The organism is Arthrobacter sp. MMS24-T111 (assembly GCF_054888995.1).
The window spans coordinates 570,304-626,387 of sequence record NZ_JBTZRO010000001.1 but is presented as its reverse complement, the minus strand read 5'-3'; the positions used below and the strand labels follow the sequence as shown (position 1 = coordinate 626,387).

The window sequence follows — 56,084 nt, the reverse complement described above, 5'->3', positions numbered from 1 at the left end:
GCGGCGGCATGCTGCTGGGCCAGAAAATCACCGAACGCGTGGCCGGCATGCGCACCCTGCCGGTGGGCATCGACCAGCGCTCCGCAAGCCGACACCCGGACTGGACCGGCCCGGACGACCTCGAAATCAAGATCGGCGAACTCCGCGAAATCACCGACTGGAAAACCCCCATCTACGTCAAGGTCGGTGCCTCCCGGCCGTACTACGACACCGCGCTCGCCGTGAAGTCCGGCGCGGACGTCGTGGTGGTGGACGGGATGCAGGGCGGCACCGCCGCCACGCAGCAGGTGTTCATCGAGAACGTGGGGATCCCCACGCTGGCCGCCATCCCGCAGGCGGTCCAGGCCCTGCAGGAGCTCGGTGTGCACCGTAAGGTCCAGCTGATCGTTTCCGGCGGCATCCGCACCGGGGCAGATGTTGCCAAGGCCATGGCCCTGGGCGCGGACGCCGTCGCCATCGGCACCGCCGCGCTGATCGCGCTTGGCGACAACGACCCCCGCTACGCCGCCGAATACGCCGCCCTCGGCTCCGCCGCCGGGTTCTACGACGACTTCCAGGACGGCCGCGACCCCGCCGGCATCACCACCCAGGACCCGTCGCTTGCTTCACGGCTGGACCCGGTGGCCGCGGGACGCCGGCTGGCCAACTACCTCCGCGTCCTTACCATGGAAGCCCAGACCATCGCCCGGGCCTGCGGAAAATCGCACCTGCACAACCTGGAACCCGAGGACCTGGTGGCGCTCACCATCGAGGCTTCCGCCATGGCCCGGGTGCCGCTGGCCGGCACCAACTGGATCCCCGGAGCCCAGGGGAGCTTCTGATGACGGACCCGTCCGACTACGTGGTGGTGGGCGCGGGCCTTGCCGGCGCCGCCACCGCCTGGCAGCTGGCGTCCCGCGGCCACCAGGTCACGCTCCTGGAACGCGACGTCCCGGCCGCACATGACGGCAGTTCCCACGGCTCGGCACGCATCTTGCGCTACGCCTACCCGGACCTGTTCTACACCCGTGCCGTCCTGGAATCGAAGGCACTCTGGGACGGGCTCGCCGCCGAGGCCGGCACCGAACTGATCACCCCCGCCGGAGCGGTGGACTATGGCCAGAAGCGGAATCCGGCGCAGCTCGCGGAGGTGCTCGGCGCCGCCGGAATCGACCACGAACTGCTGACCGCCGCCGACGCCCGGAACCGCTGGCCGCACATCGCGTTCGATACCGAGGTGCTCTGGCACCCCGGCGCCGGCGTGATCGACGCCGAAACCTCCGTGAACGTGATGGTGGACCTCGCCGTCGGCAACGGTGCCCGGGTCCTCACCGGCTGGAACGTGGCCGGCGTGGAAAACCACGGCACCGGCTACCGCGTGCGCTCGGCGGCCGGCAGCACCATCGACGCCGGCAACATCGTGGTCAGCGCCGGGGGCTGGCTCCCGCAGCTGCTGGACTCGCTGCCGCTTCCGCCGTCCTTCCTGGCCGGACTGCCCGAATTCACCGTGCGGCAGGAGCAGGCCTTCCACTTCCGGTACAGGGATGACGACGGCGGCACGGGCGCGGGTGCCCCCGCCTGGCCCACCTTCATCCACAAAGCCGCCGGCATCCAAGCCTACGGGCTGCCCGGCGGGCGGGACGCCGGCTTTGCCGGGCAGAAAGTGGCCGAGTACAACGGCGGCCCGCGCATCCCGTCGGCAGCAGCCCAGACCGGCGCGGTGGACCCGGCCAACCGCGCCCGCGTGAGGGAGTACGTCCGCCGCTACCTGCCTGGCCTGGACCCGGAACCGTACGCCGAAACCACCTGCCTGTTCACCAACACCCCCACCGAGGACTTCCTCATTGACCGGGCGGACAACCTCACCGTCGTCTCACCCTGCTCGGGCCACGGGGCAAAATTCGCGCCGCTGATCGGACAGTGGGCCGCGGATCTGGCCACCGGTGCCGGGTCAATTCCGGACCGTTTCCGGAGTGCATCCTCCCCGGCGCTGACCACGTAGAACGGAACATCGTGAGCCTTTTCCGAACAACAACTGAACCAGCCGTCCCCGCCGAAACCAGCGCACCCACCGTTACCGGGCTCCTGCAGGACATCTCCACCATCGGCCGGGACAACACCCGCGGCGGCTACTCCCGCCCTGTGTTCTCCACCGCCGAGACCGACCTGCGGGCCTGGTTCATCGAGCAGGCCGGCCGGCGCGGCCTCGATGTCCAAACCGACCACAACGGGATCATCTGGGCCTGGTGGGACACCGCAACAGGGGTGCGGGAGGACGCCGTCGCCACCGGCAGCCACCTCGATTCCGTTCCCGGCGGCGGTGCGTACGACGGGCCCCTGGGGGTCGCCTCGGCGCTGGTCGCCGTCGACCTCCTCAAAGCCCGGAACTTCCGGCCCCGGCGGCCGCTGGTGATCGCCGTCTTCCCGGAAGAGGAGGGTTCCCGGTTCGGTGTTGCCTGCCTCGGCTCACGGCTCCTTACCGGCCAACTGGACGCCGCCAAAGCCCGCAACCTCAAGGACCCGGCCGGCAACACCTATGCCGAGGTGGCCGCCGCGAACGGCCAGGACCCCCGGTTCATCGGAGCGGACCACTCGGCCCTTCAGCGGCTCGGAATGTTCGTCGAGCTGCATGTGGAGCAGGGGAGGGGGCTGATCGACCTCCACCAGCCCGTGGCCATCGGATCGTCCATCCTGGGTCATGGCCGCTGGAAGCTGGGCATCACGGGGGAGGGGAACCATGCCGGCACCACGCTCATGGCGGACCGCAAGGACCCCATGGTTGCCGCCGCCAAGGTGATGGTTTCCATCCGGGATACCGCCCGCAAATACCGGGACGCCCGGGCCACCGTGGGCAGGGTGCAGCCCGTCCCCGGCGGCACCAACGTCATCGCGTCCCGGGTGGACCTGTGGATCGACGTCCGCCACCCGGAGGACTCGGTCACCGCCGCACTGGTGGAGGCGATCGGACAGAACGCCCAGGTCCTCGCCGCGGAAGAAGGCTGCACAGCCAGCCTGGGTACGGAGTCGCTGAGTCCCACGGTGCATTTCGACGGCGGCCTCCGGGACCGGCTGCAGCAGCTCTGCCTGCCGCCCCGGTGCTGGACACCGGCGCCGGCCACGACGCCGGTGTGCTGGCCGCACACCTGCCCACAGCCATGCTGTTTGTCCGCAACCCCACTGGCGTTTCGCATTCGCCGGACGAACTCGTCGACGACGGAGACGCCGAAGCCGGCGCACTTGCCCTGGCGGACTCCCTTGCCGGACTGCTGGGCGAGGCAGCGTGACCGGCCAGGACCGTCGTCGTACGCCGGGCCTCCCGCCGCCCGCCTAAGATGGCAAACATGACCGAAGAGGCCGGGGACCAGGCAGCCGAACAGCCCGCAGAGGACGTTGCCGGCCGGCTGGAGCAGGTCATCGCGGCGCAGGTCCGGCACTACCGTACGTCGGCCGGATTGTCGTCGGCCGAGCTCGCAGCCCGGACCGGCCTGTCCAAGGCCATGATCTCCCGGGTGGAAACCGCCACCACCTCCTGCTCCCTCACCACCTTGCAGCGGCTGGCCGACGGACTGAAGGTTCCCGTCACCGCTTTGTTCCGGGGCGCGGACACCGACCGGGACGCCACCTTCACCAAGAACGGCCAGGGCAGCCTCACCGTCCGCAGCGGCACCCAGCACGGCCACGAATACCGCGTCCTGGGCACGTTGAAGGGCCGCAGCGACGCCATCGAACCCACGCTGGTGACCCTCACGGACGCTTCCGACGTCTTTCCCCTGTTCCAGCACCCGGGCACGGAGTTCATCTACATGCTCTCCGGCCGGATGGTCTACGGCCACGGGTCCTACGAGTACGCAATGGAGGCCGGGGACTCGCTGCTCCTGGACGGTGAAGGCCCGCACGGCCCGCTGGAGTTGCTGGACCTTCCCATCCAGTTCCTGGCGGTCTCCGCCAAATAGCGCCGCCCGTGACGGGTGGCTGCTGCAGTAGCTTCCTGCGTGCTGCGTGACCCCTGAAACTCGCCTGTGGATGACCGAAACGATCATTTAACACACCGGAAACCCACCCGGGAATTGCCGCCATACAGTTGGAACCAGACGGCAACAGCCGCCCCTCCCGCTGAACGTGGTTTCTCCGGCCACGTCCCTCCGCAGAGCGGCTCTGACGGCAAATGACCGTTCTCTCTTCGCATCACGAAAGGGGTTTCCCATGGATTCGGGAAATGTCGCTTGGATTTTGGCCAGCTCGGCGCTGGTGTGCATGATGATCCCCGCCCTGGCCCTGTTTTACGGGGGCATGGTGGGGTCGCGCCGCATTCTCAACATGATGATGATGTGCTTCGGCGGCGCCAGCCTGGTGGCCGTCCTCTGGGCACTGTTCGGCTACTCCATGGCCTTCGGCAACTCCGTGGGCGGCCTGGGCCTGATCGGTGACGTCACCGAATTCCCCGGCATGGGGCAGCTGCTGGCCAAGGATGACTCGGCGTCCATCCCGGTCATCCTGTTCGCAGCATTCCAGCTGTTCTTCGCCTGCGTCACCACCGCACTCGTTGCCGGAGCTTGCCGCCGGGCGCATGAAGTTCGGCGCCTGGATGGTGTTCGCCGGCATCTGGGCCACTGTGGTCTACTTCCCCATCGCGCACTGGGTGTTCGCGTTCGACTCTGCGGACGGCAGCACGGTGGGCGGCTGGATCGCCAACGGCATCAAGGCCATCGACTTCGCCGGTGGCACCGCGGTGCACATGAACGCCGGCGCCGCCGCCCTGGCCCTGGCCCTGGTCCTGGGCGAGAGCCCGGCTGGCCGAAAATGGAACACACGAAGCCGCACAGCCGCCCCCTGGTCCTGGTGGGCGCAGGCCTGCTGTGGGTGGGCTGGTTCGGCTTCAACGCAGGCTCCGCGCTCGCCGCCGGCCAGTCCGCGGCCGTGGTCTTCCTCAACACCGCCGTCGCAGCCTCCGCCGGCCTGCTTGCCTGGGCCCTCGTGGAGCGGGTCCGCCATGGCGCCGCAACCAGCATGGGCGCCGCCTCCGGCCTGATCGCCGCCCTGGTGGCCATCACCCCGGCCTGTGGCGCCGTCAGCCCGCTGGGCGCACTGGCCATCGGCGCCATCGCCGGTGCCGTCTGCTCGCTGGCCATTGAATGGAAGTTCCGCCTCGGCTTCGACGATTCGCTCGACGTGGTGGGCGTCCACCTCGTCGGCGGCATCCTGGGTACCCTGCTGATCGGCCTTTTCGCCACCGACAAGGCCCCGAACGGCGTCAGCGGCCTGTTCTACGGCGGCGGCTTCGACCTGCTCGGCGTCCAGGCAATCGCCACCGTCAGCGTCCTGGCCTACTCCTTCGGGCTCACCTGGGTCCTGGCCAAGATCCTGGACAAGGCCATGGGCGGCCTGCGCATCAAGCCCGAGGACGAACTGCGCGGCATCGACCTCGCAGCCCACTCCGAGCTTGCCTACCTTACGGATGAGGACCCGGTGGAACTGGGCTCGCCGCAGCGGGTGTAACCGCCGCAACGCGCCGGGCGCCCGCCTGCTGGGGGCGGCGCCCGGTGGACGCTTCCGCGTCGCGGGTCCCAGCGCACGAGTCAGGGCCAAACCTTGGACCGGTGCCGGCAACCGCCGGCTTATAGTTCCAGGGTTTGGCCCTTCGGCGTGCCTACTGTTCCGTGCAGGCCAGGATGCCGCCGCGCACTTCGAGCACCGCGGCACGGACGTGGCTGAGGCGCGTGCGCGGGTCCGGCGACATGGTGCCGATGTCCTCACCGTCCCAGCAGGGATGCGTGAAGTAGACAAGCAGCGCACGGTCCGCGCCGCCGTCGCCCGCGTCCCCGCCAAGCGGCACCACGTCCGCGTGGCGTCCGACGACGGCCCGTCCGTCCCAGGATTCCGGCGCCGTGAGGATCAGCCCGCCCAGGTGTTCCTGCCGGGTCCAGTTTCCGGTGCCGTCCACCGAGCGGTACACCGCCTGGCCGCGCCATTCGTCCACGATCATCCAGTAGCTCCCGCCGAGCCGGAAGACCTTGGGGCCTTCATGCGGGCGGCCCGGGATGGCCACGCCTTCAAGGACCCACGACGACGGGCGGTCCGGGGTGTCGCTGACCGCGCTGAAGGTATTGGAGCCGCGGGCCTCGTCCTTGTACCAGAGCCGGTACCTGCCGTCTCCACACCGGGCCACGGCCGCGTCGATCACCCGCGGCGAGTCCAGGCCGATGGCGCCCAGGTACTCCCACTTCCCCAGGTCATGGCTGGCGAACTGCACGATTTCCGCTTTCCCGGTCCAGTCCGTCCGCCGGCCGCCCAGGACCGTCAGGTACATGATCCACCGGTTGCCGATGCGGACGACGTCGGGGGCCCAGAGGGTTGCCGGGAGTTCCGTTCCGGGCGGGATGAGTCCCTCAACGGTGCCCTGGTAGCGCCAGGTGGCGCCGCCGTCGGACGACCTCGCACCACCGATGCCGGTCCCGTGAACCCACTCGACGCCTGTCAGCCCTGGCGCTGTGGCGCGCCGCTGGGTGTAGAAGAGGACCCACTCGCCGTTGAGGTGGTCGGCCACGAGGATGGGGTCCGTGGGGCCGTCCCACACCGGATCACGGTACGGGAGGGTGAAGGCGTCCGCGCGCAGGGGTGGTGCTTCCGGGGCAACGGTTTCCTGGGCGGCCTGCTGCTGGTGCACGGTTTTCTCCAACGTTGTAGTTTTGCGGTGGAGTCCATCATATGCGTCGCGAAACCGGGCGCTACTCCTTGAACAACCCCGCCAGGTCCTCCGCCGTGATGGCGCCGCCGGCCAGGGCATCGCCCTCCATCACGTCCGCAAACAACTGGGACTTCCGGGTCTTCAGGGCCATGACTTTCTCTTCGATGGTGTCCTTGGCCACCAGCCGGTACACCATCACGTTCCGCGCCTGCCCGATCCGGTGCGTCCGGTCCACGGCCTGCGCCTCCGAGGCAGGGTTCCACCACGGGTCCAGCAGGAAGACATAGTCCGCCTCGGTGAGGTTGAGCCCGAAGCCGCCGGCCTTGAGCGAGATCAGGAATACCGGCGCGCTGCCGTTCTTGAATTCGCTGACCACGTCGGCGCGGTTCCGGGTGCCGCCGTCGAGGTAGCAGTACTCGATCCCTTCCTCGTCCAGCCGCTCCCGGACCTTCCCCAGGAACCCGGTGAACTGGCTGAAGATCAGGGCCCGGTGCCCCTCGGCCACCAGGTCCTCCAACTGCTCGAACAGCACATCCAGCTTGCTGGACCGCACGGCGGACAAGGCAGGGTCCACCAGCGAGACGTCCAGGCTCAGCTGCCGCAGCAGCGTCAGCGACTGGAAGATGGTGAACCTGTTCTTGTTGACGTCCTCGATCAGCCCCAGGATCTTTTGCCGTTCGCGCTGCAGATGCGTCTGGTAGACCTTCTGGTGCCGCGGGTTGAGCACCACTTCCAGGACCTGTTCCTGCTTGGGCGGCAGGTCCTTGATCACCTGGTCCTTGGTGCGCCGCATCATCAGCGGCCGGACCCGGCGGCGCAGCTTCTCGAGCTGAGCTTTGTCGCCGTTCTTTTCCACCGGCTTCTGGTAGTACTCGGCGAAGCGCTTGGGGCTGGAGAACAGGCCGGGAGCCACGATGGACGTCAGCGCCCAGAACTCCATCAGGTTGTTCTCCAGCGGGGTGCCGGTGATGGCCAGCTTGAACGCTGCCGGCAGCTTCCGGGCGCACTGGTAGGCCTTGGACTGGTGGTTCTTGACGAACTGTGCCTCGTCCAGGACCAGCCCGGCCCAGGTCCGGGAGGCGTAGGCCTCGTAGTCGATGCGGAACAATGCATAGGAGGTGATGACGACGTCGGCCCCGCCCAAGGCCTCGGCCACGTCCTGGCCGCTCTTCCCGAACGTCTCGCCCACCGTGCGCACGGTCAGGCCGGGCGCGAAGCGTGCTGCCTCGAGCGCCCAGTTGCCCACCACGCTGGTGGGCGCCACCACCAGGAAGGGTGCGACGGCGGCGGGCGCGGTTCCAGGGCCCGCGGCAGCTCCGTCGTCGTGCCGGTCTCCGGACGGCTGGTCCCCGGACGCAAGCCCATGGTCCTTGGCGGCGCACATCAGTGCCAGTGCCTGCACGGTCTTGCCCAGGCCCATATCGTCGGCCAGGACGCCTCCCAGCCCGTGCTTGTACAGGAAGCTGAGCCAGTTGTAGCCTTCCAGCTGGTACGGGCGCAGCTCGGCGTTCAGGGACGCCGGCAGCGGCAAACCGTCCACCCCGCCCTCCAGGAGCCCGCCCACGGCCGAGCGCCAGGCGGCGGCCTGCTGGTCCACGATGCCCAGCTGCGCCAGCTCGTCCCAGAGTCCTGCCTGGAAGCGGCTGATCTGCAGCGGGGCATCCTTGTTGTCCTGCAGCGAACGGGCTTCCTCGATCAGTGCCCGCAGCTGGTGCAGTTCCGGCAGGTCGAGCGAGAAGTAGGCGCCGCTGGGCAGCAGCATCTTGGTCTGGCCGGAGGCGAGTGCGGAGAACACGGCCGCGAAGGAGACGGGCTGGCCTTCCAGGGAGATCTGGATGCCGAGGTCGAACCAGTCCCGCTGTTCGGTGGCCTTGGTGGAGATGGACACCACCGGAGCTTCCTCCGCTTCGCGGTAGTCGGCGATCTCGCCCACGGTTTCCACGTCCACGTCCGGGGCTTCCCGCAGCCCGGGCAGCACTTCCTCGGTGAACGCCAGCGTATCCAGGCCCTTGAGTTCCACCGACGCCGCCAGGCGCGGCGTGCCCCAGCCGCCGGTGGCTGACTCGCCCAGGGCGGCCACGGTGTCCCAAGGCTGGCCGATCCCTTCCAGGATGCGGGACTCGGCGGTGTCGTCCCGGTACCCCTGATCGCCGGGGTGCCGCCACAGCGGCTGCGCCGTGACCAGTTTTCCGGTGCGGTAGTGCCACTCCCAGTGCAGCCGCACCCGGTGGTCCGCCCCGTAATTGGCCAGCAAGGACAAGGTGGGGACGGCCAGCTCGGGAAGCTCCACGGACTCATCCCGCGCCGTGACCCGGGCGGCCTGCTTGAGTTTCGGGTAGAAGCCCGTGAGGAACCGCGATTCGTCCTTGGCCGGAATGTGAAGGGTGCTGCCGGCCGTGACGAACGCCAGGAGCTCTTCGCTCAGCCCGTTCTCCAGCGGCGCCAGCGTTATGGCGCCGTCCGGATCCGGGACACCCGGCAGCGCGGCCTCACCGGAGGTGAAGAAGAGGCCGTGCGCGGGCCGGCCGATGGTGCCCACCGCTGCCGGATCAACCTCTTCCCCCGCCACGGTGATGGTGGGGGACAACTCCAGCCCGGCGTCGGACACCGCACTGCCGGACCCGTCGGGATCCGCCGGTGCCCCGAACCTGCTCAGGGAAAGCCCGACGGCGGCGGGGGCCTCCGCGACCCGGACCGGCTCGGTGCCGCGCGAGTGGACCAGGGCCAGCCCGATCTTGCGGGCATCGGAAAGCAGGCCCCACAGGTTCTTCCCGGCATAGGAGTTCAGGCCCAGCCACAGGCCGGAAGAATTGTGCATCCGGCTGGCGGACGACGAGTGCCCGGCCAGGAACTCCTGCATCCATTCCACGTGCGCGTGGTTGGATTCGCGCCGGAAGTTCAGGTAGCTCAGCGTGTTCCAGGAAACGTCCCCGCGGATCCACTTGCCCTTGGCCCCCATGATGACGGGCCGGACCTTGAGCTGGCGCACGCCGCGTACCGGGTCGCGGCGGCCGGTGTAGGAGAAATGCGGCGGCGGCTCTTCAACCTCGAACTGCAGCGCCAGGGGAACGCCGCTGGTGGAAGGGGCGGTTCCGGGTTGGGAAATCAGCGGGCTGAGGGCCTGCTCCCAGTCCGAAAGGGCCGCGGAGGGGGCGCGGGAGACCTGCGTGGCCGTGGACGGGGCCAGCAGCTGCATCCGGATGGCCGGGTTGTCCTCCGCCGCAAAGAGCAGGGCGGCCACATGCTTGCAGTCCTTGCGCACGGGGCAGCTGCAGACGCCTACGGTGCAGCTCCAGCCGCCTGCCTTGCGGACCAGCTTGGCGGTCGTGGAGTACGGAACTTCCGCGCCGCCCCGGACCTTGCCCAGCATGAGCCCGGTGCCGGCGTCGAACGACATGCCCGAAACCCTGCTGGCCATGGCATACGCCAGTCCGGCCGCGAGGGAGCGGTCGTTGATGGCGGGTGTCTGTATTGCCAGTGCCGCACTTTCGTCCGGTTGGGATGGCATGGTGCGCGCTACTTTCGGCAGGCCACGGCGGAGCCGGGTCCGGTGGTTGGTTATCTGATCCATCTTAGTTCTCCCGGCAGCAGGCCCACGTTCCGCGCTCTTTCTTGGGCCGCCTCGAAAACTTCGCTTGACGTTCACCTCCTCCTCAATGCTGCCGTGAACTGGCCCCCGTAGCGTGAAAAGCGTCCGGAGCACCACCAGCCCAGCAGCGAGGATTTCCATGATCACCACGCCCCAGCCCGTCGTCCTGACCAGCAGCAGCATCGAAGCGAGCGATGAGGAAGTGGTCCAGGCCAACGTCACCGTCGTCGACGCCATGCATACGGCCCTGCTCCGCACCGAGGAAATGTCGCCGGTGGCCGTCCGCAGCTACTACGTCGACTTCTACCTGACCCAGGCGCTGGAGGGCGGCTTCGCCCAGTACGCCTTCCTGGCAGTCGACCGGACCGCGACGGACACGCTCATCCGCGAAGGCATGGCGGGCATGGGCGCCACCGCGCACCTGGAACTGTTCAACCGCGCCGTCGAATGCTACGACGCGCTGTCCGGGGAGGAAACGGAACTCTACCTCGACGGCAGCGTCGATGACGGCGGCGACGTTCCCGACGCCGTCCTCCGGATGGAGGAGCTGGACGGCGAGTTCGAGGAACTGCTGGAGCAGGAGAACATCACGTCGCTCAACGCCGGCTGGCTGCGCCGCCAGGCAGACCTCATGGTGCTCGACGACGAGGAAGTGGGCCCGTACATCCAGGGCCTGGTTGCGCACATCCCGGACCTGCCCGAACGCCGGGCCCAGGCCGACGCCGAAGCCCTCGAGGACGCCCCCGACTTCGAAGTGATTATCCGGGAACTGTGCGACATTGCCGGCGTCGAGCTGACGAAGATCACCATGGGCGACCCCAACTACATTCACGACGGCGGGAAGACCCTGGCGTGGCACTTCAGCACCGACAACGGCGACTTCCTCATGGTGGAAGAGGAGGACGAGGCGTTCATGATCAACCCCGAGACCCAGGAAATCGTGGCGGCCGTGGAATTCGAGGACGCAGACCTGGTGGAGGCCTAACAGCGCCGGTGGCCGCTCCGTTCCCGGCGCGGCCACCCGGGAAGGCCGGAAAAATAAAAACAGACACCCGTAACCTCCGCGACATCCACGGCGATGTAGTCAGTGATGGGTCCGCCCGCCGGGCCCAATCCGATGTGTTGTCTAGGTTTGGAGAAGTTAAATGTCTGTGTTTACCGTGCTCGCCACCAGCAAAGTCGCCGCCGGAGTCCTGGCTGCAGGAACCCTGGCCGTTGGCGGAACCGGCGCCGCCGCCATCTCGGGCGTCCTGCCCGCCCAGGCCCAGCAGACGGCCCATGAAGTCTTCGGTGCACCGGCCCCCAAGCTCGGCGCCGACGCCGCAGCCAACGGCCAGGCCACCCCGGCGCCCACCGCCACCGCCGCCGTTTCCGACGCCCTGAAGACCGCCGACGCTTCCTCGGATGCCAGCGCCAAGGCAACCGGCACCGCTGCGGCCGGTGACGAGAAGGTTTCCGCCAACGCCACCGCCTCCGGCGAGGCCAAGACCGCTGTTGACGCTGCCGGTCCGGCTGCCCTGGGCCTTTGCACCGCCTTCGCCAATGGCGGACTGAACGCTTCCTCGACGGCGTTCTCCTCGCTGTCCATCGCCGCCAAGGGTGACGCGAACATCAAGAGCTACTGCGCGGACGTCGTGGCCAAGGCCGACGTCGCCGCCAAGGCTGCCGCTGCAGCCAAGGGTTCCGCCTCGGTTGAGGCCGAAAAGCCCGCGGTTCCGTCCGTGCCTGCTGTGCCGGCTGTCCCTGCCGTTCCGGGCGCCGAGGGCAACACCACTGTTCCTGCCGTTCCGGCTGTGGGCGGCAACACTGCCCACGCCCCTTCAGTTTCGGTCCGCTAAGGCAGTTGGCTAGTCTGGACTGCGGCTGCAGCCGCAGTCCGGGCAGCCGGGCGGGGTGCGCATGCCTGGGACAGCACCCCTGAACAACCCGCAAGAAGGCAGCCGGAAGACCACGGGAACTGGCAGTCCGTACCGGAAACCGGGATAGGCGCGAGCCGGATCCCGGGATGGAGGAGCCGCTGGTGCTAGACACTTTGGCCCAAGAAGAGTTCGACATATTCGACAACGCAGCCGGAACGGATCCGGCCGCGTTGTTCGCTGCTGCCTACAGAACCTTCGCGGGGCCGGTGCAGGGCTACCTCAAAGCACGCGGACTTGATGACCCCGAAGCCGTCACCCAGGACGTCTTCATGGCGTTCTATCCCAGGATCGGCAACCTCACAGGCGGCCTTCAGGGCGCCAAGTCGCTGATCTTTTCCATTGCCCACGCCCGCATGGTGGACCACTACCGCCGGCTGGAGCGGCGCCCCCAGCTGACACCCTACGACCCCCAGCATGACGGCCGGACAACCCCGTCCGCGGAGGACCACGCCGTTGAACTGACCGGCGGAGCCGCCGCCATGCTGGAAGGACTCAGCGAAGAACACCAGGAGGTCCTGGCCCTTCGCGTCGTGGCTGACCTGTCCATCGAACAGGTGGCCGCCATCATGGGCAAGAGCGCCGGAGCCATCAAGCAGCTCCAGCGCCGCGCCCTGCAGAACCTTAAGGCCCAAACGCTCAAGAGAAACCAGGCGAATCATGAGTGACACCGCAGGATCCCGCAACGACGGGGTGGTTGACCAGCTCCTGCTGGAGGCAGGCCTCGACGACGACGGCCAGCTCCGCGACGCCCTGCTCGACCTGCGTTCGCTGGCAGCCGGGGCCCCGGAGCCTTCAGCCGGGATCGCCGCCCTGATGGCCGGCGCGCCCGCCGCGGCCCCAGCCACCACCGTGCTTCCCGCCGTGGCCCCGGCAACAGCAGCGCTTCCCGCGGCCAAACCGGCAGATGAGCTGGCCGCCCGCCGCAGGGCCAAGCGCCGTATCACGCTCACCACGCTCTCCGTTGCCGCGTCCCTCGCGGCCGGCGGCGCTGTCGCCGCAGCCTCCGACCAGGGATTCCGTGACACGTTCAGCCAGCTGAACCAGGCAGTCACGTCCTTCGTGACCGGTTCCACCGCTGCACCCGCAGGCAGCAAGGGCGGGGAAGTGCCGGCGCCTGGCCCCGCGGTGACCCGGCCCGCGGCCGCAAGCCCGGAAGCCGTTCCAGCGGCACCCGCAACCTCTCCGGCACCGGCCGGCGGGTCGTCGTCGTCCGCTGCCTCGCGGCCGGGCACCACCCCCACCCACGGATCGTCCGCTTCCCCGGCCCCGAAGCCGGCCGGGGTTCCGGAGCCGTCACTGCCCACGGACGTCCCCGGGGATGTCAGGAAGGGCCTGGAACAGGCACCGAAACTGCCGGTCCCCGTCCCCACCGGGGTCCCGCTCCCCGGCAAAGCCACAGACGTTCCCCTGAAGTAATCCGGACCGCAGTCGGGGGCCGGTCAGTAGGCCTGCCCCGCCGCCTTGGCCATGGCCCCTGACGGATCGGACAGGAACCATACGCCGCCGATGCCCTGGCCTAGGGTGTCACCGGGTTTGGTGTCCTTGGCGAAGTAGTACAGGGGCATGCCGTTCAGCGTCACCTGCTTCTTTCCGTCCGCGCCGGTGATGGTCCCCAGCTTGCCGGTGACCCCCTCTGCGGTGGGCGTCCCGGACGTGGTGGTCAGCGGCGGCCACTGGACGGCGCAGGAGCCGGTGCACGCGCTGGTGCCGGAATCCTTGGTGTCCTTCGTGAAGAAGTAAAGGCTCATTCCCTTCCCGTCCACCACAATGCTGCCCGCGACTGAGGAGGACGCCGTCTTAAGCTCGACGGCGGCGCCGGCCTGCGGGGATGATGCGGAGGGCGAAGCCGATGAGGCGGAGGATGCGGAAGCCGCGGTGCCTGTTGCCGGGCTGGTGGCAGCCGGCGCGGTGCCGGAGCTGCTGCCGCAGCCGCTGAGGGCTGCGGCAAGGGCCAGGATGGCGAGGCCCGGCCCGAGATGGTGCTTCATGTTGTGCTCCCTTGGCTGGATTCTTTCCTTGGTAGGGCCCGGCGTCGGATCACCGGACGCTAACCCCTATGACGCCTCCTGGTGAAGAATGGTTCACACGCTGCGCCCGATTGAACCTTTTCCGCCCCGCGGGCGTCGTAACAGCCGGAAGCGGAGCGTTTCGGCGACAAGCCAGGTGACGGGAGGGTGGGATGCCGCTCGATGACGGCGTGGTGGAGGCGATCTACCGCGAGCACGGCAGCGCCCTGCGCCGCTTTGTGCTCAGCGCGATCCGGGATCCGCAGCTGGCGGAGGACGTGGTCCAGGAAACCGTGCTCCGCGTCTGGCAGCACGCCCCGGACATCAACGGCAGCTTCCGCAGCTACCTGTACCGCACAGCCAGGAACGTCATGATCGACAACTATCGCCGGACCCAGCGCCGGCCGGCTGAGGCCCTCGGAAGCGGCCTCGCAGATCCCGTCGAGGTGGTGGGACGCGTCGACGAAATGCTTAACCGGGTTTTGATGGAGGAAGCGTTGTTGAGGCTGAGCAAGGAACACCGCGAGGTCCTGGTGGCCCTGCACTACCGCCGGTTCACGGTCAACGAGGCAGCAGCCCAGCTCAACATCCCCAGCGGCACGGTCAAGTCCCGCGCGTATTACGGGCTCAGGGCCCTGCGCACCATCCTGGACGAGATGGGGGTGGAACGGTGAGCACCAACCCGCACCACCTGCTCGGCGCCTACGTCCTGGGCGGGCTCGATCCCCAGGAGGTCGCCCTCTTCGAAGGCCACCTCCAGGACTGCATAGCCTGCCGCAAGGAGCTGGCATCGCTGGAAAAGGTGCCCGTGCTCCTGGACGCCCTTCCCGTCCCTGACGCCCTGGCGCTCACCGCGGCACCCGGTGGGAGCGAGGATGCCGGAAGCACCGTTCCCGTCCGCCTTTTCGAGGAACTGTCCCGCCGGCGTCGGAACGTACGACGGCGCTGGGTGGCTTTGGCGGGCGCCGTTGCAGCGGCGTGCCTGGCAGTGGGCCTTGCGGTGGGGCCCTTGCTGGTCAGGCCGCCGCAGCCGGACGCCACCTACTCCGTGGCTTCCGGGGACGGGCTGCAGGTCCACATCGACATGGCGCGCAAAGCCTGGGGGACCGAGCTCGCGGTGAGCGGCAGCAGCCTGCCCCCGGACGGGACACTATCGCTGTGGGTCCGCGACCGTGCCGGCGGCGAGGACCGTGCCTGCGCCTGGTCGGCCACCCCCACGGGGAAGGTCAAGGTCACCGGGGCAACGCCCATCCAGCTGGCCAGCATCTCCAGTGTGGAACTGCGCGACGGCGCCCAGCACGCGGTGGCGGTGATTACGGTTCCGTAGGCCTACCCGGCCCGGCGTTCATCGCCCGGAACTCCGCCACCAACGCCGCATCCTCGCAGGCGCGGGCGAAGGCCTCGATCCGCCGTTCGATCTCGTACCCCAGCAGCCGGCCGCCGATCCGTTCCATTGCTCCCCGGAGGACGGCGGGCCGGCAGGAAAAGGTGTACTTCCAGACAGCCCATGTGCCGCCGTCGTCAGCGGTGAAGCGCCAGCCGCCGCCGAAATTATCGAAGAACCACGGACCGGACACCATGGTCATCCCGACGCTGCGCGGCGGCGCGAAGGAGACATACTGGCTGACCATGGTCAGGCCCAGCCGCGACCGGGTGCGGGTCCGGACGCCTTTTCCCGGAGCCCGGGCCCCGTCCAGGAACCCCTGCGCGGAAATGAAGGGATCCCACTTCAGCCGGAAGGCCCCGGTGGTTTGGGAGAAGGCAAAGGCAGTATCCGGATCGATGCGGATGAAACGTTCGGCTCGTACCTGGGGCATGCCCCAACCCTAGCCACCCGCACCGCCGTCTACTTGCTCATTTTGGCCATCCGGGCGCGCATCACCATGTACGCGCCATAGCAAATCAAGCCCGCTCCGACCGCGGCGAGGAGGTAGGGGCCCAGGGGCTGGTCGCGGAGGGCACGCAGGCCACCGTCCAGGCCCGTGGAGTCCTCCGGGTGCTGTTTCACGGTGGCCACCACGATCAGCAGGCCGGCGAGCAGCAGCACCGTTCCCTTCGCCAGGTAGCCGGCCACACCCAACGCGGTGACTGCCGTCCTGGCCGGGCCGGGAGCTGGCATCCGCAGCTGCTTCTGGAAGGACTTCTTGGGTCCCCTGATGCCGTACACCACGCCGGTGACAGCCACCGCCACGCCGATCAGCACCAGCAAGGCCACACCGCCGGGCGCCACCATCATGGAAACGGTGAAATCGCTGGTGGCCTTGCGGTTGTCGCCGCCGGAGCCGGTGCCGGTGACAAAGTGCCACAGCGTCAGGGCCAGCACGGCGTAGACGATGGCCTGCAGGACGGCCTTGGCCTTGTTCTTGACTTTTGTCTTGGTGGGCTGGTGGTTGAAATCGAAGATCGCATCGCTGGTCTGCCACAGAGACAAGGCGGCGCACGCGGCGAAGCTGCCCCACAGCAGGAAAGGGCCAACGGGCATGGTGGCCAACTCGGCCACGGCCCCACTGAAATCGGCGCTGCCGGTACCGCCCACGGCGAGCCGGATGGCAATCGCCCCCACCAGCAGGTGCAGGATGCCGCTGACCGCAAAACCCAGCCGGGCGAGAATTTCCAGGACACGCGAATTCGTGACGTCTTCGGCCTTGTCAACGGCCTGCTGCAATTCTTTTTTGATCGTCATTCCTTTGGCCAAGCGCGGTGGTGCGCTGGTGTGCGTGCCCTTCTTACAAGGGCAATCGTGCCACGCCGGCGCGGTCCGGAACAGTCGGTCCCGCGAGCGTCCGCCTGCCGCCGTACGGCCTACCGTGGCTCCGGACGGCGGGGATGGGGAGGGATCCCCATCGCCGGGTCCGGCCACCTGTGCAACCATAAGGACCAGCGATTCACACGCACCGCACACTTTCCGGGGGAAACCATGACTTTTTACGGCGCTGACGTCAGCCAGTTGAGGGCTCTGGCCAAGGCAGCGGACCAGGCGGCGTCTCTTTTGAGCAGCCGGGCCGGCTCCTTGCAGAGCCAGATCCAGTCCGCTCCGTGGAAGGGGCGGGACGGTGAGCGCTTCCGGCAGGAGTGGAGCGGAAGCCACCGGCCCAGCCTGGACAAGGTGGTGGCCAGTCTGCGGGAGAACTCAAAGATCCTGATGCGGCAGGCCGACGAGCAGGAAAAGGCCTCCACCGCAGGTTCCGGCGGCTCCGGGACCAGCACGTGGGACCGGCTGACCTCGCTGGCCGCGCAGGCCCGGGAATGGCTGAAGGAGAAGGCCGAGGCGGCCCGGGCGGCAGCCGAACATCGCAAGGAACTCGAAGCCGGTCTGGAGCGCATGGTCAACGCCAGCCCGGAAGAGCGGGCCAAGTGGTGGGACAGCCTCTCCGCGGCGGACCGCAAGTACCTGATTGAGGGCGAAGGCAGCGACGGGCCCTTCGCCGAGGACCTGATGCGCATGGACGGCGGCATCCCGGCCGCCGCGCAGCAACTGGCCAAGCAGCACCTGCAGGAGCTTGCCAAGGCTGACATTCCCATCTACTCCGAGACGGGCAAGGCGTCCATCGAGGCCAGGGTGGCCTGGGTCCACGGCGGCGCCGAAGTGGGCACGGAAGTGGTGGAGAACGCCGACGGTTCCGCCACCATGAAGGTGTACGGAAACATGGGCCTGGGCGTGAACGACACCTCTGGCACAGCGGGCGCCACCCTGACCGGGGAAGTATCCCGTGAGTACAAGTTCGGCAGCGTGGAAGAAGCCATGGCGGCCCGTGAACAGATGTACAAGGACCTGCCGCCGGACAGCATCGGTGACATCAAGGACGTGGCCGGCAACCCGCCCGGCTACATCCTGGACACCATCAACAATGCCGCCCACGACAACGGATCCACCGGACAGACGGACAAGGCCAAGGGAACTTTCTCGCTGGAGGCCAAGGGCGAATCCGGCCCGGCGTCCGGCTCGGCAAAGCTCGACCTCGCGTACGAGCGCAACCTCACGGACGGGACGTCAACCGCCAGCGGCGAAGTCTCGGCGCAGGGCAAGCTCAATCTGGACGGCCGTGTCTTCGAGGCCTCAGGCAAGGGCGGACTGCAGGTCAACATGGACAAGGGCAACAACATCGATTCGGTATCCGTTTCCATGGACGGGACCGTGGCCCAGGGCGTCACCGAAGGCGTGGACGCGAAAGCCGCCAAGTTCGACTCGACCGTGACCGCGGGTACCCAGGGAACGGTCAAGATCAACGTGGATTACTCCCCGGAAAACCGGCCCGTCATCGACAGCTACCTGCGCAACGTTGCCCTCGGCAATGAGGCCGGTGCAGCCCGGGACGCCGCCAGGTTGTACGAGGCCGGCTCCGCCACCGTCCAGGTGAACTCCGTGGTCACCGCCACCAACGAGGCGGGGTTCGACGTGAAGCTCGGCGAGGTGGAAGTGAAGACCGAGAACCAGGCCACCACCAACGTCTCCACGTACTATAAAGTCCCCAACGACACCAAGCTCGAGAGGCTCTGAAACCATGTCAGTGCACATCGAATCCCCGCTGGGCTTCACCGCAGACTTCCCCGAGCACACCCAGGTCCTGGACGACTCCACCGCCGGGCCCAACAGCGAGCAGTACGGCCTGCTGGGCGGCGTCCTGGTCACCGTGATCAAGGACGACACCTCCGTGCAGGATGCACCGCAGGCCAACGGCTGGGCCCACCTGATGTCGGATTTCTACCGTGAGGAGCGTGGCGGCACCCTGCTGGCCGAGGGCGAACTGAACCTCCCCGGCAAGTCCGCGTATGGCGTGGTGGTCGGTTATGACGACGCCGAAGGGGCGCCCAAGGTGGCAGCCACGGTAGGCGTGTGGGAGAGCGGCCGGTTCATCGGCGTCGTGGTGATCTGGCCGTACCTGAACGCTGAGGCGGAGCCCCGGCTGGACATGCTCAAGGAGATCGTGGCCGCGATCAACGTGGGATAACCGCCCGCGCCGCAGCAGCCGGGCGGGCCCTGCCGTTCAGCGTGTCAGCGGCGGCGGTAGCAGAGATCGAAGATCAGCCGGCCGGCGTCGTGAGCCTTCGCCTCGAAGCTGGTCCGGATCCTGCCTTCGAACCGTGGCGCCCAGCCGCCGGTTTCGTCCACGCCTTCGTTGGGACCGGTGTGCCCGGTGCTTACGGGCGCCCGTCCCTCCCTGACCGGTGCACCGCCCACCACTGATTCGACGCCGGACTGCCACACCTGGGTCAGCGGGCTTTCAGGTCCGCGGCGCTCGCCGGTGTGCAGGTTTTCGAAGTCCGCCGAGCCGGCCATGACGTTCCGGACGTGGATGGCGTAGTTGGACCAGTCGGTGGCGATCCGGAACAGGCCGCCGGGGTTCAATGCCTTTGCCGCCAGGCCGGCGAACTCGGGCTGGATGAGGCGGCGCTTGTGGTGCCGCGACTTGTGCCACGGATCCGGGAAGAAGACCCACAGTTCGCTGACGGAGCCGGCGGGAAGCATGGTGGCCAGTACCTCCGGGGCGTTGGCCTCCACCACGCGGACGTTGGTCAGGCCCCGGCTGTTGATCTTGATGATGGTGTTGGCGAGCCCGGGCGTGTAGACCTCCACGGCCAGGAAATTCGTGTCCGGGTTCTGTTCTGCCGCGTGGCAGATGGCATCGCCCAGTCCGGACCCGATCTCGACGACCAGCGGGGCCTCGCGGCCAAACTCGGCTGTTGCGTCGAAGGTGTAGTCGGGGTGGACCGAGGTGTTGGCCACGTGCCGGGGAACGTCCACGGCCCACCGCTCCGCGTGCTCGGCCCAGGCGGCCTGGCGGCGGCCCTGCAACCGGGTGCCGCGGCGCACGAAGCTGACCGGCCGGCCGCCGTAGGTACCGAAGGAGGCTTGGGTTCCGGGCGTGACGGGCCTGGGGACATGCGGCTGCTGGGGGTTTTCAGGGGATTCGCTCATCCCTTCCAGAATAGCGCCGCGAAGAGAACGGCGGTCAGGGCATCATTCGGGCAGCCCGGCGGCCTTCGACGGCAACCGCCTCCGCGGTGCCCCGGCCGTATGTGGATAACTCCCACCGCAGGGCGCTCCTGCAAGAATGGGCGGATGACGGACGCAAAGAATGCCGAAGCAAGGAAGCAACGGCGAGGTGCTGTCTCCGAAGAAAGCCAGGGACGTCCCAGGACGGGCAGCAGCCTGGTGGACCTGGGTACTTTGGTGGACGCGGAGGTTGACGAGCTTCCCGCGCCCGGGCCCACCCGTGTGGGCGGCCGGCGTGCCTTGGCTTACCTGGGTGTGTGCCTGGTGCTGATCGGCTTGAACCTGCGGAGTGTCTTCTCCAGCCTGTCTGCTGTGTTGCCGGAGGTGACCGCGCAGGCGGGGCTGCCTGGCTGGTCCGTGGTGGTGCTGACCACGGTTCCGGTGACGTTGCTTGGTGTCTTTGCCCCGGTGGCCCCGGTTTTGGCCCGCCGGTTTGGTGCTGAGCGGGTGCTGCTGGGGGCCATGGCTTTGTTGACGGCGGGCTTGTTGGTGCGGCCTGTGGATGCCGGGGCGGCGATGGGTGGGGCCGGGCATTTGCCTGCGCTCCTGGCCGGCACGGCGGCGTGCGGCGCGGCGATCGCGTTGTGCAACGTGCTCCTGCCGGGCCTGGTGAAGCGGGACTTCCCGCACCGCCTGGGCCTCATGGGCGGCCTGTACACCACCGCCATCTGCGCGTCCGCGGCACTGGGCGCCGGGTTCACGTACCCGGTGTACACGGCGACGGGGGAGTGGACCAGGGCGCTGTGGGTCTGGGCGGTGCCGGCCGCCGTCGTGCTCCTGTTGTTCCTGCCTGTTGCCGTGCGGCAGGGGACGGTCCGGCACCAGGCGGTCAGGGACGGGGTGAACGTGTGGCGGTCGCCGGTGGCGTGGCAGGTGACCATCTTCATGGTGTTGCAGGCCATGATGTCGTTCAGCGGTTTTGCGTGGCTGGCGCCCATTCTCCGGGAAAGGGGCGTTGACGGGGCCACCGCGGGGCTGATCGTTGCCGTGTGCATCGTGCTGCAGATGCTGGGGTCCCTGTTTGCCCCTGCCTTGGCCGCGAAGTTCAGCGACCAGCGGGCCATCAATACCGTGGTGGCGTTGATGACCGGGAGCGGGTTCGTGTTGAGCATCGTGGGCCCGCTGGACCTGGTCTGGGTCTGGGCGGGGCTGCTGGGCTTGGGCCAGGGAAGCCTGACGGCCTGTGCGCTGACCCTGATCATGCTCCGTACCCGGGACGGGCACACCGCCGCGCACCTGTCGGGCATGATGCAGGGCGTTGGCTACGGGGTGGGTTCCATCGGAACGCTCCTGGTGGGGCAACTGCACCAGGCCACCGGGTCCTTCGTTCCCGCCGGCGTCCTGTTCACGGTGGTCGGGCTGCTCGCGGCCGTCTTCGGCTACCGCTCCGGCCGGAACCGGTATGTGGGCGAGGAACCGTAATGCAGGACCCCACGCTTCCGGCCCTCCACCATGCCACTGGGATCTTCCGGCCACCGTATTTCTGGGTGACGGTGGGCACCTGCGCCCTCGTGTTCCTGGCCGCCTTCGAATCCCTCGCCGTAACCACCATCATGCCGCTGGTGAGCCGGGAACTGAACGGCGGAAACCTCTATGCGCTGGCCTTCGCAGGGCCGCTGGCCACCGGTGTCATCGGCATGGTGGGCGCCGGCAACTGGTCGGACAGGCGGGGGCCAGCCCTGCCGCTGTATGCCTCCGTGGCGCTGTTCGTGGCCGGCCTGCTGGTTGCGGGCACCTCGGTTTCCATGCCCATGCTGGTCTCCGGCCGCCTGGTCCAGGGCTTCGGCGGGGGCGCCCTCACCGTGGCCCTTTACGTCCAGGTGGCGCGGTTCTACCCGGGCGCCCTGCATCCCCGGATTTTCGCGGCGTTTTCCGCCGCCTGGGTGGTGCCCTCACTCGTGGGGCCCTTCGCGGCCGGTGTGGTGGCGCAGGTCTTCAGCTGGCATTGGGTGTTCCTGGGCGTCGTGGGGTTGGTCATTCCGGCGCTCGCAATGATCGTGCCGGTGCTGCGCGGACTGGACCCGCCGGAACCAACCGGCGGACCGGAAGGAACCCTCCCGCCGTGGGCCCCGGCCCGGCTCGGCTGGGCGGCGCTGGCCGCCCTTGCCGTCCTGGGGCTCAACCTCTCCGCCGGCCTCAGCATCCCCGCCTTCCCGCCCGCCAAGGCACTCCTGGCCATTGCCGCCGTCGTCCTTGCCCTGGCAGCAGTCCGGCCGCTGGTGCCCGCCGGGACCCTTAGGGCACGGCGGGGCCTGCCCAGCGTGATCCTGTCCCGCGGCCTCGCCTCGGCGGCCTTCTTCGGGGCGGAGGTCTACCTTCCCTACCTGCTGATCGACCAGTTCGGCTTCCCGCCCACCTTGGCGGGCGTCACCCTCACCGGCGGGGCGCTGGCGTGGGCCGGTGCCGCGGCGGTCCAGGGCCGCATGGGCCCGCGGCTGGAGGACCGGAGGGCTGTGCGGGTGGGCTCGTTGATGGTGCTCGCTGCCATCCTCCTGGCCCTGGCCACGGCGGGGCTGCACTGGCCGGCCGCCGTCGCCATCGCCGGGTGGGTGCTGGCCGGCGGCGGGATGGGCCTGCTCTACCCCCGGCTGAGCGTGATGACACTGGCACTGTCCAGCAAGGACAACGAGGGCTTCAACAGCTCCGCCATGTCAATCGCCGACTCGCTGGGCGGGGCTCTTTCGCTCGCCGCCACCGGAATAGTCTTCGCGGCCTTTACGACGACGGTCCAGTCCTTTGCCGGCGTCTTCGCCTTCACGGCGGCCCTCGGGCTGGCCGCGGTGCTGGTGGCACCGCGGGTCATCGGCAAGGGTGCGGGGGCTAGGGAAGGCGGGTGGCGCGCAGGACGACGTCGGCAATGGTCGCCTCCTGCCCGTCCGGCCCGGTGACAGGGCGCGCCCGGCTGGTGAGGACTTCCAGCTGCCAGCCGGGGCCGTCCAGGGCCAGTTCATGGACCAGCTGGTCTTCGGTGTAGAACATGTCCAGGTGCTGGTGGTGGTCGTTGCCCCATGGCGGCAGCCGGTCCGGGTGGTGGCCCACCACCAGCAGGGTCCCGCCGGGCTTGACGGCAGAGGCGGCTGCGCGCAGCGGGACCCGCCAGTCGAGTTCCCGGGAGTGGAGGAACTGTGAGGTCACGAGGTCGTAGGAACCCTCGGGCTGCCACTTCGTGAGGTCCGCTTGCTGCCACGTGATCCGGCTGCGGATGTCTCCGCTGGATGCGTTCACGCTTTCGCGTGCCAGCTCGGCCAGTTCGTGCGAGTGGGCCCGTTCCAGCGCCACGGCGGAAACGTCGACGGCGGTGACGGACCAGCCTCGCCGGGCAAGCCAGATGGCGTCGGCGCCCTCGCCGCACCCCAGTTCCAGTGCCTTGCCGGGGCGCAGGCCGCCGGCCTCATGGACCAGTTGGGGGTTCGGCTTTCCGCTCCAGAGCCGGGCTTTGCTCCGGTACCGCTCATCCCAAACCGCCCCGGGGTCGACGCCGGCGCCGCCCTCTTCCGGCGCCCCGCCGGCGTCGTGCGCGTGCTGCCGGTGCGCTTCCTCCTGGTGCGTATCCTGGCCCTGCCCCGGGTGTTCGCTCATGCTCCAACACTGCCCCGCCATGACCCCGTTTGCAACGACGCGGACGGCCGACCGGCGGCGGGATGCTAGACTGGAGGAACTTGATGTGCAGTGATGCCGCCTGCTCCGGATCTGGAGTTCCTTCCAGGGAGTGGGCTTTCTTCATGTGAGAGGCACATCCTGCGTCGATGAACGCGTTCCATTTGGTCCCGGCCGGCTGTCCCTATGTGCAGCGCCCGGTTGATCACCTGACTTTTCTTCGGCGAAACCCCTGGGCCAACCGGCGCCGGGGGCCGATATCCGCCCGGATACCGCCAGAAAGACCGTAAAAAACTACATGACTACTTTTGCTGCCCTCGGTACTCCCAAGGCCCTTGCAGACACCCTCACCGCGCAGGGAATCGTTGAACCGTTCCCCATCCAGGTGAAGACCCTCCCGGACACCTTGTCCGGCCGTGACGTCCTTGGCCGTGGCCGGACCGGATCCGGTAAAACCATTGCTTTCGCTATCCCGCTTGTAGCAAGACTCGCTGAGCGGGAAGCCAAGTACTTCCGCAAGCCCGGCCGCCCCATGGGCCTGGTCCTGGCACCCACCCGTGAACTGGCCACCCAGATCAACGCCACCATCGAGCCGCTGGCCAAGGCCGCCGGTTTGAACACCACCGTGATCTACGGCGGCATCTCCCAGGCCCGGCAGGAGAAGGCGCTGCGCGCCGGCGTCGACATCGTCATCGCCTGCCCCGGCCGCCTGGAGGACCTGATCCGCCAGCGCATCCTCACCCTCGAAGGCGTGGAGATCACGGTCCTGGACGAGGCCGACCACATGGCAGACCTCGGCTTCCTGCCCGTGGTCAAGAAGCTCATGGACATGACCCCCAGCCAGGGCCAGCGCCTGCTGTTCTCGGCCACCCTGGACAACGGCGTGGACAAGATCGTCCAGCGCTACCTGTCCAACCCGCTCACCCACTCGGTGGACGACCCCCAGGCGGCCGTGACCACCATGGAACACCACGTGCTGGTGGTCAACGACCAGACCGTCAAGAAGCAGCTGATCGTGGAGCTTGCCTCCGGCGCCGGCCGCCGGGTCCTCTTCATGCGGACCAAGCACCACGCCCGCAAGCTGGCCAAGACCCTTACCGACGCCGGGATCCCCGCCGTGGACCTGCACGGCAACCTGTCGCAGAACGCCCGTGACCGCAACCTCGCCGAGTTCTCCAACGGCGACGTCCGCGTCCTGGTCGCCACCGACGTTGCCGCCCGCGGTGTGCACGTCGACGACGTCGAACTGGTCATCCACGTGGATCCGCCCACCGAGCACAAGGCGTACCTGCACCGTTCCGGCCGCACCGCGCGCGCCGGTTCCGACGGCACCGTGGTCACGCTGACCCTGCCGGAGCAGCAGTCCGACGTGAAGAAGCTCATGAAGGCCGCCGGCGTTGACGTCAGCTTTGAACGCGTCACCGCCAGCTCGCCGATCGTGGCGGAACTCGTGGGCGACATTGCCGAAAAGGTCGATCCCCGCACCCGCGCCGCACTGCTGGCGGCCAAGGCCCCCAAGCAGGGTGCCGGCACCTCCACCGGTGCCAACGCCGAGCGCAAGCGTGCACGCCGCCAGGCTGCGCCGAGCGCCGGTGGCCGTGGTGGCCGCGGCGGACGCGGCAAGGTTACGGCCGAGCCGGCCCGCAGTGATGCTCCCCGTGCTGAGCGCCGTGCCGCAGCCTTCGAAGGCCGGACCGAAGCCCGCGCCGCCTTCGACCGGAACGCAGAGCAGAACGAGGACCGCGCTGTGGCAGCTGCGGCTGCCCGCCGCAATGCCCGCGGCCGGGGCACCGCCTCAACCCACCGCAACGACGTTCCCGCAGCAGGTGGCCGCTCATCGGCCGGCCGCGGTTCCGACGGCCGTGCAGCGGAGGGCCGCGGGGATTCCCGGATCACCCGCAGTGATGCCCCGCGCGGCGGCTCCGGCCGCCCGGCCTCAGGCGGACGCCCGGCGTCCGGCGGGGGCCAGCGCAGCGGGCGCCCGGCAACCGGCCAGCGTGCAGCGGCAGGTTCGTCCGGCCAGCGTTCTTCAGGCGCCGGCGGCAGCAAGGCCGTCTGGTCCTCCAACACCGGCGGAACCTCAGGCGGCTCCTACGGCTCCGGCAGCGGTAGCAACGGCGGCTCGGGCCGTCCCGCCCGCAGCGGCCCCCGCCGCGCGTCGGCTCCGGCGTCGAACGAGCGCCGCGGCCGCTAGAAGCGCTCCTTAAAGTCCAGCGGTGGTTGAGCTTGTCGGTTCCGACAGGCTCAACCACCGCTGTGTTTAACCCGAATCGCCGCCTGGTTTTACCAGCCGCGGGCACGCCATTCGTCCAAGTGCGGACGTTCGGCACCGAGCGTGGTCGGCTTGCCGTGGCCGGGGTGCACGACGGCGGAGTCCGGGTAGGCGTCGAACAACCGCTCCGTGACGTCGGACAGGAGCTGGGCGAACCGTTCCGGGTCCTTCTCCGTGTTGCCCACCCCGCCGGGGAACAGCGAGTCGCCTGAGAAGATGTGGGCCGGTCCTTCCGGGTCCTGGTACACAAAGGCGATCGAGCCCGGCGTGTGGCCGCGCAGGTGCACGGCGGTGACGTCGAAGCCGTCGAAATTCCCGACGTCCCCGTGGCTTAGCCGCACGTCCACCGGAACCGGCAACGCATCGGCGTCGTCCGCTCCCGCGCCTGTCCTTGCCCCGGTGGCGTCCACCAGTTCCTTCAGCGCCCGCACGTGGTCCCAGTGCTGGTGCGTGGTGGCGATCAGGGCCAGCCGCGGAGCCGCGGCTGTGTCCGCGGCGCCGTCCGCGAGCAACTGCCGGATGGCCGGAAGGTCGTCAGCGGCGTCAATGAGCAGCTGCGCGCCGCTTCCCTTGGCGGTCAGCAGGTACACGTTGTTGTCCATTGCGCTGACGGAGATGCTGCGGATGGTGATGGCCGGCAGGTCGTAGAGAAGTGAGTCCATGGCTTCAGTCTAGGGACGGGCTACAGGCCCAGCGGCAAGGCAGTGGAGTAGACCTGCTTGGACGGCGGGCCCGCCAGGATTTCGTGCAGCGCGTTTTTTCCTTCGGGTGTAGTGCGCCAGGCGGCGTAGTCGTCGTGGTCCTGCGTGGTGGCCCAGGTTTCCACGACCAGGATGTGGCAGGGGTCCGCGTCATCCACCAGCGCCTCGATGCCCTGGTTCCCCGGCCAGGCACGGGTGGCCGCGAGCGTTTCGGACAGGTACTTTGCGGCGTCGTCGCGGCGGGCGGGGTCGATCCGGACTTCGAAATGGACGATGGCAGGCATGAGGCTCCTTGGCATGGGCGTGGCACGGCCGGCTGACCGGTACCCACTGCGTGCAACATGGCTGCAAGCCGCTTTCTTCCCGACGTTGCCGGGCCCAAATCCCGGTGTGACCTGCGGCTGAAGCCGCCGTGAGGAGATTCATAAAAGTGGGCCTTTTGCTGACCCGGTTGTTAGCGTCGAAAGTCAAGCCAGACTCTTTGCGACGCCGGCTGAGTGCTTTTCCCCAGTCAGTACCAAGCACGTGGAACCGGCGTCCGGACCGCAGCCTCAAAACTGAAATGGGATCCAATGAGCCAAAAAGCAGCACCCCCCGTGGGCACCGCGGGGCTTGAAACATCGGACCGGAAGCCGCCGGCGGGCGCCGGGACCGGCCACGGAACAGGCAGCCCGGAGGCCAGGACCCGGGTCAACAAAACGGTCTTCCTCGGTTCCGCCATCGGCGTGGTGGGCATTGCCCTCTGGGCGATTCTTGCCAAGGACAACGCCGACGCCGTCATCGGGTCCATGGTGGGCTGGGTGTCCACCAACATGGGCTGGTACTACTTCCTGATCGTCACCGCCGTGGTCATTTTCGTCCTGGTCGCCGCGCTGTCCCGGGTGGGCAAGACCAAGCTCGGGCCGGACCACTCCAAGCCGCAGTTCGGGATGTTCACCTGGGCGGCCATGCTGTTCGCGGCAGGCATCGGCATCGACTTGATGTTCTTTTCCGTGTCCGAACCCGTCAGCCAGTACCTTGCCCCGCCGCAAGGCGGCGGTGGTACCCCGGAAGCCGCACGACAGGCCCTGGTGTGGACCCTGTTCCACTACGGCATTACCGGCTGGGCCCTGTACGCCCTGATGGGGCTCGCCCTCGGCTACTTCTCCTACCGCCACAACCTGCCACTCAGCATCCGCTCCGCGCTCTATCCCATCTTCGGCAAGAAGATCGAGGGGCCCATGGGGCACGCGGTGGATATCGCTGCCCTGCTCGGCACCATCTTCGGCATCGCCACGTCCCTGGGCATCGGCGTCGTCCAGCTGAACTACGGGCTGAACTTCATGTTCGGCATCCCGGAAAACCTGGCCGTGCAGATCGGACTGATCGTGCTGTCCGTGGTGATGGCAACGGTCTCCGTCGTGTCCGGCGTCGAAAAGGGCATCCGCCGGCTCTCGGAACTGAACGTCGTCCTGGCGGTGGCCCTGATGCTGTTCGTGCTGGTGACCGGCAAGACCAGCTTCCTGCTGGACGGGATCGTCCAGAACGTCGGCGACGTCATGAGCCGGTTCCCGGGCATGACCCTGGACACCTTCGCCTATGACCGTCCCACGGACTGGATGAACGCCTGGACCCTGTTCTTTTGGGCGTGGTGGATCGCCTGGGCCCCGTTCGTGGGCCTGTTCCTGGCCCGGATCTCCCGTGGCCGCACCATCAGGCAGTTCGTCCTGGGCACCATGACCGTCCCGTTCATCTTCATCGTGCTGTGGATCTCCATCTTCGGAAACTCCAGCCTCGACCTGATCATGAACGGCAACGCAGCGTTCGGCGAGGCGGCCATGAGCCACCCGGAACGCGGCTTCTACAGCCTGCTGGAACAGTTTCCGGCCGTCCCGGTTACCGCCGCCGTGGCCACGTTCACGGGCCTGCTGTTCTATGTGACCTCGGCCGATTCCGGCGCGCTGGTCATGTCCAACTTCACCTCGCACCTGAAGGACGCGGACTCGGACGGCCCCGAGTGGATGCGCGTGTTCTGGGCCGTGGCCACCGGCTTGCTGACCCTGGCCATGCTGACCGTTGGCGGGGTGACCACGCTGCAGAACGCCACGATCGTCATGGGACTGCCGCTGTCCCTGCTGCTGGTGCTGATCATGCTGGGCCTGTACAAGGCCCTCCGGGTGGAGAACTCGCTCAATGACAGCTACCGGGCGAGCCTGCCGGGCATCATTACCGGCCGGGCGGCGGACCAGCGTGCCGGCCGGACCTGGCGGCAGCGGCTGGTCCGGGCCATGAACTACCCGGGCCGCAAGCAGACCATCCGGTTCGCCGAAACCGTGGCCATTCCGGCGCTGGAGGAAGTGGAAGCGGAACTGCGCGAGCAGGGCGCCGAAACAACGCTGGCCATCACCACGGTGGAGGCCTGCGGGATTCCGAGCATCGACCTGCAGCTGGCCATGGGGGAGGAGCGTGCGTTCAAGTACCAGATCTACCCGGTCCGGTACGAGACCCCCAGCTACGCCACCCGCCGGGCGGATCCGGATGACCACTACTACCGGATGGAAGTGTTCGCACAGGAGGGAAGCCACGGCTACGACCTCATGGGCTACACCAGGGAACAGGTCATCACGGATGTCCTGGACCACTACGAACAGCACCTCGAATTCCTGCACCTGAACCGTGCAGCGCCCGGGATCACCCTCCTCGTGGAGGACCAGGTGGCAAAAGACAATTGGGAATCCGACTTCGACATGCAGGAGGAAACTAAGTGAGCACGTCAACGCTTTTCATCGGCGGCAGTTGGGTTGAAGCGTCCGACGGCGGCACCCGGGACATCCGCTGCCCCGCGGACGGGCAGCTGGTCGGGACCGTTGCGGAAGCAACCGCAGGGGACGCCGAGCGGGCCGTGCACGCGGCCAGGGCGGCGTTCGACGCCGGGGAATGGGCAGGCACCTCGGCACTGGAGCGGGGTTCGTTCCTGCTGGGGGTCGCCGCCAGGCTGCGGGAACGCAAGGATGACTTCGCCCGCGCCGAGACGCTGGACACCGGCAAGCGCCTGGTGGAAAGCGGGATCGACATGGACGACATCGCCAACTGCTTTGAGTACTTCGGCAAGCTGGCCGGCCAGGACTCCGGACGGGTGGTGGACGCGGGCAGCCGCACCGTGGTCAGCCGGATCGAATACGAACCCGTGGGCGTGTGCTCGCTGATCGCGCCATGGAACTACCCGCTGCTCCAGGCGGCCTGGAAAATTGCGCCTGCCCTCGCCGCCGGCTGCAGCTTCGTCCTCAAGCCCAGCGAACTGACGCCGCACACCTCCATCCTGATGATGGAAGTCCTGCAGGAGCTGGGGCTGCCCGCCGGCGTCGCGAACCTTGTGCTGGGCGACGGCAAGACCGTGGGGCCCGTCCTCTCCGGCCACCCTGAGGTTGACCTGGTCTCCTTCACCGGCGGCCTGGAGACCGGGAAAGCCATTGCGGCCTCGGCAGCCGCCACCGTCAAGAAAGTGGCGCTGGAACTGGGTGGCAAGAACCCGAACATCATCTTCGCGGACGCCGACTTCGACGCTGCCCTGGACAACGCGCTCAACGCCGCGTTCGTGCACTCCGGCCAGGTCTGCTCCGCCGGGGCGCGGCTGGTGGTTGAGGAATCCATTGCGGAAAAGTTCGTGGCCGAACTGGTCCGCCGGGCCGAACAGATCCGGCTGGGTGGTCCGTTCGATCCCGACGCCGAGACCGGCCCGCTGATCTCCGCCGCGCACCGGGACAAGGTCACCGCCTACGTGGAGAAGGGCATCGCCGAAGGCGCCCGCCTGCGCTGCGGCGGTGCCTGGGGCAGCGGCGAGCTCGAGAAGGGCTTCTACTACCTGCCCACCGTCCTGGACCAGGTAAAGAGCGGCATGTCCGTGGTGGTTGACGAGGCGTTCGGGCCGGTGGTCACGGTGGAAACCTTCAACACCGAGGCGGAGGCCATCAAGATCGGCAACGACACCCACTACGGCCTGGCCGGCGCCGTCTGGTCCCAGGACGCCGGCAAGGCACAGCGGGTGGCCCGGGCACTGCGCCACGGCACCATTTGGATCAACGACTTCCACCCCTACCTGCCGCAGGCGGAATGGGGCGGCTTCGGCCAGTCCGGCGTGGGCCGCGAGCTGGGCCCCACCGGCCTGGCCGAGTACCAGGAAGCCAAGCACGTCTACCAAAACATCGATCCGCAGGTCACGGGCTGGTTCGCGGACCACCCGGCCGCACCTGCAGGAAGGAAGTAGGGCATATGGCAAGCGAAGCAAAGACTGAGTTCGACTACATCGTGATCGGCGGCGGTTCCGCCGGCGCCGCCGTGGCATCCCGCCTGAGCGAGGACCCGTCGGTGGACGTTGCCCTGGTGGAGGCCGGTCCGGATGACCGCAACATTCCTGAGATCCTGCAGCTGGACCGCTGGATGGAGCTGCTGGAATCCGGCTACGACTGGGACTACCCCATCGAGGAGCAGGAGAACGGCAACTCCTTCATGCGGCATGCCCGCGCCAAGGTGATGGGCGGGTGTTCCAGCCACAACTCCTGCATTGCGTTCTGGGCGCCCCGGGAAGACATTGACGAGTGGGAGAAGAAGTTCGGCGCCGCCGGCTGGAACTCCGAGACGGCCTACCGGCTGTACAAGCAGCTGGAAACCAACGAGGACGCCGGCCCCGACGCGCCGCACCACGGCGACAGCGGCCCCGTTCACCTCATGAACATTCCGGCCACGGACCCCACCGGCCGCGCCATGCTGGAAGCCTGCGAACAGGCGGGCATCCCCAAGGCACACTTCAACACCGGCGACACCGTGATCAACGGCGCAGGCTTCTTCCAAATCAACCGCCGCGCCGACGGCACCCGGTCCTCCAGCTCGGTGTCCTACATCCACCCGATCATGGACCGGAAGAACTTCACCCTGCTGACCGGGCTGCGCGCCAAGGAACTGACGTTTGACGGTACCAACCGCTGCACCGGCGTGGCCGTGGTGGACAACGCCTTCGCCAAAACACACCAGCTCACCGCAAGGTCCGAAGTGATCGTCTCCACCGGCGCCATCGACTCGCCCAAGCTGCTTCTGCTGTCCGGGATTGGCCCGGCCGCGCAGCTGGAAGAGTTCGGCATCCCCGTTCGCGTTGATTCCCCCGGCGTGGGCGAGCACCTGCAGGACCACCCCGAGGGCGTCATCCAGTGGGAGGCCAAGCAGCCCATGACCAAGACGTCCACGCAGTGGTGGGAGGCCGGCATCTTCACCACCACCGAAGAGGGCCTGGACCGGCCGGACCTGATGTTCCACTACGGGTCGGTTCCGTTCGACATGCACACCCTGCGCCAGGGCTTCCCCACCACGGAGAACGGCTTCTGCCTGACCCCCAACGTCACCCACGCCCGCTCCCGCGGCACGGTGAAGCTGCGCAGCAAGGACTTCCGGGACAAGCCCAAGGTGGATCCGCGCTACTTCACCGACCCGGACGGCCACGACATGCGCGTCATGACCGCGGGAATCCGCAAGGCCCGCGAGATCGCCGCGCAGCCTGCACTCGCCGACTGGGTTGGCACCGAGCTGTACCCGGGCGACGCCATCCAGACCGACGAGGAGATCGCCGACTACATCCGCAAGACCCACAACACCGTGTACCACCCCTCGGGGACGGTGCGGATGGGCGCGGCCGACGACGTCATGTCGCCGCTGGATCCCGAGTTGCGGGTCAAGGGGGTCACCGGCCTCCGGGTGGCGGATGCGTCCGTGATGCCCGAGCTGACTACGGTGAACCCGAACATCACCACGATGATGATCGGAGAACGCTGCGCGGAGCTGGTCCGCGCGGCACGCAGCGCCTGATCCCCACGGCCTGGCCAAAAGGGCGGCTCCCTCTGAGGGAGCCGCCCTTTGCCGTATCCGGCCGGCCGGCTATTCGCGCCCTTCGGACACCCAGGTGGGGTTCGCGGACCGGGAACCGACGACGGCGTCCGACGCCGCGGCAAGGACGGCCAGGTGGGCCGGGGTAAGGTCCAGGCCCAAGGCGCCAAGGTTCTCGTCGATCCGGGCCGCCTTCCGGGTCCCGGGGATGGGGACGACGGGCAGGCCAAGCTGCCTGCCCTGGGCGAAGAGCCACGCCAAGGCAACCTGCGCCGGCGTGGCATTCAACTGTTCCGCAACGGACCGGACGGTGTCCACCACCGCCTGGTTGGCGCTTGCGGCATCCGGGGCGAAGCGCGGGATATTCCGGCGGAAGTCCTTCTCGCCCAGGCTTGACGTATCCACGGTGCCGGTGAGGAAGCCGCGGCCCAGCGGGGAGTAGGGGACAAAGCCCACACCCAGCTCTGCAGCGGCAGGAACCACGTTGCGTTCCACATCCCGGCTCCAGATGGACCACTCGCTCTGGACGGCGGAGATCGGGTGCACGGCGGAGGCGTCCTGGAGTTCCTGTGCCGTCACCTCGGACAGGCCCAGGTGCTTGACCTTGCCCTGCTGCACCAGCTCCGCCATGGCGCCCACTGTTTCCTCGATGGGGACCCTCACATCGCGGCGGTGCATGTAGTACAGGTCGATGACGTCGGTGCCCAGCCGCTGCAGGCTGCGGTCCACAGCCTGGCGAACGTATTCCGCATCGCCCCGGATGTCCGTGTAGCCGTCCGCGGGGGTGCCCACGAGCGCGAACTTGGTGGCTAGCTGAATCTCGTCCCGCCGTTCCTTGAGGAGCTGGGAGATCAGTTCCTCGTTGCTGCCGCCGCCGTAAATGTCCGCAGTGTCGATGAAGCTGACACCGGCATCGACTGCGTGGTGCAGCGTCCGGAGCGCCTCAGCGGGGTCGACGTCGCCGTAGACCGGGGTGAGGGCCATGCCGCCGAAGCCCAGGGGGCTGACGGCCAGGCCGTCGCCGAGCTGGACCGGGTGGCCGTGGTCGGTGGGGGTGTGTGCCATGGGTGCTCCTTTTCGGTTCCTGCAGTGTGGAAAGGTGGTCGTTACAGCCAGGGGATGATCCGGTCTGCCGCCTGCCGGCCGGCCTGGATCAGCCGCGCGTTTGCTTCATCAGGTCCGGTGGCCCAGGCCAGGGCGGCCGCACGGTCCATGCCGAATGACACGTGCCGGTCCACCAGCCGCTGCAGGCGGAGTGCGGGCGGAGTTTCAAGGAACCATACTTCGTCCAGCTGCGCCCGCACCTCCTTCCACGGCTCCTGCCCGGCCAGCAGGTAGTTGCCCTCGGTGATGACCAGCGGGACGGCCGCGGGCACCGCAATCGAGGCAGCCACCGGCTCGTCCAGGGTGCGGCGGAATTCCGGTGCGTACACGACCGCCTCGTCCCGGCGCGCCAGGCGGCGCAGCAGCGAAAGATAGCCGCCGCCGTCGAACGTATCAATGGCTCCTTTGCGCTCCCTCAGCGGCGTCCCCTCAATGATCGCGTTGCCCAGGTGGAAGCCGTCCATCGGGACCACCACCGCCGTACCGGGGCTGAACTGCTCCTGCAGCCATGCGGCAAAGGTGGACTTCCCGGATCCCGGCGCGCCCGCGATGCCCAGGATGGTGCGCGTCTCCGGCGCCAGCCTGCGCCGGAGCGCCTCGACGGCCTGGGCGATCTCGGGGGAGTCCATGGCAAGAGCCTAGTCACTGCTGCGCGCGGCCGCCTGGTCCTTCGCGGGAAGGGCCTTCAGGCCGGCGGCACAACCCACGATGCCGGCAATGAACAGGAGCTTCAGGACGCTGAAGGGCTCTACGCCCGTGATCATCGCCCAGCCGACCGTCAACGAAGCACCGATGCCCACCCAGACCGCGTAGGCCGTGCCAAGCGGAATGCTCCGGATGGCCATGCCCAGGCCCAGCATGCTCAGGGCCGCCGTGACGGCGAAAACGACCGTGGGGAGGGGCTTGCTGAAGCCCTCGGACAAGCCCAGGGCGGTGGCCCAGACAGCTTCCAGCACCGCGGAGGCCAGAAGTACCAGCCAGGGAACTGAGCGGTTCACGGTTACGCCACCACCTTCAGGCCGACCACGCACGCGGCGATGCCGGTGAGCAGCGCCAGCCGGGCCGCCGTCGGGCGTTCAACCCTGGTGGCCATGGCGTAGGCGGAGGTCAGGACGACGCCGACCCCCACCCAGACGGCGTAGGCCGTTCCGGTGGGGATGGACTGCATGGCGATCGCGAGGCCGCCGGTGCTCGCCGCGACGGCCACAAGGAACACAGCCGCGGGCGCGAGTCGGCGGCGGCCGGAAACCTGGGCGGACCGGTGCAGGGCGGCTGCCCAGACGGCCTCGAGGGCGCCGGAAAGAAGAAGGATTATCCACGACATGACCAGATCCTTTGGCCAGTCTTGTCGCGTGCCGGGTACTGAACCGTCGTCCGGAGGCTCTGGTGCGGAGCCTTGGATTCCAGCGTAGCAACGCACGACGCCGGGCGGCCACCGATGGTGCCCAACCTCACCATGCGGGGGGCTTTACCCGGCGGTCTCCAGCGGGTCGACCGACACCACTGCCAGGAAGCCCCGGCCCAGGATCTCCGGGCTGTTGGCGTCGGATCCGGCCACGGCGTCGTAGCGGCCCAGTTCCACCGGGTTGGTGTCCGCCTGCCCGCTGCCGCCTTCACTGACCACAGCCTGGCCCTGCAGCAGCACCGCCAGCTGGCCGTCGAACACCGGATGGGCCCGCTTCTTGGACAGCTCGATGATGGAGGTGTACCCCTTGTATGCCGCGGCGCGGGTGATGACGTTCAGGTCCCGGATGTCTCCGGTGGGCAGCGACCCTGTTGTGGCCGCGCCGCCGTCGAACCGGAAGGGACGGTATTTCTCCAACGGCTGCTCAGCGCCGTCCACCCTGAGCAGCAGCAGTTCCCCCTCGATCACGGTCAGGACCCGTTCCATGCCGGGGAACGCGGAAAAGTCACCTGCCTTGGTGACGTCCGCGATGCTCACCCGCCAATCCCAGCCGCCGTCGGACGAGTCCTGGCGCGCGATTTCCCTCGTCACCCCGCCCCCGTTGCGCCATGGTTCGGCCTTGAGCCCTGCGAAGCGGATGATCTGCATCAGCCCAGCCTAGTTCCCAAGCCCGGCAGGTTCAGGGTCCGGCGTCGCAGGTTGCGTCCCGTCCTGCTAATCTCCTCCGGGGGGTCATCACGAAAACAGCCTGAAGGAGCCGGGAATGTTCGTCAAAGTGTGTGGTCTCAGTACGCCCGAATCGGTCCGCGCGGCGGTGGAAGCAGGGGCCGACGCCGTAGGTTTCGTGCTCACCGCCAGCCCCCGGGTGGTTTCACCCTCCCAGGCCGCCTCCCTCTTGTCGGAGGTTCCCGCCGGAGTTCGCCCGATCGGCGTGTTCCGCGACGAACCCGTGGTCGACGCCGTCGCCATCGCCCGGGCGGCGGGCCTTGAATGGATCCAGCTGCACGGGAACCGCTCCCGGGCGGACGTGGCAACGGTGCATAACGCCGGCATGAAGCTGGTCCGGGCCATCACCATGGGTGCCTCCGACGATGAATTCGAAGACTGGGGCGAGGACCTGCTCCTGATTGATGCGGCGGCGCCGGGCTCCGGCGAGTCCTGGGACTACGCCTCTGTGGCGGCGTTGCCGGTGCTGCAGGGCCGGGAATGGCTGCTTGCCGGCGGCCTGGACGCGGCCAACGTGGGCCAGGCGTCCGCCGCTGCCCAGGCCTGGGGCGTGGACGTCTCCTCGGGCGTCGAAGCGACCCGCGGCGTGAAGGACCTGGCAAAGGTCCGTGCCTTCGTGCAGGCCGCCAAGGCAACCGCCGCCGTCTAGTCGCCCGGCTCAGGGCAAGATCAGGGGAGTCCCCTACCTGTTTGCCGGAGGTCCGGGGGCAGAATGGGTGCATGAAGACACTTCTGAACGTTATCTGGCTGGTTTTTGGCGGCTTCTGGCTTGCCTTGGGCTATTTCCTCGCGGGCGTGGTCTGCTGCCTGCTGATCGTCACCATCCCCTGGGGCATCGCATCCTTCCGGATCGCTGCCTACACGCTCTGGCCCTTCGGCCGGATGGTGGTTGACCGGCCCGGCGGCAACGGTGTCTTCTCGCTGCTGGGCAACGTGATCTGGCTGCTCGTCGCCGGCATCTGGATCGCCATCGGCCATGTGCTCACGGCGTTCGCCATGGCGATGACCATTGTGGGCATCCCGCTGGCCATCGCCAACCTCAAGCTGATCCCGGTGTCCCTGATGCCTCTGGGCAAGCAGATCGTGCCTTCCAGCAGGCCGTTTGCCAGCAACTACCGCTAAGGATCAGTGCGCCGGCGGCAGGGGCCGGAACACCCCGTCCTGCAGGATGGCCACGGACCCGCTGTCGTCCAGTTCGGCCGCGATGTCCACGTCCTCCGCGTAGCCGGCGCCGGTCAGCTCGCGGCCGCTGGAGCACCGTAACAGCACCTCACGCAGGCGCGGCTCGGCGGCTTCGAAAACGGCCATCGCCGCCACGGCTTCCGGAGCATAGCCGTGCCTGCCGTCGCCGGCCTCGTAGCCGCCCTTCCCGGCGGCTGCCAAACCTGCGATGAAAGCTCCGGCCCCGATCTGGTCCTCCACGGCGGCCCGGAGGGTACGGTCCTGCCACCGCTCACCGGCCGCAACCACCGCCACCACCGCGTCGCCGGGAAGGTTGGCCGACACCCAGTCCGCCGTGGCCGCGGCGTTGCGGAGGCACACCGCGGCCACCAGTTGAACCTCGCCTGCCAGTTCATGGCACAGTTCAGAGCCGTTGGGGGACGGCAGGACGATCCGGTCCAGCGTTTCTGCGCTGCGCAGGCTTGCGGGGAGAGGCTCAGCCCCCCGCCGTCGCGGGGGCCTGCCAGCTGCGCATGGTGGTGGGCGGCGAAGTCTTCGGCCCTGGTGTCGCGCCACGGGAACGGGAAGACCTCCGCGTTCCGGTCCAGTGCCACGCTGACGCAGGTGCTGAAGGACAGGACGTCCACCACCACCGCGATATCCGCACCCGGGGCCACGGTCCTGGCGCCGTTCAGTCCCCAGTCAAGCCGCACCTCGAACGGGAGCTGCCGGTGCGCGGCGTTCGCTGAGTGCGTATGCCTCGGCGTGGAGCGGGGAGCGTTCATGCCAGTTCGCCTTTCAGGTTGCGGTGCGCGGCGTCCAGCCACAGTTCCCTGGCGCGGCGGTGGCGGAAGAGCGGGTCCAGTTCCAGCAGGTGACGCACGACGGCGGCCCGGCCGGCAGCGAAGTCGGCGTCGCCGACGTGCGCGTAGTCCTTCCTGACGGCCGCGACGTAACGGGCGTACTCCTCCGGTTCCCCGCCCAGGACGGACAGGTCCGCGTCACTGAGGAGGGCGCCGTCGTCGTCACCGGGTTCGGGACGGTGGTCCGATGTCACCAGGACCAGCCGGACCACCTCCGCCACGTCCGCCTCAGGCAGGCCGGCGGCGGTGAGCCGGTCCTCGGCCAGCCGGGCGGATTCTTCCTCGTCCTGTCCCGCCGTGCCCCGGTACACGGCGTCGTGGAACCAGGCTGCCAGCAGCACGGTCCGCGGTGCCTCGGCCGGCTCGGTGAGCAGGTCCAGAGCCTCCAGGACGGAGAGCAGGTGGGTGCAGCCGTGGTAGTGGCGGTGTGGTTCGCTCCAGCGGTCCAGCAGGTCCAGGAAGAGGGCATCGTGCCCGGGCATGATGGCTTCCCAGCGGTTCAGCAGCGGAACTTTCAACGATTTGTTCCGCCGGCGTGCCGGTATCCGCAGTCCACTGGCGATCAGCCTGCGGACCAGGAGCCTGGCTTCCACAGGGACGGCCCCCGCCGCCACCAGCTCGTCGAAGCGGCGCTCCGGCACGTCGTAGTGGTCGCCGTCGAATGCCCGCTCGGGGATTCCCGCGGCAGCAGCGAACGCGTGAAGCTCGTCCAGCGACGTATCGGACACCAGGTGCGAGAAGTGCGTACCGTGTGCAGGCCACAATGGCGGGTCGATGTAGATGGCCATGGAAGGAGTCTAGTGCTGCCTTTGGGCGGTAGCCTGCCTGCCCGGCGCTCCAGTCACATTCCTCAATTGCGTGTTTGGAACGTCCTAATAGTTGCATTTGCGGATTAGGATTGCCGCATGGCCCTTATCCGCGTTTCAGAAGCTGCCCGTTTCCTGGGTGTGAGCGACGATACCGTCCGCCGATGGACCGATCACGGAACACTGACGCCGTTCCGCGACGAGTCCGGCCGGCTGGCCGTCGACGGGCTGGAGCTCGCCACGCATGCCCGGAAGCTGGCCCGCTTCCCGGATGATCCGCAACGCGGCGGCAGCTCGGCCCGAAACCGGTTCGTCGGCCTCGTCACGAACGTCATCGCCGACAAAGTCATGGCCCAGGTGGAGCTGCAGTGCGGGCCGTTCCGGGTGGTATCCCTCATGAGCAGCGAAGCCGTGCGCGATCTTGGACTGGAGCCCGGTGCCGTCGCCACCGCAGTGGTCAAGGCAACAACAGTCATCATCGAATCCCCGAAAGGCCGGGCCGCCGCATGAGCAAGCAATCTGTCCGCCCGGTTGCGTCCACCGTCCGGCCGGCTGTCCTCCCGCTGGCGGTACTTTTGCTGGCCGTCCTCTCCGGCTGCGCGCCGGCAGGAGGGCCGGCCGCGGGCACCACGTCCGCTGCGGCCGCCGGTTCCGGCGCGCCAACAGGAACCATCACGGTCTTCGCGGCAGCCTCCCTTAAGGCCACCTTCACCGAGCTGGCGCACACCTTCGAAACGGAAAACCCCGGAACGGCGGTCACGTTGAGCTTCGCGGGATCCTCGGACCTTGCCAGCCAGATCAACCAGGGCGCCCCCGCCGACGTCTTCGCCTCGGCTGACACGGCCAACATGAAGAAACTGCAGGACGCCGGCCTGGCTGACGGCACGCCCCGCAACTTCGCCACCAACACCCTGGCCATTGCGGTTCCGCCGGGTAATCCGGCCGGAATTTCGGCGCTGAAGGACCTGGCGCGGCCGGGGGTCAAGCTGGTGGTCTGCGCCAAGCAGGTCCCGTGCGGGGCAGCGGCGGCTAAGGTGGCGGGCACGGCAGGGATTACGCTGGCCCCCGTCAGTGAGGAAAATGCCGTCACCGACGTCCTGGGCAAGGTCACATCGGGGGAGGCCGACGCGGGCCTGGTGTACGGCACGGATGTCCGGGCGGCCGGCGCAAAGGTGGCGGGCATCGAATTTCCTGAGTCGCAGGGCACCGTGAATACCTACCCCATCGCGGGCGTGGCCAGTGGCCGGAACAAGGCGGCCGCGCAGGCCTTCATTGGCCTGGTGACCGGCGCGGAAGGGCAAAAGGTCCTGGCGGCGGCGGGATTCGGACCCGGGGCTCCATAATGCCGGGAAGTATCCCCACGGCAGTAGTGTGAGGCCAGGCGCGCACCGTGGCTTGAGTCAGGGGCGCCTCTGGTAGACCCGTCCAGATACCCATTGTTCCAATCCACCATCGGGAGGAAACGCATGGCCCACGCGGAGAACCGCATCGTCATCGACCGGCCTGCCGGGGAGGTCTATGACTTCCTCGCCGATGGCCTGAACAACACCGCATGGCGGGAAGGCGTGAAATCCATCTCCCTCCGCGAGGGTGGGGCGGGTGAAGTGGGCGCCGTTTACAACCAGACCCTGTCCGGTCCCAAAGGCCGCCCCATCCAGGGTGACTACAGGATCACGGCGGCCCAGCCGGGGCACCTGCTGGCCTTCGAAGTGGTTGCCGGTCCCGCCCGCCCCACCGGCACGTACACCCTCGCCGGGGACAGCGGCAGGACGACGGTAACGTTCATCCTTGAGGCCAAGCTCCCGCTATTGTTGCGGGTCCTGGATTCGATGGTCACCAGGACCATGGAATCCGAGGTCGCTCAATTGTCCAAGCTCAAGCAGGTACTCGAAAGCCGCTGAGCCAGGCGAACACGAAAGGTACCAAAGTGGTCGGGCAAGGCTATTCCGGCGTTCCCGGCTGGGTCCGCGCACTGGCTGTTGTTGCCGCCGTCGTAGTGTTGCTCCCGCTGCTCGCCATGGTGCTGCGGGTGGACTGGAACCGGTTCATTCCGCTCGTGACCTCGGACTCGTCCCTGACGGCGCTGGGACTGAGCCTGCGGACCTCCGCGGCCAGCACCTTGCTGTGTATTGTGCTCGGCGTCCCCCTGGCGCTGGTCCTCGCCCGGGATACTTTCCGGCTGCAGGGGCTGCTGCGTTCGCTGGTGCTCCTGCCGCTGGTGCTTCCCCCCGTGGTGGGCGGCATCGCGCTGCTTTACACGTTCGGCCGCCAGGGCCTGCTGGGGCAGGCCCTGGACGTGCTGGGCCTGCAGATTGCTTTCTCCACTACCGCGGTGGTGTTGGCGCAGACGTTCGTGGCGCTGCCCTTCCTGGTGGTCAGCCTTGAGGGTGCCCTGCGAACCTCAGGCTCCCGCTACGAGGCGGTGGCCGCTACTTTGGGCGCGCGCCCGGGCACCGTCTTCCGGCGGGTCACGCTTCCCCTGGTCCTGCCCGGACTCGCTTCGGGCGCTGTCCTCTCTTTCGCCCGCAGCCTGGGCGAGTTCGGTGCCACACTGACGTTTGCGGGCAGCCTTCAGGGGGTCACCCGCACCCTGCCGCTGGAGATCTACCTGCAGCGGGAAACCGACCCGGACGCGGCCGTCGCCCTGTCGCTGGTGCTGGTGGCCGTAGCCGTGGCGGTGGTGGCGCTCGCCTACCGCCGGCCCGCGGCGCGCAGGGGAGCCGGAAAACGGCCGACGACGCCGGTGCCGGCAGGAGGGAACAACCAGTGACGTTGTCCTTCCAGGCAGCCGTGGCCGGGCGTGGATTCGACGTGTCCTTGACGGTGGGGCCCGGTGAAACCGTCGCCGTGATGGGGCCCAACGGCGCCGGGAAGTCCACCTTGCTGTCCAGTATCGCCGGGCTGCTGCGGCCGGACAGCGGCAGGGCGGAACTCAACGGAAAGACCCTGTTCGACCTCGACGGCGGCAACCGCACCTGGGTGCCGCCGCACCGTCGCGGGACCGCCCTGCTCGCCCAGGAACCCTTGCTTTTTCCGCACCTGTCCGCGGTGGACAATGTCTCTTTTGGGCCCCGCAGTGCCGGCACTCCCAAACGGGACGCCCGGCAGCGTGCCCTGGGCTGGCTGGCTGACGTTGAAGCTGGAGGCCTGGCCGGTCGACGCCCCGCCGAACTCTCCGGCGGCCAGGCCCAGCGCGTTGCCGTGGCACGCGCGCTGGCCGCGGATCCCGCGCTCCTCCTGCTGGACGAGCCCCTCGCGGCCCTCGACATCCACTCCGCCCCGTTGTTGCGCCGCCTGTTCAAGCGCGTCCTCGCGGGGCGGCAGGCCATCATCGTCACCCATGATGTCCTTGATGCGCTGATCCTCGCGGACAGGGTGGTCATCCTGGAGAACGGCAGGATTGCCGAGGACGGCCCAACCCGGGAGGTGCTGGAACGCCCGCGCAGTGCATTTGCGGCCGGCCTGGCCGGGCTGAACTTCGTCCCCGGAACATTGGACGGGGCCGGGGTGCGCACGGCGGAAGGCCTGTGGATCGCCGGTCATGGCGAGGATACGGAATTCGGCGGGCAGCGGGCGGCGCCCGGGCAGCCCGGCGGGTCCGGCGGGTCCGGCGAACCTTCCCCGGTGGCCGGGGCCGGGAGCCCCGGGGTGGCCGTGTTCCCGCCGTCGGCCGTTTCCGTGTTCCTCACCGACGCGCACGGCAGCCCCCGCAATTCCTTCGCCGTTACCATCAGCGACGTTGAGCCGCACGGCGACCAGATCCGTGTCCGGGCCGGAGGCCTGGCAGCCGACATTACGCCGGCCGCGTCGGCGGACCTCGGCCTGGTGCCGGGGATGACCGTGCACTTCGTGGTCAAGGCGGCCGCAGTTTCCGTCTACGGGACCTAGCGCGGCGTGGCGGGACCTCCGGCTCTGGACAGCAGTTTCGCCGTGGGCAAACATGGCTTGAGAGCCTCGTCCTGAAAAGTTGAGCGTAGTACACTCAACTTAGTTATCAAGCCCCCGAAAGGAGCCCTCTTTGGACGTCAAATTCACCACCAAGAGCCAGGAGGCTCTTTCCGCTGCGGCGATGAATGCCTCCACCGCCGGCAACCCCCAGGTGGAACCGGCCCACCTGCTCAAGGCTCTGATGGACCAGCGGGAGGGTGTCGCCGTCGCGCTCCTCCGCGCCACCGGTGCCGATCCCGACGCCGTCAGCGTGCAGGCCAGCAGCGCCATCAAGGCCCTGCCCGCCACGTCGGGCGGCTCCAGCCAGCAGGCGCAGCTGAGCCGGCCCGCCCTGCAGGCCATCCAGAACGCGAAGGAAGAAGCGGACCGGCTGGGAGACAGCTTCGTGTCCACCGAGGTGCTGCTGCTGGGCCTCTCGGCCGGCAACGACGCCGCCGCACGGCTGCTCCGCGACGCCGGCGCCTCCCGTGAGGCTCTCCTTGCTGCCTTGCCCGGGGTCCGGGGGGACCGTAAAGTGGACAGCCCCGACCCCGAGAACACCTTCCAGGCACTCGAAAAATACGGCACGGACCTCACTGCCATGGCCCGGGCAGGGAAGCTTGACCCGGTGATTGGCCGCGACTCCGAGATCCGGCGCGTGGTCCAGGTCTTGTCCCGGCGGACCAAGAACAACCCGGTGCTGATCGGCGAACCCGGCGTCGGAAAGACTGCAGTGGTGGAAGGGCTGGCCCAGCGGATGGTGGCGGGCGATGTCCCCGAAAGCCTGCGCGGCAAGACGCTCATCTCCCTGGACCTCGGGTCCATGGTGGCTGGCGCGAAGTACCGTGGTGAGTTCGAGGAGCGGCTCAAGGCCGTCCTTGAGGAGATCAAGGGCTCCGAGGGCCAGATCGTCACCTTCATCGACGAGATCCACACGGTGGTGGGCGCCGGCGCCACGGGCGATTCCTCCATGGATGCGGGCAACATGCTCAAGCCCATGCTGGCCCGTGGCGAGCTGCGCCTGATCGGCGCCACCACGCTGGACGAATACCGCGAAAACATCGAAAAGGATGCCGCCCTGGAACGCCGCTTCCAGCAGGTCTACGTCGGCGAACCCAGCGTGGAGGACACCATCGGCATCCTCCGCGGCCTCAAGGAACGCTACGAGGCGCACCACAAGGTGTCCATCGCGGACTCCGCCCTGGTGGCCGCCGCCACCCTGTCCAACCGCTACATTTCAGGCCGCCAACTGCCGGACAAGGCAATCGACCTGGTGGACGAAGCCGCGTCCCGGCTGCGCATGGAGATCGACTCCGCTCCGGAGGAAATCGACCAGCTGCGCCGCCAGGTGGACCGGCTCACCATGGAAGAGCTTGCGCTGGAGGGCGAGACCGACGCCGCTTCGGTGGAACGGCTCGCCGCGCTCCGTGCCGACAAGGCGGACAAGGAAGAGGAACTCTCGGCTCTGAACGCGCGGTGGGAGGCCGAGAAGGCCGGGCTCAACCGGGTGGGCGACTTGAAGGCCAAGCTGGACGAGTTGCGCTCCGCAGCGGACAAGGCCCAGCGCGAGGGCGACCTGGAGACCGCCTCGCGGATCCTGTACGGCGAAATCCCGGCTCTTGAACGTGAGCTGACCGCCGCTGCCGAGGCGGAGGCAGCCGTGACGGACAAACCGGCCCAGATGGTGGCTGAGGAAGTGACGGCGGAGGACATCGCCGAAGTCATCTCGGCCTGGACCGGCATTCCCGCCGGCAGGATGCTGCAGGGCGAAAGCCAGAAGCTGCTCCACATGGAGCAGGAACTGGGCAGGCGGCTGATCGGCCAGTCCAAAGCCGTGGCTGCCGTCTCCGACGCCGTCCGCCGCGCCCGCGCCGGAATCAGCGACCCCAACCGCCCCACCGGCTCCTTCCTGTTCCTCGGCCCCACCGGCGTGGGCAAGACCGAACTGGCCAAGGCCCTGGCGGACTTCCTGTTCGACGACGAACGCGCCATGGTGCGCATCGACATGTCCGAGTACGGCGAGAAGCACAGCGTGGCCCGGCTGGTTGGGGCGCCTCCGGGCTACGTCGGCTACGAGGAAGGCGGACAGCTCACCGAGGCGGTCCGCCGCCGCCCGTACTCCGTGGTGCTGCTGGACGAGGTGGAGAAGGCGCACCCCGAGGTGTTCGATATCCTCCTGCAGGTGCTCGACGACGGCCGTCTCACCGACGGCCAGGGCCGCACCGTGGACTTCCGCAACGTCATCCTGGTGCTGACCTCCAACCTGGGCAGCCAGTTCCTGGTGGACCAGACCCTGGACCCCGAAGCCAAGCGCAATGCCGTCATGGCCACCGTCAACGCGTCCTTCAAGCCCGAGTTCCTAAACCGGCTCGACGAAGTGGTCCTGTTTGACGCCCTCACGGTGGAGGAGTTGGCGCACATCGTGGAGTTGCACGTGGCCGAACTGGGCCGCCGCCTCTACGATCGCCGGCTCACCCTCGAGGTCACCGACGGCGCCAAGGCGTGGCTGGCCCTGTCCGGCTACGATCCGGCGTACGGTGCCCGCCCGCTGCGCCGCCTGGTGCAGCGCGAGATCGGCGACCGGCTGGCAAAAGCCATCCTGGCCGGGGATATCAGTGATGGCGATACCGTCCTGGTGGACACCGCGGCGGACCTTGGCGAACTTACCGAGGGCACCGTGGACACGCTGACAGGCGCCCCCAGCTCGGGTTTGTCCGTTCGGCGGAAGGACTAGCCGGCAGGCTCACGCCCAGGCGTGCTGCCCGGACGGATGGACCGTCAATGCAGCACGCTGGCGGTGATCACGTTGCCGGAGTCGGCCGTGACGTAGCAGTCCACCCGGCGGTCGCCCGAATCCCAGCTGGTGCTGCTTGGGAAGCTGCGCTGGTAGTTGAGGTGGAACTGGCTGGCTGCCGGTCCGAGAGTGGCCGCCTGGCACGCTTCCAGGGCCTTGGCTTTCAGCGGATCAGCCCCCGGGTAGGCGGCTGCTGCGGGGTAGCGGTAGGTTGCCACCAGCTGCGCCGAATGACCGGTATCGCAGGCGACGACGGTGGACGCCAAGGCTTCCGGATCGAAGTCCTTGAAGCAGTCGCCCACCGCGTACGCGGCAGGTGCCACCCCGCTGCGTGGAAGCGGCTGGGGGGTGGCCGGCGCGGTGGCGGTGGTCTGCAGCACTCCGGGCGCGTCGGCGGCGGACTTCTCCGTACCGGAGGATGAGTTCAACCACACGGCAAGCCATGTGAGCGAGCCGGCGACGGCTGCGATTACGACGATGAGGAACACCTTCCAGGAGGTGGCCCTGTTGGCTGCGCGGCGCTGCGGGGGGTCCGGGACCCGTTGGGACCAGGTCACAGCTTCCGGGGCGGGCGCCGAACCCTTATCCCCGCCCGGGACCGCCGGCAGGCTGCCGGTGTGCGGCGGCGAGGCAGGCTTGGGCGGGATGTCCTGGTGGTTCACGGGTGCGCATCCTCCTGGGTTTATGTTCCGCGGCTCGCCAACGGGCGGGCAAAACAGCCACTTCTTAAGTGACTCTATCGAAGAAAAATCCCGTGTTCCTGCGGGTCGAAGTGCATCATGGTACCCCACGCCCCGTCCCGGGGCCCTGCACGGCAAGCAGGGGCAGCCGAAAGCATGTAATCTAGGTGTACGACAAATTGACCAAACATTCCGGGGCCTCACCGATCGCCAAGGTGACCACCTCCGGTCCAAGTACAAAAGGGGGTCACGCCATGGGGCGCGGCCGTCAAAAGGCAAAAGCTACCAAGCAGGCTCGGGACATCAAGTACTACTCCCCGAACACTGACTACTCGGCACTTCAGCGTGAGCTGACGGGCCCGGGCAGTCGTTCAACGAGCCATTACTCGAATGAACCGGTCGAGCCGGATTATTCGGCTTATGTGGATAAGTACGCGGATGATTTGGATGACGATGACGACGAGGTTGACAGCCGTCGCATCGGCTAGTTGTCGTAAAGCCGCCGTGGCCCCCGGTTTTCCAGGCCGTGCCGCAGCTACGCGCTAACAAGCTCCGCAGGTGCTTTCCCGCAGCGTTGGGATGGCACAGGACCTCATTTTTAGTACCCGTTTTCGGGTGACCGCTGACATGAGGAAGCCCGCTGCTTTCCGGGATACCCGGTGGCAGCGGGCTTTCCCGCGTTGGTACCCTGACCGGATGACTGTTCGGACTACCTACGCCGATGGCGAGCCCTGCTGGGCGGATTTGCAGACCCCCGATGTCGCTGCCGCCAAGGACTTCTACGCCAAGTTGTTCGGCTGGACCTTTCAGGACTTTCCCACCCCGGACGGCCGCAGTTACGCGCAGGCCTTCATGAATGGCCGGTTGGTCGCCACCATCGCGCCGCAGGGCCCCCTGCAGCCGTCGGGCACGCCGGCCCGGTGGAACATCTATTTCGCGGCGTCGGACGCCACTACGCTCCTTGACGATGCCGCCTTTGCCGGCGGGACCGCCCAGTTCGGGCCGGAGCAGGTGGGCGCCACCGGCGTGCTGGCTTTCCTCGCGCCGCCCGGCGGCGGCACCACCGGGATCTGGCAGGCCGGCACCCACTATGGGAGCCATCTCTTCAACGAACCGGGGGCGCTGGCCTGGGCCGAACTCTCCACGCCCGGGCCGCAGGCCGCGGTCGGCTTCTTCCAGCAGCTGTTCTGGCACGAGGTCACCGAATATCCCCAGGACGACGGCGGCACCTACAGCACGCTGCTTGTCGACGGCACCGAGGTGGCCGGCGTCGTTCCTGCCGAAGAAGGCGAGGAAGCGGCCTGGCAGGTCTACTTTGGCGCCGCGGACCTCCGTGCTGCTGCGGTAGCAACGGTCCAGGGCGGAGGAGAAGTCATCGTGGAGCCGGACGAGCATCCCGCTGACGGTTCACTGACTACCATCCGGGACCCGCAGGGCGGCATCCTGAGCCTGATCCAGGTCATTTAACGCCATTGGGGTTCCCCACCGTACGGTGGGGAACCCCAAATGGTTAGTGGCTTTAGGCGTAGGCGTTGACCATGCGGACGGCGCCGCCGTCCACGCCCTTGGCGCCCTGGACGTAGTCGGGGCCGGTCTTGGAAATGGAATCCGAGTCCTCCGTGACCGTGCCCATGACCCAGGACGGCAGGCCGCGGTCGTTCAGGCGCGCCACTGCGGCGTCGGCGGCGTCGGGGGACACGATAGCCACCATTCCCACACCGAGGTTCAGGGTGCGCTCGAGGTCGGGCAGCGGGACATTTCCCAGTTCGGACACGAGCTTGAAGATAGCGGGCAGTTCCCAGGTGGCGCGGTCCACCGTGGCCACCAGGCCCTGCGGGAGGATCCGGGCCAGGTTGGCGGCCAGGCCGCCGCCGGTGACGTGGCTGAAACCGTGGACGGCGGCGCCGGCGCTGACCGGGAAGGTGCGGGCCAGGTCCAGGCAGTCGGCTGCGTAGACGCGGGTGGGTTCAAGGAGTTCCTCGCCCAGCGTGCGACCCAGTTCGGATACCTGGCGGTCCAGTGCCCAGCCGGCGTGGTTGATGACGCGGCGGACCAGCGAGTAGCCGTTGGAGTGCAGGCCGGACGAGGCCATGCCGATCACCACGTCGCCGGCGCGGACGCGGTCCGGGCCGAGGAGGGCGTCGGCTTCCACGACGCCGGTGGCGGCGCCGGCGACGTCGTATTCATGTTCGCCCAGCAGGCCCGGGTGCTCGGCGGTCTCGCCGCCCACCAGGGCAGTGCCGGCCACGGAGCAGGCTGCGGCGATGCCGCGCACGATGTCCGCGATGCGTTCGGGGACCACCTTGCCGCAGGCGATGTAGTCGGTCATGTACAGCGGCTCGGCGCCTACCACCACGATGTCGTCCACCACCATGCCCACCAGGTCGAAGCCGATGGTGTCGTGGATGTCCATGGCCTGGGCGATGGCCACCTTGGTGCCTACGCCGTCCGTGGAGGTCGCCAGCAGGGGCTTCTTGTAGGTCAGGAGCCTGGAGACGTCATAGAGGCCGGCGAAGCCGCCCACCCCGCCGATCACCGAGGAGTTGTGGGTTGCCTTGACGGCATCCTTCATGAGCTCAACGGCACGGTCCCCGGCTTCAACGTCCACGCCGGCGGAGGCGTAGGTGATGCCGGAGTTCTCTGCGGCGGTGTTGGCGGAAGTCATACGGAGTCCTTCTTGTCGGCGCTGGTGGCGGCGTGTACGTCGGGCACGAGGTCGGCTTCGGTCAGCAGGTTTTCGAATTCGGCGTCCGGTCCGGGATCGCAGCCGGTGGCGCCGGCCTTCTCTGCCGGGTCTTCCGCGGCGTCAACGGCCAAGGCGGCCGTCTCGCCGGGAAGTGCGGCGGGGGACGGCTTGAGGCCGCCAAGGTCGGTGCGCTCAAGCAGGTTCTTGCCCAGCTTGTCGGCGTCCGGCAGCTTGATGGGGTATTTGCCGGTGAAGCAGGCGGTGCAGAGCCGTTCGCGGGGCTGCCGGGTGGCTCCGATCATGCCGTCCTCGGAGATGTAGGCCAGTGAGTCCGCACCGATGGCCTGGGAGATTTCCTCGATGGTGGCGCCGTTGGCGATGAGCTCCGCGCGGGAAGCAAAGTCGATGCCGTAGAAGCAGGGCCACTGCACCGGCGGGGAGGAGATCTTGACGTGGACGGCTGCGGCGCCGGCTTCCCGAAGCATCCGGACAATGGCGCGCTGGGTGTTGCCGCGGACGATCGAGTCATCCACCACCACAACCCGCTTGCCGCGGATCACGGACTCGAGGGCGTTGAGCTTGAGGCGGATGCCGAGCTGGCGCAGGGTCTGCGAAGGCTGGATGAACGTACGGCCCACGTAGGAGTTCTTCACGAAACCGTGTGCAAAGGGGATGCCGGATTCCTCGGCGTAGCCGACGGCGGCGGGGGTGCCGGATTCCGGCACGGGGATGACGATGTCCGCCTGCTGCGTGTTTTCGCGGGCCAACTGACGGCCCATCTCCACGCGGGATTCGTAGACGGAGCGGCCGGCGATGGCGGCGTCCGGGCGGGCGAGGTAGACGTACTCGAAGACGCAACCGGCCGGCGTCGGTTCCGCGAACCGCTTGGACCGTACGCCGTCCTCGTCGATGGCAATGAATTCGCCGGGCTCGATCTCGCGGATGAAGCTGGCGCCGACGGTGGCCAGGGCGGACTGCTCGGAAGCCACCACCCAGCCGCGTTCCAGCCGGCCGAGGACCAGCGGGCGGATCCCATAGGTGTCGCGTGCGGCGTAGAGGGTGCCCTCGTCCATGAAGACGAAGCAGAAGCCGCCCTTGATCTTGGGCAGGAGTTCCGTGGCGGTGTCTTCCAGGGTCTTCCCCGGCTCGCCTTCCAGCAGGGCGGTGACCAGCGCGGTGTCGGAGGTGTTGCCCTGCTTCATTTCGCCGGTGAGCTGGCCGCCGTTGCGCTCGTTGATCATGGCATTAAGCTCGGCGGTGTTGGTCAGGTTGCCGTTGTGCGCAAGGGCAACCGTGCCGGTGGAGGTGGCGCCCAGGGTGGGCTGCGCGTTGGCCCAGTGGCTGGCGCCGGTGGTGGAGTAGCGGCAGTGGCCCACGGCCAGGTGCCCGGTCAGGGTGTTCAGGGTGGTCTCGTCGAAGACCTGGGAGACGAGTCCCATGTCCTTGTAGACGTTGATCCGTTTGCCGTCGCTGGTGGCTATGCCAGCCGACTCCTGACCGCGGTGCTGCAGTGCATACAGCCCGTAATAGGTAAGTTTTGCTACTTCTTCGCCTGGTGCCCAAACGCCGAAGACGCCACAAGCGTCCTGCGGGCCTTTTTCGCCGGGGAGAAGATCATGGGAAAGTTTTCCATCGCCGCGTGCCACTGATCGATTATCGCACGATATGGGGTAGGACTTTTCCGGTTGCCCGATTGTGACCTGCTAGGCCTGGGGGTCGGTATCCGGTTCGGAATCCGGCACGGCTTCCACCACTGCCCGCTGCTGGCGCTTGACGCTGCGGCGGTCCAGCAAGAGCGCCAGCCCGGCGCCCAGGATGGCCCCTGCGGCCGCGAACATCACCAGGAAGAAACCAAACACCGCCCCTGGGTCGAAGGTGGTGTCTCCGGGCACGCCGTACGCCACCACCGCGGCCGCGACGGCTCCCAGCAGCGCTCCGACGGCCAGGAAAGGAACGTACCTGGGTGCCCGGCGGACGGTAACCTCGCGCCGTTCGGCAGGGGTTTCTTCAAAAGACATGCCATCCAGCCTACTGCCCACTGTTTTGCTCGAGGTAACGGGGGCCGAGGAGGTCAGCCGCTCCCGGCCCGGTGAAAGGGGGAGTGGCGCACTGGCAGCCGACTGGTCGGAGACTGATATATCTATTGACACGGGGTGCTGCCGCTGCCATATTCTGCTGTAAGCACTATGTGCATTCTGTTGTTTATTATGCAACTCATTGCGCCTCGAAAGCTGAGGCGCCGTGGTCTCCGGGCCTGGCCTGTCAGCTAGATTGGCACTTGGTGCCGACTCACGGATCCGGCCGGATCCAGGAAAGGAACACAAGAACCATGGTCCACAAAGTTCAAGCAGTCGTTGTCCGGGAGAAGAACGCCCCTGTGTCGTTGGAGACCATCCTGGTCCCGGATCCGGGGCCGGGGGAAGCGCTGGTGGACATCCTGACCTGCGGTGTCTGCCACACGGATCTGCACTACAAGCAGGGCGGTATCGGTGACGACTTCCCGTACCTGCTCGGGCACGAGGCCACGGGGGTTGTCAGTGCCGTTGGCCCCGATGTGACCCAGGTGGCCCCGGGTGACCGGGTGATCCTGAACTGGCGTGCGGTCTGTGGGGAGTGCCGGGCGTGTGCCAAGGGCCAGCCGCAATACTGCTTCAACACGCACAACGCCACGCAGAAGATGACCCTCGAGGACGGCACCGAGCTTTCGCCTGCCCTGGGCATCGGTGCTTTCGCTGAGAAGACCCTGGTCGCTGCCGGGCAGTGCACCAAGGTGGACCCCGACGTCGACGCTGCCGCGGTCGGCCTGCTGGGCTGCGGCATCATGGCCGGCATCGGCGCCGCGATCAACACCGGCGAGGTCAAGCGCGGCGAATCCGTGGCCGTCATTGGCTGCGGCGGCGTGGGCATCGCCGCGATCGCCGGCGCCAGGCTGGCCGGTGCGACGACGATCATCGCCGTGGACATCGACGACAACAAGATCGGCATGGCTAAGTCCCTCGGTGCCACCCATGGCGTGAACTCGCGCCAGGAGGACGCCGTGGAAGCCATCCGTGCCCTCACCGGAGGCCACGGAGCGGACGTGGTGATTGACGCCGTCGGCCGCCCTGAAACGTACAAGCAGGCGTTCTACGCCCGCGACCTCGCCGGCCGCGTGGTGCTGGTCGGTGTCCCGACGCCGGAGATGCAGCTGGAGCTGCCGCTGCTGGACGTCTTTGGCCGCGGCGGGTCGCTGAAGTCCTCCTGGTACGGCGACTGCCTGCCCTCCCGCGACTTCCCCATGCTCGTCTCGCACTACAAGCAGGGCAACCTGGACCTCGACGCGTTCGTGTCCGAGCGCATCACCATCGACCAGGTGGAAGAGGCCTTCGAACGGATGCATGAGGGCAAGGTGCTGCGCTCCGTCGTCGAGGTCCAGCCTGCCGGAGCGTCCGCATGAGCGTCACCGTCGAAAACCTGGTCACCTCCGGCACTTTTTCGCTCGACGGCGGCACCTGGGACGTGGACAACAACGTCTGGATCGTGGGCAATGACGAGGAATGCATCATCATCGACGCGCCGCACGACGCCGCGGCGATCATCAACCAGGTCCGCAGCCGGAAGGTGAAGGCTATCCTGCTCACGCACGCGCACAATGACCACATCGGTGCCGCGCGTGAGGTCGCGGACGCACTGGGCGCACCGATCCTGCTGAACCAGGAGGACCTGGTGCTCTGGGAGCAGGTATACCCGGACGCCGCACCGGACCGCTACCACTCCGACGGTGACGTGTTCGAAGTTGGCGGGGCGGCCCTGCAGGCGATCCACACACCCGGCCATTCGCCCGGGTCCACCTGCTTCTACCTTGAAAGCGAAGGGACGGTCTTCACCGGCGACACCCTGTTCAACGGCGGCCCGGGCGCCACCGGACGGTCCTACAGCGACTACCCCACCATCCTGGCGTCCATCCGCGAACGGCTGCTGACACTGCCCGCCGGCACCGTGGTCCGCACCGGCCACGGCGAGGACACCACCATCGCCGCCGAGCAGGAAACGCTGGCGAAGGTTCCGCAGTAACCAGAAGTCAGGAAAGCGCCCGGCGGAGGCGCGCCGGGAGGTTCCGGCGCGCCTCCGCCGGCGATCAATCAGCACAAGCCGGTAAGGACGTTGGAACGATGAAGTTCGGTAAGCAGCCCGCCCCCGTTCGGGACATCAATGAGGACGATCTTTCGGTCCACAAGCCCAAGACGGAGGCGGCCGGGGTCAAGGCCGTCATGGTTGCGCTTGAGCGTGCGGTGGCGCAGGCGGGTGTGGCCCGGACGGCGCAGTCGCTGCTGCGGCTGAACCAGCGGGGCGGTTTCGACTGCCCCGGCTGCGCGTGGCCGGAATCGGACAAGAAGCGCAAGGCCGCCGAGTTCTGCGAGAACGGCGCCAAGGCGGTGGCCGAGGAGAACACCCTGCGTACCGTTGGTGCGGAGTTCTGGGCCCAACACTCCATCGCCGAGCTTCTCGGAGAAGACCGAGTACTGGCTGGGCAACCAGGGCCGGTTGAGCGAGCCGGTGGTGATCCGCGAAGGGGAGACGCATTACTCGCCGATCTCGTGGGCCGGCGCGTTCGAGCTGATCGGCGAACATCTCCGGGCGACCACCCCGGACCGCAGCGTTTTCTACACCTCCGGCCGCACCGCGAATGAGACCGCCTTCCTGTACCAGCTGTTCGCACGGTCCCTGGGCACCAACAACCTGCCCGACTGCTCCAACATGTGCCACGAGTCCTCCGGCTCGGCCTTGAACCCGACCATCGGCATCGGCAAGGGCACCGTCTCCCTGGATGACATCCACGACGCCGAACTGATCTTCGTGGTGGGCCAGAACCCGGGCACCAACCATCCACGGATGCTGTCCGCGTTGAAGGAATGCAAGGACAAGGGCGGCAAGGTGGTGGCCGTGAACCCGCTGCCCGAAGCGGGCCTGTTCAACTTCAAGGACCCGCAGACCGTTTCCGGGGTGGTGGGCGGCGGGACGCCCTTGGCCGATGAATACCTGCAGATCAAGGTGGGCGGGGACCTGGCGCTGTTCCAGGCGCTCGGCCACCTGCTGCTGGAGGCCGAGGCCGCCAACCCGGGGACCGTCGTCGACCATTCCTTCATCGTCGCCCAGACGGACGGGTTCGATGCCTACCGCGAAGCCCGGCGCATCCTGGACTGGGAAGAGACCGAAAAGGCCACCGGACTCACCCGGGCGCAGATCGAAAAGGTCGCGGCGATGCTGGTGGCGTCCAAGGCCTCGATCTTCTGCTGGGCGCTGGGCGTGACGCAGCAGCCGCACTCGGTGGACACCATCAAGGAAATGGTCAACGTCCTGCTGCTGCAGGGCAATTTCGGCAAGCCCGGCGCCGGCGCCTGCCCGGTCCGCGGGCACTCGAACGTCCAGGGCGACCGGACCATGGGCATCTGGGAGAAACCCAAGGAGTGGCTCCTGCAGGCCTTGGACGCCGAGTTTGGCATCACCTCCCCGCGGCACCACGGCTACGACGCCGTGGAGTCGATGGAGGCCTTTGAACGGGACGAGGTGGACGTGTTTGTATCCATGGGCGGGAACTTCTCGCTCGCCTGCTCGGACACCGAAGCCCTGGAGGCGGGCATGCAGCGGATCGGGCTGACCGTACACATCAGCACCAAACCCAACCGCTCCCATGTGGTGCATGGCCGCACCTCGCTGATCCTGCCCACCCTTGGCCGCACCGACAAGGACGACAAGCATCCCAACGGCGCACAGTTCCTGTCCGTGGAGGACTCCATGTCCGTGGTGCACTCCACCCAGGGCCGCCTCACCCCGGTCTCCGAACATCTGCTCGCCGAGCCCGTCATCGTGGCACGGATGGCGGAGGCCACCTTTGGCCCGGACCACCCCGTGGATTGGCGGGGCATGGCCGAGGACTACGACGTGATCCGCGACCACATCGCCCGCGTGCTGCCCGGCTTTGAGGACTTCAACGCGAGGGTCCGCACCCGGAACGGGTTCGTGCTCCCCAACCCGCCACGGGACACGCGTTCGTTCGCCACGGACATCGGAAGGGGCCGGTTCACTGTGAGCCCGCTGGAATACCTCACCCCGCCCGCGGGGCACCTGGTGCTGCAGACCATCCGCAGCCACGACCAGTACAACACCACGTTCTACGGCCTGGACGACCGCTACCGCGGCATCTCCGGCGGCCGCCGCGTCATTCTGATCCACCCCGAGGACCTCGCCGAGCAGGGATTCCAGGACCGCGAGCTCGTGGACGTGGTGAGCACGTTCCAGGGCGTGGACCGCAGGGCGGACAAGTTCCGGCTGGTGGCCTATCCCACCGCCAAGGGCTGCGCGGCCGCGTACTTCCCAGAAGCCAACGCCTTGGTCCACAAGGAAAACGTGGCCCGCGTATCCAACACCCCCGGCTTCAAGGCCATGTTCGTCCGGTTCGAACCGCACCAGGGCGGGGCGGCAGCAGCCGAGGAATCTGCAGGGGAGCTGGCCGGCAGGCACGCTTAGCCCCACCGGGTGGGGAAGCTGCGCCGGTGCGGGCAATGACGACGGCGGCAATCCGGCAGGTGCCGGCTGTCGCCGTCGCTGTTCCCCCACTCAGCATTTGGGTCGGGTGGTCTCCGTCGGGACCGGCCTCCAGGTGAGGTCCTTGCCATAGCGGAGGACGACGCTTGGCGGGCCCGCAACATACTTACCGTGTCAGGCGGAGGGCGCGTGCAGGACCAGCTCCAGCCAATCTTCTGCTGGGGATATCTGGATCTGCACCAGGTCCGGAACAGTGCAATGCGAGCTGCCCTCCTCGGGAACCCGGACGCGGTCTTGGGTTTCCGGCCACCGCGGTGGTTCCCAGTCTTGGTGTTCGCTTTGATAGTGGCGGCCTGTGGGTGAGGTCCAGCCGGGTGGTTCGTTCTTGGTGGCGGTGGTGGGTTTCCAGCCGGTGGCGTGTCGGAGTTTGTGGTGTTTCGGGCAGGGCTGTCCCAGGTTGCTGATTCCGGTGGTGCCGCCCTTGGCCCAGGCGAGGATGTGATCGGCATCGTTGTCCAGGGAGTTGTTGCTGCACCCCGGAAACGGACACTTCCCATCCCGCATCCGCAACCACGCCCGCATCGGACCTGTGACCCGGTAACTCGTCCGGCCGATCTCCAACGGGGCCCCGTCCCGCGGGTCCACCAACACCCGGTAAAACGACCCCGCACCGTTTGCGACAAGTTCCCGTGCCATCGACGGCGGAATGGGCCCGTACCCGTCCAGTACCGCCGGCTCATCGGTCAGGCCGATCAGCGAGAACACCGGAACCGTGACCAGCACCTGCGCCCGGACCGGCGACAGCACACGGTCC

At 68.0% G+C, this 56,084-nt stretch carries 49 protein-coding genes, 4 pseudogenes and 1 riboswitch (2 of these 54 only partly in view); of the genes and pseudogenes, 32 read left to right on the top strand and 21 right to left on the bottom strand.

The window, feature by feature from the left end; translation table 11 throughout:
* The 5 genes and pseudogenes from ACX5I6_RS02855 to ACX5I6_RS02835 all read left to right on the top strand — a co-directional run.
* A protein-coding gene (locus ACX5I6_RS02855) for an FMN-binding glutamate synthase family protein (RefSeq protein ID WP_461839409.1) crosses the window boundary here: on the top strand, positions 1–821 show its 3' portion. The gene continues 553 nt to the left of window position 1, outside the view; only the last 821 of its 1,374 coding nucleotides appear in the window; its start codon lies beyond the left edge, outside the window; the stop codon is at positions 819–821.
* On the top strand, positions 821–1,981 hold the full coding sequence (locus ACX5I6_RS02850) for an FAD-dependent oxidoreductase (RefSeq protein WP_461839408.1): 1,161 nt from the start codon (positions 821–823) through the stop codon (positions 1,979–1,981). The genes ACX5I6_RS02855 and ACX5I6_RS02850 overlap by 1 nt, the downstream gene beginning before the upstream one ends.
* A gap of 11 nt (positions 1,982–1,992) precedes the next feature.
* A pseudogene (locus ACX5I6_RS02845) lies at positions 1,993–3,263 on the top strand (allantoate amidohydrolase).
* A 57-nt stretch (positions 3,264–3,320) separates the two neighbouring features.
* Positions 3,321–3,932, top strand: a complete 612-nt coding sequence (locus ACX5I6_RS02840) for a helix-turn-helix domain-containing protein (protein ID WP_461839407.1) — start codon at positions 3,321–3,323, stop codon at positions 3,930–3,932.
* Between the two features lie 250 nt (positions 3,933–4,182).
* Positions 4,183–5,475, top strand: a pseudogene (locus ACX5I6_RS02835) (ammonium transporter).
* Positions 5,476–5,626: 151 nt separating this feature from the next.
* On the opposite strand, the gene ACX5I6_RS02830 reads toward ACX5I6_RS02835, so the two are convergent.
* Both ACX5I6_RS02830 and ACX5I6_RS02825 read right to left on the bottom strand, forming a co-directional pair.
* A complete protein-coding gene (locus ACX5I6_RS02830; protein ID WP_461839406.1) occupies positions 5,627–6,643 on the bottom strand; it encodes a glycoside hydrolase family protein in 1,017 nt (338 codons plus the stop codon).
* A gap of 61 nt (positions 6,644–6,704) precedes the next feature.
* Positions 6,705–10,172: a DEAD/DEAH box helicase gene (locus ACX5I6_RS02825; protein ID WP_461841658.1), complete on the bottom strand. Its 3,468-nt coding sequence runs from the start codon at positions 10,170–10,172 to the stop codon at positions 6,705–6,707.
* A gap of 220 nt (positions 10,173–10,392) precedes the next feature.
* Here ACX5I6_RS02825 and ACX5I6_RS02820 point away from each other — a divergent pair, with 220 nt between their 5' ends.
* The 4 genes from ACX5I6_RS02820 to ACX5I6_RS02805 all read left to right on the top strand — a co-directional run bounded on the left by ACX5I6_RS02820 (position 10,393) and on the right by ACX5I6_RS02805 (position 13,588).
* Positions 10,393–11,238, top strand: a complete 846-nt coding sequence (locus ACX5I6_RS02820) for a DMP19 family protein (protein WP_461839405.1) — start codon at positions 10,393–10,395, stop codon at positions 11,236–11,238.
* Between the two features lie 160 nt (positions 11,239–11,398).
* Positions 11,399–12,091, top strand: a complete 693-nt coding sequence (locus ACX5I6_RS02815; protein ID WP_461839404.1) for a protein tyrosine phosphatase — start codon at positions 11,399–11,401, stop codon at positions 12,089–12,091.
* A 167-nt stretch (positions 12,092–12,258) separates the two neighbouring features.
* On the top strand, positions 12,259–12,837 hold the full coding sequence (locus tag ACX5I6_RS02810; protein WP_461839403.1) for an RNA polymerase sigma factor: 579 nt from the start codon (positions 12,259–12,261) through the stop codon (positions 12,835–12,837).
* Positions 12,830–13,588 carry a hypothetical protein gene (locus tag ACX5I6_RS02805; RefSeq protein WP_461839402.1) on the top strand — a complete coding sequence of 253 codons (759 nt, stop codon included), beginning with the start codon at positions 12,830–12,832 and terminating at the stop codon, positions 13,586–13,588. The genes ACX5I6_RS02810 and ACX5I6_RS02805 overlap by 8 nt, the downstream gene beginning before the upstream one ends.
* Before the next feature lie 23 nt (positions 13,589–13,611).
* On the opposite strand, the gene ACX5I6_RS02800 is transcribed toward ACX5I6_RS02805, so the two are convergent.
* Positions 13,612–14,160 (bottom strand): COG4315 family predicted lipoprotein, encoded by a 549-nt coding sequence (locus tag ACX5I6_RS02800; protein ID WP_461839401.1) that lies wholly within the window; start codon positions 14,158–14,160, stop codon positions 13,612–13,614.
* 191 nt (positions 14,161–14,351) lie between these two features.
* Here ACX5I6_RS02800 and ACX5I6_RS02795 point away from each other — a divergent pair, with 191 nt between their 5' ends.
* Together ACX5I6_RS02795 and ACX5I6_RS02790 are read left to right on the top strand one after the other, a co-directional pair.
* Positions 14,352–14,852: a sigma-70 family RNA polymerase sigma factor gene (locus ACX5I6_RS02795; RefSeq protein ID WP_461839400.1), complete on the top strand. Its 501-nt coding sequence runs from the start codon at positions 14,352–14,354 to the stop codon at positions 14,850–14,852.
* Positions 14,849–15,505, top strand: coding sequence for an anti-sigma factor family protein (locus tag ACX5I6_RS02790; protein ID WP_461839399.1), 657 nt, complete (start codon positions 14,849–14,851; stop codon positions 15,503–15,505). The genes ACX5I6_RS02795 and ACX5I6_RS02790 overlap by 4 nt, the downstream gene beginning before the upstream one ends.
* Here ACX5I6_RS02790 and ACX5I6_RS02785 read toward each other — a convergent pair.
* Positions 15,492–15,995, bottom strand: coding sequence for an SRPBCC family protein (locus ACX5I6_RS02785; RefSeq protein WP_461839398.1), 504 nt, complete (start codon positions 15,993–15,995; stop codon positions 15,492–15,494). The genes ACX5I6_RS02790 and ACX5I6_RS02785 overlap by 14 nt on opposite strands.
* Before the next feature lie 29 nt (positions 15,996–16,024).
* On the bottom strand, positions 16,025–16,861 hold the full coding sequence (locus tag ACX5I6_RS02780) for a DUF1206 domain-containing protein (protein WP_285247890.1): 837 nt from the start codon (positions 16,859–16,861) through the stop codon (positions 16,025–16,027).
* Between the two features lie 234 nt (positions 16,862–17,095).
* Here ACX5I6_RS02780 and ACX5I6_RS02775 point away from each other — a divergent pair, with 234 nt between their 5' ends.
* Both ACX5I6_RS02775 and ACX5I6_RS02770 read left to right on the top strand, forming a co-directional pair.
* Positions 17,096–18,676 (top strand): fimbrial protein, encoded by a 1,581-nt coding sequence (locus ACX5I6_RS02775; RefSeq protein WP_461839397.1) that lies wholly within the window; start codon positions 17,096–17,098, stop codon positions 18,674–18,676.
* Positions 18,677–18,680: 4 nt separating this feature from the next.
* Complete coding sequence (locus tag ACX5I6_RS02770; protein ID WP_461839396.1) at positions 18,681–19,127, top strand: hypothetical protein; 447 nt, start codon at positions 18,681–18,683, stop codon at positions 19,125–19,127.
* Positions 19,128–19,171: 44 nt separating this feature from the next.
* On the opposite strand, the gene trmB is transcribed toward ACX5I6_RS02770, so the two are convergent.
* Positions 19,172–20,095 carry a tRNA (guanosine(46)-N7)-methyltransferase TrmB gene (gene trmB, locus ACX5I6_RS02765; protein WP_461839395.1) on the bottom strand — a complete coding sequence of 308 codons (924 nt, stop codon included), beginning with the start codon at positions 20,093–20,095 and terminating at the stop codon, positions 19,172–19,174.
* Between the two features lie 144 nt (positions 20,096–20,239).
* On the opposite strand from trmB, the gene ACX5I6_RS02760 reads away from it, so the two are divergent.
* Positions 20,240–21,595, top strand: coding sequence for an MFS transporter (locus tag ACX5I6_RS02760; protein ID WP_461839394.1), 1,356 nt, complete (start codon positions 20,240–20,242; stop codon positions 21,593–21,595).
* Positions 21,595–23,061 (top strand): MFS transporter, encoded by a 1,467-nt coding sequence (locus ACX5I6_RS02755; RefSeq protein WP_461839393.1) that lies wholly within the window; start codon positions 21,595–21,597, stop codon positions 23,059–23,061. The genes ACX5I6_RS02760 and ACX5I6_RS02755 overlap by 1 nt, the downstream gene beginning before the upstream one ends.
* On the opposite strand, the gene ACX5I6_RS02750 is transcribed toward ACX5I6_RS02755, so the two are convergent.
* Positions 22,994–23,752, bottom strand: coding sequence for a class I SAM-dependent methyltransferase (locus ACX5I6_RS02750; protein WP_461839392.1), 759 nt, complete (start codon positions 23,750–23,752; stop codon positions 22,994–22,996). The two genes, ACX5I6_RS02755 and ACX5I6_RS02750, sit on opposite strands and share 68 nt — an antisense overlap.
* A gap of 316 nt (positions 23,753–24,068) precedes the next feature.
* Here ACX5I6_RS02750 and ACX5I6_RS02745 point away from each other — a divergent pair, with 316 nt between their 5' ends.
* Entirely contained in the window at positions 24,069–25,964 is a 1,896-nt protein-coding gene (locus ACX5I6_RS02745) for a DEAD/DEAH box helicase (RefSeq protein WP_461839391.1), read from the top strand.
* Between the two features lie 89 nt (positions 25,965–26,053).
* On the opposite strand, the gene ACX5I6_RS02740 is transcribed toward ACX5I6_RS02745, so the two are convergent.
* Complete coding sequence (locus ACX5I6_RS02740) at positions 26,054–26,704, bottom strand: MBL fold metallo-hydrolase (RefSeq protein ID WP_461839390.1); 651 nt, start codon at positions 26,702–26,704, stop codon at positions 26,054–26,056.
* Between the two features lie 20 nt (positions 26,705–26,724).
* The gene (locus tag ACX5I6_RS02735; protein ID WP_109045567.1) at positions 26,725–27,027 is read right to left on the bottom strand and encodes a putative quinol monooxygenase; all 303 of its coding nucleotides are present in this window, start codon (positions 27,025–27,027) and stop codon (positions 26,725–26,727) included.
* A 288-nt stretch (positions 27,028–27,315) separates the two neighbouring features.
* Here ACX5I6_RS02735 and betT point away from each other — a divergent pair, with 288 nt between their 5' ends.
* The 3 genes from betT to ACX5I6_RS02720 are packed head-to-tail and all read left to right on the top strand — an operon-like array spanning position 27,316 to position 32,575.
* On the top strand, positions 27,316–29,490 hold the full coding sequence (gene betT, locus ACX5I6_RS02730; protein WP_461839389.1) for a choline BCCT transporter BetT: 2,175 nt from the start codon (positions 27,316–27,318) through the stop codon (positions 29,488–29,490).
* On the top strand, positions 29,487–30,986 hold the full coding sequence (locus ACX5I6_RS02725) for an aldehyde dehydrogenase family protein (protein WP_461839388.1): 1,500 nt from the start codon (positions 29,487–29,489) through the stop codon (positions 30,984–30,986). The genes betT and ACX5I6_RS02725 overlap by 4 nt, the downstream gene beginning before the upstream one ends.
* A gap of 5 nt (positions 30,987–30,991) precedes the next feature.
* Complete coding sequence (locus ACX5I6_RS02720; RefSeq protein WP_461839387.1) at positions 30,992–32,575, top strand: GMC family oxidoreductase; 1,584 nt, start codon at positions 30,992–30,994, stop codon at positions 32,573–32,575.
* Positions 32,576–32,644: 69 nt separating this feature from the next.
* Here ACX5I6_RS02720 and ACX5I6_RS02715 read toward each other — a convergent pair whose 3' ends face one another.
* The 5 genes from ACX5I6_RS02715 to ACX5I6_RS02695 form a co-directional block, all read right to left on the bottom strand.
* On the bottom strand, positions 32,645–33,658 hold the full coding sequence (locus ACX5I6_RS02715; RefSeq protein ID WP_461839386.1) for an aldo/keto reductase: 1,014 nt from the start codon (positions 33,656–33,658) through the stop codon (positions 32,645–32,647).
* Positions 33,659–33,699: 41 nt separating this feature from the next.
* A complete protein-coding gene (locus ACX5I6_RS02710) occupies positions 33,700–34,326 on the bottom strand; it encodes a nucleoside/nucleotide kinase family protein (protein ID WP_461839385.1) in 627 nt (208 codons plus the stop codon).
* A 9-nt stretch (positions 34,327–34,335) separates the two neighbouring features.
* Positions 34,336–34,695 (bottom strand): DMT family transporter, encoded by a 360-nt coding sequence (locus ACX5I6_RS02705; protein WP_285247875.1) that lies wholly within the window; start codon positions 34,693–34,695, stop codon positions 34,336–34,338.
* Positions 34,696–34,697: 2 nt separating this feature from the next.
* Positions 34,698–35,021: a DMT family transporter gene (locus ACX5I6_RS02700; RefSeq protein WP_285247874.1), complete on the bottom strand. Its 324-nt coding sequence runs from the start codon at positions 35,019–35,021 to the stop codon at positions 34,698–34,700.
* 10 nt (positions 35,022–35,031) lie between these two features.
* Positions 35,032–35,097, bottom strand: a riboswitch (guanidine-III (ykkC-III) riboswitch).
* A 68-nt stretch (positions 35,098–35,165) separates the two neighbouring features.
* Entirely contained in the window at positions 35,166–35,750 is a 585-nt protein-coding gene (locus ACX5I6_RS02695; RefSeq protein ID WP_461839384.1) for a HutD/Ves family protein, read from the bottom strand.
* Positions 35,751–35,865: 115 nt separating this feature from the next.
* Between ACX5I6_RS02695 and ACX5I6_RS02690 the strand changes: the two genes are divergently transcribed.
* A complete protein-coding gene (locus ACX5I6_RS02690; protein WP_461839383.1) occupies positions 35,866–36,477 on the top strand; it encodes a phosphoribosylanthranilate isomerase in 612 nt (203 codons plus the stop codon).
* 71 nt (positions 36,478–36,548) lie between these two features.
* Positions 36,549–36,950 (top strand): YccF domain-containing protein, encoded by a 402-nt coding sequence (locus tag ACX5I6_RS02685; protein WP_461839382.1) that lies wholly within the window; start codon positions 36,549–36,551, stop codon positions 36,948–36,950.
* A 3-nt stretch (positions 36,951–36,953) separates the two neighbouring features.
* Here ACX5I6_RS02685 and ACX5I6_RS02680 read toward each other — a convergent pair.
* Together ACX5I6_RS02680 and ACX5I6_RS02675 are read right to left on the bottom strand one after the other, a co-directional pair.
* Positions 36,954–37,774 (bottom strand): annotated as a pseudogene (locus tag ACX5I6_RS02680) (2-phosphosulfolactate phosphatase).
* A complete protein-coding gene (locus ACX5I6_RS02675; RefSeq protein WP_461839381.1) occupies positions 37,771–38,640 on the bottom strand; it encodes a DUF4031 domain-containing protein in 870 nt (289 codons plus the stop codon). The pseudogene ACX5I6_RS02680 and the gene ACX5I6_RS02675 overlap by 4 nt, the downstream one beginning before the upstream one ends.
* A 117-nt stretch (positions 38,641–38,757) precedes the next feature.
* Here ACX5I6_RS02675 and ACX5I6_RS02670 point away from each other — a divergent pair, with 117 nt between their 5' ends.
* From ACX5I6_RS02670 to clpB, 6 genes are all read left to right on the top strand, one after another.
* Positions 38,758–39,168: a TOBE domain-containing protein gene (locus ACX5I6_RS02670; RefSeq protein ID WP_461839380.1), complete on the top strand. Its 411-nt coding sequence runs from the start codon at positions 38,758–38,760 to the stop codon at positions 39,166–39,168.
* Positions 39,165–40,001: a molybdate ABC transporter substrate-binding protein gene (gene modA / locus ACX5I6_RS02665; RefSeq protein ID WP_461839379.1), complete on the top strand. Its 837-nt coding sequence runs from the start codon at positions 39,165–39,167 to the stop codon at positions 39,999–40,001. Before ACX5I6_RS02670 ends, modA begins: the two co-directional genes overlap by 4 nt.
* A gap of 123 nt (positions 40,002–40,124) precedes the next feature.
* Complete coding sequence (locus tag ACX5I6_RS02660) at positions 40,125–40,559, top strand: SRPBCC family protein (RefSeq protein WP_461839378.1); 435 nt, start codon at positions 40,125–40,127, stop codon at positions 40,557–40,559.
* 26 nt (positions 40,560–40,585) lie between these two features.
* Entirely contained in the window at positions 40,586–41,428 is an 843-nt protein-coding gene (locus ACX5I6_RS02655) for an ABC transporter permease (protein WP_461839377.1), read from the top strand.
* Positions 41,425–42,546, top strand: coding sequence for a sulfate/molybdate ABC transporter ATP-binding protein (locus ACX5I6_RS02650; protein WP_461839376.1), 1,122 nt, complete (start codon positions 41,425–41,427; stop codon positions 42,544–42,546). Before ACX5I6_RS02655 ends, ACX5I6_RS02650 begins: the two co-directional genes overlap by 4 nt.
* 130 nt (positions 42,547–42,676) lie before the next feature.
* The gene (clpB, locus tag ACX5I6_RS02645) at positions 42,677–45,319 is read left to right on the top strand and encodes an ATP-dependent chaperone ClpB (RefSeq protein ID WP_461839375.1); all 2,643 of its coding nucleotides are present in this window, start codon (positions 42,677–42,679) and stop codon (positions 45,317–45,319) included.
* 44 nt (positions 45,320–45,363) lie between these two features.
* On the opposite strand, the gene ACX5I6_RS02640 is transcribed toward clpB, so the two are convergent.
* Positions 45,364–46,041 (bottom strand): septum formation family protein, encoded by a 678-nt coding sequence (locus ACX5I6_RS02640; protein ID WP_461839374.1) that lies wholly within the window; start codon positions 46,039–46,041, stop codon positions 45,364–45,366.
* Between the two features lie 272 nt (positions 46,042–46,313).
* Here ACX5I6_RS02640 and ACX5I6_RS02635 point away from each other — a divergent pair, with 272 nt between their 5' ends.
* Together ACX5I6_RS02635 and ACX5I6_RS02630 are read left to right on the top strand one after the other, a co-directional pair.
* A complete protein-coding gene (locus tag ACX5I6_RS02635) occupies positions 46,314–46,547 on the top strand; it encodes a DUF3073 domain-containing protein (RefSeq protein ID WP_018760828.1) in 234 nt (77 codons plus the stop codon).
* A 208-nt stretch (positions 46,548–46,755) separates the two neighbouring features.
* Entirely contained in the window at positions 46,756–47,526 is a 771-nt protein-coding gene (locus tag ACX5I6_RS02630; RefSeq protein ID WP_461839373.1) for a VOC family protein, read from the top strand.
* Between the two features lie 52 nt (positions 47,527–47,578).
* Here the strand turns inward: ACX5I6_RS02630 and purM are convergent, their stop codons facing one another.
* Genes purM through ACX5I6_RS02615 form a run of 3 tightly spaced genes read right to left on the bottom strand, consistent with a single transcriptional unit; the run spans position 47,579 to position 50,763 of the window.
* Complete coding sequence (purM, locus tag ACX5I6_RS02625) at positions 47,579–48,724, bottom strand: phosphoribosylformylglycinamidine cyclo-ligase (RefSeq protein ID WP_461839372.1); 1,146 nt, start codon at positions 48,722–48,724, stop codon at positions 47,579–47,581.
* Positions 48,721–50,391, bottom strand: coding sequence for an amidophosphoribosyltransferase (gene purF, locus ACX5I6_RS02620; RefSeq protein ID WP_285247860.1), 1,671 nt, complete (start codon positions 50,389–50,391; stop codon positions 48,721–48,723). The genes purM and purF overlap by 4 nt, the downstream gene beginning before the upstream one ends.
* 57 nt (positions 50,392–50,448) lie before the next feature.
* Positions 50,449–50,763, bottom strand: coding sequence for a hypothetical protein (locus ACX5I6_RS02615; RefSeq protein WP_461839371.1), 315 nt, complete (start codon positions 50,761–50,763; stop codon positions 50,449–50,451).
* Between the two features lie 311 nt (positions 50,764–51,074).
* Here ACX5I6_RS02615 and ACX5I6_RS02610 point away from each other — a divergent pair, with 311 nt between their 5' ends.
* The 3 genes and pseudogenes from ACX5I6_RS02610 (at position 51,075) to ACX5I6_RS02600 (ending at position 55,252) form a co-directional block, all read left to right on the top strand.
* Complete coding sequence (locus ACX5I6_RS02610; RefSeq protein ID WP_461839370.1) at positions 51,075–52,181, top strand: S-(hydroxymethyl)mycothiol dehydrogenase; 1,107 nt, start codon at positions 51,075–51,077, stop codon at positions 52,179–52,181.
* Positions 52,178–52,798: an MBL fold metallo-hydrolase gene (locus ACX5I6_RS02605; protein WP_461839369.1), complete on the top strand. Its 621-nt coding sequence runs from the start codon at positions 52,178–52,180 to the stop codon at positions 52,796–52,798. The genes ACX5I6_RS02610 and ACX5I6_RS02605 overlap by 4 nt, the downstream gene beginning before the upstream one ends.
* A gap of 98 nt (positions 52,799–52,896) precedes the next feature.
* Positions 52,897–55,252, top strand: a pseudogene (locus tag ACX5I6_RS02600) (FdhF/YdeP family oxidoreductase).
* A 192-nt stretch (positions 55,253–55,444) separates the two neighbouring features.
* Here ACX5I6_RS02600 and ACX5I6_RS02595 read toward each other — a convergent pair.
* Positions 55,445–56,084, bottom strand: the end of a protein-coding gene (locus ACX5I6_RS02595; RefSeq protein WP_461841657.1) for an HNH endonuclease signature motif containing protein. It continues 929 nt past the right edge of the window; the window shows 640 of its 1,569 coding nt (coding positions 930–1,569); its start codon lies beyond the right edge, outside the window — the gene reads right to left on this strand; it ends in the stop codon at positions 55,445–55,447.

Excerpts from the sequence above, each read along its gene's own strand:
- ACX5I6_RS02850 (WP_461839408.1), top strand. The coding sequence starts at position 821 with ATGACGGACCCGTCCGACTACGTGGTGGTGGGCGCGGGCCTTGCCGGC.
- ACX5I6_RS02840 (WP_461839407.1), top strand. The coding sequence starts at position 3,321 with ATGACCGAAGAGGCCGGGGACCAGGCAGCCGAACAGCCCGCAGAGGAC.
- ACX5I6_RS02825 (WP_461841658.1), bottom strand. The coding sequence starts at position 10,172 with ATGCCATCCCAACCGGACGAAAGTGCGGCACTGGCAATACAGACACCC.
- ACX5I6_RS02820 (WP_461839405.1), top strand. The coding sequence starts at position 10,393 with ATGATCACCACGCCCCAGCCCGTCGTCCTGACCAGCAGCAGCATCGAA.
- ACX5I6_RS02815 (WP_461839404.1), top strand. The coding sequence starts at position 11,399 with ATGTCTGTGTTTACCGTGCTCGCCACCAGCAAAGTCGCCGCCGGAGTC.
- ACX5I6_RS02810 (WP_461839403.1), top strand. The coding sequence starts at position 12,259 with ATGGAGGAGCCGCTGGTGCTAGACACTTTGGCCCAAGAAGAGTTCGAC.
- ACX5I6_RS02805 (WP_461839402.1), top strand. The coding sequence starts at position 12,830 with ATGAGTGACACCGCAGGATCCCGCAACGACGGGGTGGTTGACCAGCTC.
- ACX5I6_RS02800 (WP_461839401.1), bottom strand. The coding sequence starts at position 14,160 with ATGAAGCACCATCTCGGGCCGGGCCTCGCCATCCTGGCCCTTGCCGCA.
- ACX5I6_RS02795 (WP_461839400.1), top strand. The coding sequence starts at position 14,352 with ATGCCGCTCGATGACGGCGTGGTGGAGGCGATCTACCGCGAGCACGGC.
- ACX5I6_RS02785 (WP_461839398.1), bottom strand. The coding sequence starts at position 15,995 with ATGCCCCAGGTACGAGCCGAACGTTTCATCCGCATCGATCCGGATACT.
- ACX5I6_RS02780 (WP_285247890.1), bottom strand. The coding sequence starts at position 16,861 with ATGACGATCAAAAAAGAATTGCAGCAGGCCGTTGACAAGGCCGAAGAC.
- ACX5I6_RS02775 (WP_461839397.1), top strand. The coding sequence starts at position 17,096 with ATGACTTTTTACGGCGCTGACGTCAGCCAGTTGAGGGCTCTGGCCAAG.
- ACX5I6_RS02770 (WP_461839396.1), top strand. The coding sequence starts at position 18,681 with ATGTCAGTGCACATCGAATCCCCGCTGGGCTTCACCGCAGACTTCCCC.
- trmB (WP_461839395.1), bottom strand. The coding sequence starts at position 20,095 with ATGAGCGAATCCCCTGAAAACCCCCAGCAGCCGCATGTCCCCAGGCCC.
- ACX5I6_RS02760 (WP_461839394.1), top strand. The coding sequence starts at position 20,240 with ATGACGGACGCAAAGAATGCCGAAGCAAGGAAGCAACGGCGAGGTGCT.
- ACX5I6_RS02755 (WP_461839393.1), top strand. The coding sequence starts at position 21,595 with ATGCAGGACCCCACGCTTCCGGCCCTCCACCATGCCACTGGGATCTTC.
- ACX5I6_RS02750 (WP_461839392.1), bottom strand. The coding sequence starts at position 23,752 with ATGAGCGAACACCCGGGGCAGGGCCAGGATACGCACCAGGAGGAAGCG.
- ACX5I6_RS02745 (WP_461839391.1), top strand. The coding sequence starts at position 24,069 with ATGACTACTTTTGCTGCCCTCGGTACTCCCAAGGCCCTTGCAGACACC.
- ACX5I6_RS02740 (WP_461839390.1), bottom strand. The coding sequence starts at position 26,704 with ATGGACTCACTTCTCTACGACCTGCCGGCCATCACCATCCGCAGCATC.
- ACX5I6_RS02735 (WP_109045567.1), bottom strand. The coding sequence starts at position 27,027 with ATGCCTGCCATCGTCCATTTCGAAGTCCGGATCGACCCCGCCCGCCGC.
- betT (WP_461839389.1), top strand. The coding sequence starts at position 27,316 with ATGAGCCAAAAAGCAGCACCCCCCGTGGGCACCGCGGGGCTTGAAACA.
- ACX5I6_RS02720 (WP_461839387.1), top strand. The coding sequence starts at position 30,992 with ATGGCAAGCGAAGCAAAGACTGAGTTCGACTACATCGTGATCGGCGGC.
- ACX5I6_RS02715 (WP_461839386.1), bottom strand. The coding sequence starts at position 33,658 with ATGGCACACACCCCCACCGACCACGGCCACCCGGTCCAGCTCGGCGAC.
- ACX5I6_RS02710 (WP_461839385.1), bottom strand. The coding sequence starts at position 34,326 with ATGGACTCCCCCGAGATCGCCCAGGCCGTCGAGGCGCTCCGGCGCAGG.
- ACX5I6_RS02700 (WP_285247874.1), bottom strand. The coding sequence starts at position 35,021 with ATGTCGTGGATAATCCTTCTTCTTTCCGGCGCCCTCGAGGCCGTCTGG.
- ACX5I6_RS02695 (WP_461839384.1), bottom strand. The coding sequence starts at position 35,750 with ATGCAGATCATCCGCTTCGCAGGGCTCAAGGCCGAACCATGGCGCAAC.
- ACX5I6_RS02690 (WP_461839383.1), top strand. The coding sequence starts at position 35,866 with ATGTTCGTCAAAGTGTGTGGTCTCAGTACGCCCGAATCGGTCCGCGCG.
- ACX5I6_RS02685 (WP_461839382.1), top strand. The coding sequence starts at position 36,549 with ATGAAGACACTTCTGAACGTTATCTGGCTGGTTTTTGGCGGCTTCTGG.
- ACX5I6_RS02675 (WP_461839381.1), bottom strand. The coding sequence starts at position 38,640 with ATGGCCATCTACATCGACCCGCCATTGTGGCCTGCACACGGTACGCAC.
- ACX5I6_RS02670 (WP_461839380.1), top strand. The coding sequence starts at position 38,758 with ATGGCCCTTATCCGCGTTTCAGAAGCTGCCCGTTTCCTGGGTGTGAGC.
- modA (WP_461839379.1), top strand. The coding sequence starts at position 39,165 with ATGAGCAAGCAATCTGTCCGCCCGGTTGCGTCCACCGTCCGGCCGGCT.
- ACX5I6_RS02660 (WP_461839378.1), top strand. The coding sequence starts at position 40,125 with ATGGCCCACGCGGAGAACCGCATCGTCATCGACCGGCCTGCCGGGGAG.
- ACX5I6_RS02635 (WP_018760828.1), top strand. The coding sequence starts at position 46,314 with ATGGGGCGCGGCCGTCAAAAGGCAAAAGCTACCAAGCAGGCTCGGGAC.
- ACX5I6_RS02630 (WP_461839373.1), top strand. The coding sequence starts at position 46,756 with ATGACTGTTCGGACTACCTACGCCGATGGCGAGCCCTGCTGGGCGGAT.
- purM (WP_461839372.1), bottom strand. The coding sequence starts at position 48,724 with ATGACTTCCGCCAACACCGCCGCAGAGAACTCCGGCATCACCTACGCC.
- ACX5I6_RS02615 (WP_461839371.1), bottom strand. The coding sequence starts at position 50,763 with ATGTCTTTTGAAGAAACCCCTGCCGAACGGCGCGAGGTTACCGTCCGC.
- ACX5I6_RS02610 (WP_461839370.1), top strand. The coding sequence starts at position 51,075 with ATGGTCCACAAAGTTCAAGCAGTCGTTGTCCGGGAGAAGAACGCCCCT.
- ACX5I6_RS02605 (WP_461839369.1), top strand. The coding sequence starts at position 52,178 with ATGAGCGTCACCGTCGAAAACCTGGTCACCTCCGGCACTTTTTCGCTC.